General features: G+C 29.3%; 62 protein-coding genes, 1 tRNA gene and 1 riboswitch (1 of these 64 running past the window's edge). Of the genes, 11 read left to right on the forward strand and 52 right to left on the reverse strand.

Translation table 11 applies throughout. The features are described 5' to 3' along the window. Positions 1-248: 248 nt before the first annotated feature. The 5 genes from B3N22_RS05220 to B3N22_RS05240 form a co-directional block, all read right to left on the reverse strand. The gene (locus B3N22_RS05220; protein WP_286905291.1) at positions 249-446 is read right to left on the reverse strand and encodes a hypothetical protein; all 198 of its coding nucleotides are present in this window, start codon (positions 444-446) and stop codon (positions 249-251) included. Between the two features lie 148 nt (positions 447-594). After that, complete coding sequence (locus B3N22_RS05225; RefSeq protein WP_286905292.1) at positions 595-1,125, reverse strand: GNAT family N-acetyltransferase; 531 nt, start codon at positions 1,123-1,125, stop codon at positions 595-597. A gap of 194 nt (positions 1,126-1,319) precedes the next feature. Next, positions 1,320-1,405: transfer RNA gene (locus B3N22_RS05230), tRNA-Leu, on the reverse strand. Between the two features lie 58 nt (positions 1,406-1,463). Beyond that, a complete protein-coding gene (locus tag B3N22_RS05235) occupies positions 1,464-2,072 on the reverse strand; it encodes a hypothetical protein (protein WP_286905293.1) in 609 nt (202 codons plus the stop codon). Between the two features lie 89 nt (positions 2,073-2,161). Beyond that, on the reverse strand, positions 2,162-3,172 hold the full coding sequence (locus tag B3N22_RS05240; protein ID WP_286905294.1) for a pyruvate kinase: 1,011 nt from the start codon (positions 3,170-3,172) through the stop codon (positions 2,162-2,164). A gap of 127 nt (positions 3,173-3,299) precedes the next feature. Between B3N22_RS05240 and B3N22_RS05245 the strand changes: the two genes are divergently transcribed. Further along, positions 3,300-3,749: a hypothetical protein gene (locus tag B3N22_RS05245; RefSeq protein ID WP_286905295.1), complete on the forward strand. Its 450-nt coding sequence runs from the start codon at positions 3,300-3,302 to the stop codon at positions 3,747-3,749. Between the two features lie 41 nt (positions 3,750-3,790). Here B3N22_RS05245 and B3N22_RS05250 read toward each other — a convergent pair whose 3' ends face one another. Beyond that, complete coding sequence (locus B3N22_RS05250; RefSeq protein WP_286905296.1) at positions 3,791-4,231, reverse strand: hypothetical protein; 441 nt, start codon at positions 4,229-4,231, stop codon at positions 3,791-3,793. 114 nt (positions 4,232-4,345) lie between these two features. On the opposite strand from B3N22_RS05250, the gene B3N22_RS05255 reads away from it, so the two are divergent. Further along, positions 4,346-4,846, forward strand: coding sequence for a DUF4883 family protein (locus tag B3N22_RS05255; protein ID WP_286905297.1), 501 nt, complete (start codon positions 4,346-4,348; stop codon positions 4,844-4,846). Positions 4,847-4,869: 23 nt separating this feature from the next. Here the strand turns inward: B3N22_RS05255 and folK are convergent, their stop codons facing one another. The 7 genes from folK to B3N22_RS05290 are packed head-to-tail and all read right to left on the reverse strand — an operon-like array spanning position 4,870 to position 10,253. Further along, a complete protein-coding gene (folK, locus tag B3N22_RS05260; RefSeq protein WP_286905298.1) occupies positions 4,870-5,694 on the reverse strand; it encodes a 2-amino-4-hydroxy-6-hydroxymethyldihydropteridine diphosphokinase in 825 nt (274 codons plus the stop codon). Positions 5,695-5,698: 4 nt separating this feature from the next. Beyond that, positions 5,699-6,511, reverse strand: a complete 813-nt coding sequence (gene folP / locus B3N22_RS05265; RefSeq protein ID WP_286905299.1) for a dihydropteroate synthase — start codon at positions 6,509-6,511, stop codon at positions 5,699-5,701. Positions 6,512-6,522: 11 nt separating this feature from the next. Beyond that, a complete protein-coding gene (locus tag B3N22_RS05270) occupies positions 6,523-6,999 on the reverse strand; it encodes an HD domain-containing protein (RefSeq protein ID WP_286905300.1) in 477 nt (158 codons plus the stop codon). Then, complete coding sequence (gene folE, locus B3N22_RS05275; RefSeq protein ID WP_349676612.1) at positions 6,992-7,546, reverse strand: GTP cyclohydrolase I FolE; 555 nt, start codon at positions 7,544-7,546, stop codon at positions 6,992-6,994. Before folE ends, B3N22_RS05270 begins: the two co-directional genes overlap by 8 nt. Positions 7,547-7,549: 3 nt before the next feature. Beyond that, positions 7,550-8,311 carry an aminotransferase class IV gene (locus B3N22_RS05280; protein ID WP_286905302.1) on the reverse strand — a complete coding sequence of 254 codons (762 nt, stop codon included), beginning with the start codon at positions 8,309-8,311 and terminating at the stop codon, positions 7,550-7,552. Next, positions 8,312-9,670 carry an aminodeoxychorismate synthase component I gene (gene pabB / locus B3N22_RS05285; RefSeq protein ID WP_286905303.1) on the reverse strand — a complete coding sequence of 453 codons (1,359 nt, stop codon included), beginning with the start codon at positions 9,668-9,670 and terminating at the stop codon, positions 8,312-8,314. It abuts the gene before it with no gap. After that, positions 9,654-10,253 carry an anthranilate synthase component II gene (locus B3N22_RS05290; protein ID WP_286905304.1) on the reverse strand — a complete coding sequence of 200 codons (600 nt, stop codon included), beginning with the start codon at positions 10,251-10,253 and terminating at the stop codon, positions 9,654-9,656. The genes pabB and B3N22_RS05290 overlap by 17 nt, the downstream gene beginning before the upstream one ends. A 122-nt stretch (positions 10,254-10,375) precedes the next feature. On the opposite strand from B3N22_RS05290, the gene B3N22_RS05295 reads away from it, so the two are divergent. After that, positions 10,376-11,203 (forward strand): PHP domain-containing protein, encoded by an 828-nt coding sequence (locus B3N22_RS05295; protein ID WP_286905305.1) that lies wholly within the window; start codon positions 10,376-10,378, stop codon positions 11,201-11,203. A gap of 38 nt (positions 11,204-11,241) precedes the next feature. Here B3N22_RS05295 and B3N22_RS05300 read toward each other — a convergent pair whose 3' ends face one another. Then, positions 11,242-11,475, reverse strand: a complete 234-nt coding sequence (locus B3N22_RS05300; protein WP_073017729.1) for a phage holin — start codon at positions 11,473-11,475, stop codon at positions 11,242-11,244. A 243-nt stretch (positions 11,476-11,718) separates the two neighbouring features. Here B3N22_RS05300 and B3N22_RS05305 point away from each other — a divergent pair, with 243 nt between their 5' ends. Genes B3N22_RS05305 through B3N22_RS05325 form a run of 5 tightly spaced genes read left to right on the forward strand, consistent with a single transcriptional unit; the run spans position 11,719 to position 16,199 of the window. Then, a complete protein-coding gene (locus B3N22_RS05305; RefSeq protein ID WP_286905306.1) occupies positions 11,719-12,858 on the forward strand; it encodes an ABC transporter substrate-binding protein in 1,140 nt (379 codons plus the stop codon). A gap of 31 nt (positions 12,859-12,889) precedes the next feature. Beyond that, positions 12,890-13,765 carry a branched-chain amino acid ABC transporter permease gene (locus tag B3N22_RS05310; protein WP_021802828.1) on the forward strand — a complete coding sequence of 292 codons (876 nt, stop codon included), beginning with the start codon at positions 12,890-12,892 and terminating at the stop codon, positions 13,763-13,765. Between the two features lie 9 nt (positions 13,766-13,774). Next, positions 13,775-14,731: a branched-chain amino acid ABC transporter permease gene (locus B3N22_RS05315; protein ID WP_286905307.1), complete on the forward strand. Its 957-nt coding sequence runs from the start codon at positions 13,775-13,777 to the stop codon at positions 14,729-14,731. 3 nt (positions 14,732-14,734) lie between these two features. Continuing rightward, the gene (locus B3N22_RS05320; protein ID WP_286905308.1) at positions 14,735-15,493 is read left to right on the forward strand and encodes an ABC transporter ATP-binding protein; all 759 of its coding nucleotides are present in this window, start codon (positions 14,735-14,737) and stop codon (positions 15,491-15,493) included. Position 15,494: 1 nt separating this feature from the next. Beyond that, positions 15,495-16,199 (forward strand): ABC transporter ATP-binding protein, encoded by a 705-nt coding sequence (locus B3N22_RS05325; RefSeq protein ID WP_021802831.1) that lies wholly within the window; start codon positions 15,495-15,497, stop codon positions 16,197-16,199. 27 nt (positions 16,200-16,226) lie between these two features. Here B3N22_RS05325 and B3N22_RS05330 read toward each other — a convergent pair whose 3' ends face one another. The 10 genes from B3N22_RS05330 to def form a co-directional block, all read right to left on the reverse strand. Continuing rightward, the gene (locus B3N22_RS05330; protein WP_286905309.1) at positions 16,227-16,925 is read right to left on the reverse strand and encodes a hypothetical protein; all 699 of its coding nucleotides are present in this window, start codon (positions 16,923-16,925) and stop codon (positions 16,227-16,229) included. Further along, positions 16,913-17,245, reverse strand: coding sequence for a PadR family transcriptional regulator (locus B3N22_RS05335; RefSeq protein ID WP_238903204.1), 333 nt, complete (start codon positions 17,243-17,245; stop codon positions 16,913-16,915). Before B3N22_RS05335 ends, B3N22_RS05330 begins: the two co-directional genes overlap by 13 nt. 203 nt (positions 17,246-17,448) lie before the next feature. Beyond that, positions 17,449-18,849, reverse strand: coding sequence for an aminopeptidase (locus tag B3N22_RS05340; protein ID WP_238902989.1), 1,401 nt, complete (start codon positions 18,847-18,849; stop codon positions 17,449-17,451). A gap of 66 nt (positions 18,850-18,915) precedes the next feature. Beyond that, positions 18,916-19,845, reverse strand: coding sequence for a magnesium transporter CorA family protein (locus B3N22_RS05345; RefSeq protein WP_238902991.1), 930 nt, complete (start codon positions 19,843-19,845; stop codon positions 18,916-18,918). Positions 19,846-19,900: 55 nt separating this feature from the next. Beyond that, positions 19,901-20,803, reverse strand: a complete 903-nt coding sequence (hprK, locus tag B3N22_RS05350) for an HPr(Ser) kinase/phosphatase (protein ID WP_286905310.1) — start codon at positions 20,801-20,803, stop codon at positions 19,901-19,903. 26 nt (positions 20,804-20,829) lie between these two features. Then, complete coding sequence (locus B3N22_RS05355) at positions 20,830-21,021, reverse strand: DUF896 domain-containing protein (protein WP_286905311.1); 192 nt, start codon at positions 21,019-21,021, stop codon at positions 20,830-20,832. A 742-nt stretch (positions 21,022-21,763) separates the two neighbouring features. Continuing rightward, positions 21,764-22,162 (reverse strand): hypothetical protein, encoded by a 399-nt coding sequence (locus B3N22_RS05360; protein WP_073017750.1) that lies wholly within the window; start codon positions 22,160-22,162, stop codon positions 21,764-21,766. Between the two features lie 12 nt (positions 22,163-22,174). After that, positions 22,175-22,423 carry a DUF1292 domain-containing protein gene (locus B3N22_RS05365; RefSeq protein ID WP_021802840.1) on the reverse strand — a complete coding sequence of 83 codons (249 nt, stop codon included), beginning with the start codon at positions 22,421-22,423 and terminating at the stop codon, positions 22,175-22,177. A 134-nt stretch (positions 22,424-22,557) separates the two neighbouring features. Continuing rightward, on the reverse strand, positions 22,558-24,840 hold the full coding sequence (gene helD / locus B3N22_RS05370; protein WP_286905312.1) for an RNA polymerase recycling motor HelD: 2,283 nt from the start codon (positions 24,838-24,840) through the stop codon (positions 22,558-22,560). Positions 24,841-25,071: 231 nt separating this feature from the next. Further along, the gene (def, locus tag B3N22_RS05375; protein ID WP_286905313.1) at positions 25,072-25,569 is read right to left on the reverse strand and encodes a peptide deformylase; all 498 of its coding nucleotides are present in this window, start codon (positions 25,567-25,569) and stop codon (positions 25,072-25,074) included. Positions 25,570-25,823: 254 nt separating this feature from the next. Here def and B3N22_RS05380 point away from each other — a divergent pair, with 254 nt between their 5' ends. After that, positions 25,824-26,216, forward strand: coding sequence for a SatD family protein (locus B3N22_RS05380; RefSeq protein WP_286905314.1), 393 nt, complete (start codon positions 25,824-25,826; stop codon positions 26,214-26,216). Here B3N22_RS05380 and B3N22_RS05385 read toward each other — a convergent pair. The 20 genes from B3N22_RS05385 to B3N22_RS05480 all read right to left on the reverse strand — a co-directional run bounded on the left by B3N22_RS05385 (position 26,199) and on the right by B3N22_RS05480 (position 45,603). Further along, positions 26,199-27,017 (reverse strand): DUF3307 domain-containing protein, encoded by an 819-nt coding sequence (locus tag B3N22_RS05385; RefSeq protein ID WP_286905315.1) that lies wholly within the window; start codon positions 27,015-27,017, stop codon positions 26,199-26,201. The two genes, B3N22_RS05380 and B3N22_RS05385, sit on opposite strands and share 18 nt — an antisense overlap. Further along, a complete protein-coding gene (locus B3N22_RS05390; protein WP_286905316.1) occupies positions 27,007-27,780 on the reverse strand; it encodes a SatD family protein in 774 nt (257 codons plus the stop codon). The genes B3N22_RS05385 and B3N22_RS05390 overlap by 11 nt, the downstream gene beginning before the upstream one ends. A gap of 142 nt (positions 27,781-27,922) precedes the next feature. After that, entirely contained in the window at positions 27,923-28,645 is a 723-nt protein-coding gene (locus tag B3N22_RS05395; RefSeq protein ID WP_286905317.1) for a hypothetical protein, read from the reverse strand. A gap of 153 nt (positions 28,646-28,798) precedes the next feature. After that, complete coding sequence (locus B3N22_RS05400) at positions 28,799-28,948, reverse strand: hypothetical protein (RefSeq protein ID WP_181602833.1); 150 nt, start codon at positions 28,946-28,948, stop codon at positions 28,799-28,801. A gap of 58 nt (positions 28,949-29,006) precedes the next feature. After that, positions 29,007-29,894 (reverse strand): methylenetetrahydrofolate reductase [NAD(P)H], encoded by an 888-nt coding sequence (gene metF, locus B3N22_RS05405; RefSeq protein ID WP_286905318.1) that lies wholly within the window; start codon positions 29,892-29,894, stop codon positions 29,007-29,009. Positions 29,895-29,974: 80 nt separating this feature from the next. After that, a riboswitch (SAM riboswitch) is annotated at positions 29,975-30,086 on the reverse strand. A gap of 48 nt (positions 30,087-30,134) precedes the next feature. Continuing rightward, positions 30,135-31,271, reverse strand: a complete 1,137-nt coding sequence (locus B3N22_RS05410; protein WP_286905319.1) for a MalY/PatB family protein — start codon at positions 31,269-31,271, stop codon at positions 30,135-30,137. A 57-nt stretch (positions 31,272-31,328) separates the two neighbouring features. After that, positions 31,329-32,282, reverse strand: coding sequence for an MraY family glycosyltransferase (locus tag B3N22_RS05415; RefSeq protein WP_286905320.1), 954 nt, complete (start codon positions 32,280-32,282; stop codon positions 31,329-31,331). Positions 32,283-32,495: 213 nt separating this feature from the next. Then, positions 32,496-33,116: a V-type ATP synthase subunit D gene (locus B3N22_RS05420; RefSeq protein WP_286905321.1), complete on the reverse strand. Its 621-nt coding sequence runs from the start codon at positions 33,114-33,116 to the stop codon at positions 32,496-32,498. A gap of 1 nt (position 33,117) precedes the next feature. Further along, positions 33,118-34,500 (reverse strand): V-type ATP synthase subunit B, encoded by a 1,383-nt coding sequence (locus tag B3N22_RS05425; protein WP_073017766.1) that lies wholly within the window; start codon positions 34,498-34,500, stop codon positions 33,118-33,120. Between the two features lie 12 nt (positions 34,501-34,512). Further along, the gene (locus tag B3N22_RS05430) at positions 34,513-36,270 is read right to left on the reverse strand and encodes a V-type ATP synthase subunit A (protein ID WP_286905322.1); all 1,758 of its coding nucleotides are present in this window, start codon (positions 36,268-36,270) and stop codon (positions 34,513-34,515) included. An 11-nt stretch (positions 36,271-36,281) separates the two neighbouring features. Continuing rightward, positions 36,282-36,893 (reverse strand): V-type ATP synthase subunit E, encoded by a 612-nt coding sequence (locus tag B3N22_RS05435; protein ID WP_286905323.1) that lies wholly within the window; start codon positions 36,891-36,893, stop codon positions 36,282-36,284. Positions 36,894-36,904: 11 nt separating this feature from the next. Continuing rightward, complete coding sequence (locus B3N22_RS05440; protein WP_286905324.1) at positions 36,905-37,213, reverse strand: V-type ATP synthase subunit F; 309 nt, start codon at positions 37,211-37,213, stop codon at positions 36,905-36,907. Between the two features lie 73 nt (positions 37,214-37,286). Then, complete coding sequence (locus B3N22_RS05445; RefSeq protein ID WP_021802852.1) at positions 37,287-37,712, reverse strand: ATP synthase subunit C; 426 nt, start codon at positions 37,710-37,712, stop codon at positions 37,287-37,289. Positions 37,713-37,744: 32 nt separating this feature from the next. Beyond that, positions 37,745-39,712: a V-type ATP synthase subunit I gene (locus tag B3N22_RS05450; protein WP_286905325.1), complete on the reverse strand. Its 1,968-nt coding sequence runs from the start codon at positions 39,710-39,712 to the stop codon at positions 37,745-37,747. A 15-nt stretch (positions 39,713-39,727) separates the two neighbouring features. Beyond that, entirely contained in the window at positions 39,728-40,765 is a 1,038-nt protein-coding gene (locus tag B3N22_RS05455) for a V-type ATPase subunit (RefSeq protein WP_286905326.1), read from the reverse strand. A 9-nt stretch (positions 40,766-40,774) separates the two neighbouring features. Continuing rightward, on the reverse strand, positions 40,775-41,089 hold the full coding sequence (locus B3N22_RS05460; protein ID WP_286905327.1) for a hypothetical protein: 315 nt from the start codon (positions 41,087-41,089) through the stop codon (positions 40,775-40,777). Positions 41,090-41,326: 237 nt separating this feature from the next. Further along, a complete protein-coding gene (locus tag B3N22_RS05465; protein WP_286905328.1) occupies positions 41,327-43,030 on the reverse strand; it encodes a B12-binding domain-containing radical SAM protein in 1,704 nt (567 codons plus the stop codon). Then, complete coding sequence (locus B3N22_RS05470; protein WP_286905329.1) at positions 42,936-43,535, reverse strand: hypothetical protein; 600 nt, start codon at positions 43,533-43,535, stop codon at positions 42,936-42,938. The genes B3N22_RS05465 and B3N22_RS05470 overlap by 95 nt, the downstream gene beginning before the upstream one ends. Positions 43,536-43,598: 63 nt before the next feature. Next, complete coding sequence (locus tag B3N22_RS05475) at positions 43,599-44,318, reverse strand: zinc dependent phospholipase C family protein (RefSeq protein ID WP_286905330.1); 720 nt, start codon at positions 44,316-44,318, stop codon at positions 43,599-43,601. A 1-nt stretch (position 44,319) separates the two neighbouring features. Beyond that, entirely contained in the window at positions 44,320-45,603 is a 1,284-nt protein-coding gene (locus tag B3N22_RS05480; protein ID WP_286905331.1) for a PQQ-dependent sugar dehydrogenase family protein, read from the reverse strand. Positions 45,604-45,737: 134 nt separating this feature from the next. Between B3N22_RS05480 and spoVB the strand changes: the two genes are divergently transcribed. Continuing rightward, positions 45,738-47,243, forward strand: a complete 1,506-nt coding sequence (gene spoVB, locus B3N22_RS05485; protein WP_286905332.1) for a stage V sporulation protein B — start codon at positions 45,738-45,740, stop codon at positions 47,241-47,243. Positions 47,244-47,333: 90 nt separating this feature from the next. On the opposite strand, the gene B3N22_RS05490 is transcribed toward spoVB, so the two are convergent. The 6 genes from B3N22_RS05490 to B3N22_RS05515 form a co-directional block, all read right to left on the reverse strand. Then, complete coding sequence (locus B3N22_RS05490; protein WP_286905333.1) at positions 47,334-48,944, reverse strand: putative polysaccharide biosynthesis protein; 1,611 nt, start codon at positions 48,942-48,944, stop codon at positions 47,334-47,336. Between the two features lie 20 nt (positions 48,945-48,964). Beyond that, entirely contained in the window at positions 48,965-49,927 is a 963-nt protein-coding gene (locus tag B3N22_RS05495) for an RluA family pseudouridine synthase (RefSeq protein WP_286905334.1), read from the reverse strand. 50 nt (positions 49,928-49,977) lie between these two features. Next, a complete protein-coding gene (locus tag B3N22_RS05500) occupies positions 49,978-51,156 on the reverse strand; it encodes a M20 metallopeptidase family protein (protein ID WP_286905335.1) in 1,179 nt (392 codons plus the stop codon). A 16-nt stretch (positions 51,157-51,172) separates the two neighbouring features. Further along, the gene (locus tag B3N22_RS05505) at positions 51,173-53,140 is read right to left on the reverse strand and encodes a cell division FtsA domain-containing protein (protein ID WP_286905336.1); all 1,968 of its coding nucleotides are present in this window, start codon (positions 53,138-53,140) and stop codon (positions 51,173-51,175) included. Positions 53,141-53,213: 73 nt separating this feature from the next. Continuing rightward, on the reverse strand, positions 53,214-53,531 hold the full coding sequence (locus tag B3N22_RS05510) for a hypothetical protein (RefSeq protein WP_073017798.1): 318 nt from the start codon (positions 53,529-53,531) through the stop codon (positions 53,214-53,216). A 41-nt stretch (positions 53,532-53,572) separates the two neighbouring features. Further along, positions 53,573-55,537 carry an ATP-dependent helicase gene (locus B3N22_RS05515; RefSeq protein WP_286905337.1) on the reverse strand — a complete coding sequence of 655 codons (1,965 nt, stop codon included), beginning with the start codon at positions 55,535-55,537 and terminating at the stop codon, positions 53,573-53,575. A 128-nt stretch (positions 55,538-55,665) separates the two neighbouring features. Here B3N22_RS05515 and B3N22_RS05520 point away from each other — a divergent pair, with 128 nt between their 5' ends. Next, complete coding sequence (locus tag B3N22_RS05520; protein WP_073017802.1) at positions 55,666-57,135, forward strand: nicotinate phosphoribosyltransferase; 1,470 nt, start codon at positions 55,666-55,668, stop codon at positions 57,133-57,135. 22 nt (positions 57,136-57,157) lie between these two features. Here the strand turns inward: B3N22_RS05520 and B3N22_RS05525 are convergent, their stop codons facing one another. Both B3N22_RS05525 and B3N22_RS05530 read right to left on the reverse strand, forming a co-directional pair. Continuing rightward, positions 57,158-57,367, reverse strand: a complete 210-nt coding sequence (locus tag B3N22_RS05525) for a hypothetical protein (protein ID WP_073017804.1) — start codon at positions 57,365-57,367, stop codon at positions 57,158-57,160. Between the two features lie 107 nt (positions 57,368-57,474). Beyond that, on the reverse strand, positions 57,475-57,671 hold the 3' portion of the coding sequence (locus tag B3N22_RS05530) for a hypothetical protein (RefSeq protein ID WP_021802869.1). 133 nt of this gene lie beyond the right edge of the window; 197 of the gene's 330 nt are visible here — the last part of the coding sequence; the start codon falls outside the window, past its right edge; the stop codon is at positions 57,475-57,477.

Genomic DNA, 57,671 nt, shown 5'->3' on the forward strand with positions numbered 1-57,671 from the left:
TCCCTAAGTTGACGACATTGTACGCACGGTATTCAAAAACTCTTGTTCATCATATTGATTCATAATATTGAATTTATTTTCCATATTTATACTCCATTTAGATAAAATAATCTTTGTTTCAACGCTGTTCTATAAATTAGAATTTATCTATCTTATTAATAATACTTTACATTTCCAAATCAATTTTATTTAAAACCACCACAAAATCCATTTACTAATAATACAGATTTTTAAAAACCTACCTCTTTTTATTTTCTAACTTTTGCTTTAACTTTATCTTTAATTGTGGAGCTAAAAGCCCCAGCAAAACAATATCCCATTAACATAGCTCCCATAACTCCAGTAGCTGCAAATACATCACTTAATTCAAGAAAATACATGCTTAGCATAAAAACTATGAATCCAATAACTATTCCTAATATACATAGCCCAGTCTTTTTATCCAAAACAATCCCCCCTTACAGTTATAATAATTAAAAATCCTATCTCATATATACTTAACTAGGCTTTATCAATAATTTGAACTAATCTCCACCCATCTTTTGCATGCTCTATTTATTTTACTCAACTATACAAATTGGAAGTTATCTTTATCTATAAAAACTTAACCATATTATATTCATCGGTACATTTACCATCACTATAACGTAAAGCATTAGGGATTGTCCCAACAATTTCAAATCCAAAACTTTGATACATTGTCAATGCTCTTTTATTTGTTGCAACAACATCTAATTCAATTTGAGTTATTTTATTATCCTCACACCATTTCAAACATTCTTCCATCATTTTTCCACCAATACCTATATTGCAGTATTCTGCTAATATAACAAATGCTACTGAAGCCCTATGTCTGTATCTCTGGTATCCATTAACAAATCCAATTGAACATTGTCCTACAATTTTATTATCATATTCAGCAATAAACCAAGTTCTATTTGAATTCTTTAATCCTGCTATCAGATTTTTTTCTTCTTCTACTGTAGGAGAAAACTCACCTGGATTTCGTGCTAAAAAAAGTGTCTCCCTATCAGCTGTTGAGATAACAGAAATTATTTCCTCTGCATCCTCAACTACAGGTTTTCTTATTATTACTGCTTTTCCATTTCTCAAATAATATTCCACAATCCTTACCTCCATTAAATTACTATTCAACACCCATTTACATTGCAAAACAATTATATCATATTTTCCCAACTCAACATTATTCAACTTTCAAATTACAAACTTCATTAAATAAAAGTAACCGATTTTATATTTTGTAAAAAAGGTATGAAAAAAAGCTCTATTACTGGATTAATCCCTGTAATAGAGCTTTCTGGTGCCGATGGCCGGGGTCGAACCGGCACGGTGTTGCCACCGGTGGATTTTGAGTCCACTGCGTCTGCCATTCCGCCACATCGGCAAGTTACTTTAACATATTATCACAGATTTTTTACCAATGCAAGAACATAATTTTCCAATTATGAAGTAGCTGGAGGTATCTGTGAATTGTTTTGATTATTATCTACCCCATTATTATTTTCATTTCCTCCATCTTGAGGTTCGTTTTTTGGTTCCTCTACTGGTGGCTTGTTCTCAGGTTCCTTATTATCATCATTTTTGGGATCAGTACTTGTTGGAGTTTCTTCATTTGTAGGATTGCCCGAATTTTCTGGGTTACTACTACCAGTTTGATTTCCACCTGTGGAACTAGATCCGCCATTACTACTATTATTATTAGTAGTGTTATTATTAGTACCGCCATTATTAGGAGTGTTATTCTTATTTACATTAGTGTTAGAGTTTTTATTAGAATTATTAGTGTTCGTAGTTGTTGTATTATTTTGATTTGAATTTGTATTATCTTTTGGTTCCTCTTTTTTCTCATCTACCTTTACAGGTTCAACACTTTTATCTTCTTGCACCTTGTCCTCTTCTTTAGTTTTATCTTTATCTCCAGTATTAAGTTTACTTCCTAACACACTACCATTATCTATCTTTGTTGAATTATTAAAATATTTGTAGCCTCCAAAAATTGTTGCTACTATAACCAAAGCATATATAATTATTAAAAGTTTTTTCTTGTGCATATTTCCTCCAAATTCATCAAATTTTTACGTACAATTTATTAAATTATACCAATTATTGAATTAAATATGAAGGATTTTAAGCTATTTATCTATTCTTTAATATACTTTTTTATCAATTTATTTAAACTTTCTATGGCATTTCTAGGATTTGATGATATTGTGGTTTCTTTTGCAAGCATAAATCCACTTACACCACTTTTAATAAACCAATATATATCATTAACCTCAGCTGGTGATATTCCTATCCCTGTTGATATGGAATTAAACACATGTGTCGCTATAATTAATTCTTTATTCTTACAACAATTTATTATTATTCTTTGTGCAATAGGGATATTTTCTATTCCTATCTCTGGTACTAGATCACCTCTCCCTATTATGATTCCATCTGACTCCTCACTAATTTCTTTTATATTCTTTACACCTTTAATAGTCTCAATTTTAGCGAAAATTTTAGGAGTTTTTTTTGATAACTCGATAGCCATTTTATTTATATAATTTTTATATTTTATAAGGCTTTCTTTATCTTCAATATATGAAAAGGCAATTGTATCAAATTCATTTTCTATACAGTACTCTATATCCTTTTTATCTTTATTATTTAATGCACCTTTTTCTCTTATATAACCTTTTATATTACAGCTTTTTTCTCCTCTTACTAATCCACCCTTAACTACTTGTCCAATTACATATTCTTCTTGAATTTTTAGAACTTTTATTATTATACTTCCATCTTTTAAACTAATTTCTTTTGATTTTATTTTTTTAAACATATTTAAGTTAAGATTTAGAGGTATTAATTTATCCTTATCTTTAAAATTATCTTCGTAAACCTCATGTGAGCAAAATCTAACTTGATCTCCTTCTTTTAATTTCATAGGAGCTTCTAAACCTCTCCATACCCTTATTTTGCTACCTTGTATGTCTCCTATAAGCTTTAAATCTATGTTACCTTCCTTTATTTCTTTAATGTTTTGATTAAACAGTTCCTCGTCAAAGTGCGAGAAATTATATCTAACTGCAGTAGCACCATAACTTTTAATGTCTTTAACGCTCGTCCCCTCCAAGGTTTTTGGTCCTAAAGTTATAATTATATCCATATAATCTCCTTAAAAAGTGCTTCATTTAATCCTATACTTATATAAATAAAATTATTACAAGTTTAATGCACAATTTCTTAACATAATTGGCACTTGTACATATTATATTCATTAAGAGGGTGATTTTATGCTTAAAACTATTAGAGATCTTAGAAGAGTTTGGCGCTCTTTATGCTTATCAACTAAATTTTTGACGGTGATTTGCTTCGCTAGTTTATCTTATATGATAATAACAACTTTCTCCGTTAAAAGTATAAACAATTCTTCTGATGAAGCTATTCGTTCAATAATGTTATCAATTTTTGGATATATCTTTGGTCAAAGTAATAACTCAGTTATAGAAAGTATTGGTAGCAGGAGATTTAGAATTTATGTTGCTGGTTTTGTAGCTTTAATTACAACATTAATATTAATTATTAGTGAGTTCACTCTCACTAACTTAAATTCTGCTCCTATAGGTGAATTTAAAAATCTATTGTTTGCTTCAGTCGGATTTCTAACCTCAATGTCTAAAGCCTTAAGTGATGTCGAGGACAAAAACTATTTATCAAAATCTAAAAAAAACGATCTTTGCTAATTTTATCCTAAGTCCGTAGTCTCACTACGGACTTTTATACATCAACTGTCCTTTAACGACAGCAGTGCCTTAATAACATAATCTGCTATTTTTTGAGGTTCTAATTCTTTAAGGTGTATATCTAAAAATACAACACTTCCCTTAATATTTTTTATAAGATAATAATTAAGCCCTTCAATATATTTTATATCTTCACTATTAAAAAGTTCTTTTTCTTCATGTAAACTTTCATATAATTCTAGAGATTTAACACTTCTATCTCCATAAAAAATCAATCTATTTTCTACATCTTCACTTATATCTAATTTAATATAAAAGTCTACTCTTGTTTGATTAGCTAACAGTACCTTTTTAACTAACAAATCTCCTTTATTGTAGTATTCAAGCTTATCCATAGATATAACTGTATGTCCTTCATCCCTTAAAACTTTTTCAATTTTTTCTCTTAAAAAGTCTGATTTAATATCCAAGCCATACTTCATATATGGATTCCTCCATAATTCACTTTATTAATATATTATGTATTTAATGTAAAAAGGTTCTAAGAAGTTACATATATTAATAAATTATAATAAAGTACACTAAAAGGAGTTCATATGAGAAAGATTTTTTATGTTACATTTTTATTTATATGTTTATTCTTTTTGTCAGGCTGTAGTTTTAATAGTTCGCAATACATAAACTTAAAATCTAAGCCCTCAAATGATTATTATACTCAAGAATTAAATAATGCTTTAAATAGTTCTGAAGATTTTTCTTTAGTTGTCTTTGATTCAAATTATTACAAACAAATGCCTGTAGATGACGAAGATAAGAAATCTTTTAAGGCTTTTCTTAAATCCATAAAAGATGATAATTTTACTGAAGAAGCAATTGATAGCAGTAAAAAATGCCTATTTAGAGTTTATGTTACAATAGATAATACTAAGTATCAAATCAAAGTATTCCAAGATCAGTATGTATCTATAGCTCCTTGGGATGGAGTATTTAAGGAAGATGTATTAAAAGAGGACTCTATTCCTCTTGGAAATAAACTTACTACTTTCTGTAACTATATATTAGATAAAAACAATAGTAATACTTCAAAGAAAAACTAAAAGGTAGCCCTAAAGCTACCTTTTTAACTTTCCTGTTTTTTCAAATCCTCTAATAGTTCAAAAACTCTTTTGTTTTTTAGTGGATGTAAAAAATACGGACTTATTTCATTTATAGGTTCTAGTACAAACTCTCTTAAATGCATTCTAGGATGAGGTAATATAATATACTCGTCATTAGATATAATATCATCCATAAATATAATATCTAAGTCTATACTTCTAGGTCCCCATCTAAGAATTCGCTCTCTTTTTAATCCCTTTTCGATATCCAAAAGTAGCTCCATAAGTTCCCTTGGAGATAATATAGTTTCTATTTCTATAGCTCCATTTAAGAACTCTTCCTGCTCTGTATACCCCCAAGGCTCTGTTACTATATAACTTGAAGTTTTAGTTATCTTGCAAAAATCACTTTTTTCTATTTGTTTAATTGCATTATCTAAATTGTCTTTTTTATCACCTAGATTTGAACCTAATGCAATTATTGCTTTTCTTCTTACCCTAGTTATTTCTACACTTACAGTATCTAAGCTCCTAAGTATAGGTGCCCAAGGTTTTTTTATTGAAACCTTAGCTTCTTTTACTATAGGATATTCTAATAGTATAAATTCACAAGTCTTATTGCAAGCTGTCTCTATTAAATCATAGCTTACTTTTTTAAATTCCTCTTCTACCTTATGAGAAAGTTCTCCATAGTGTACAGAAGCATCTAAATCTCCAGTTTTTCCTGGGATTTTTAAATCTAATCCTAATTCAATAGAAATTAAAAATTTCTGCCCTAGTTTTTTTTCCTCTTTAAAAACTCCATGGTATGCAAATACCTCTAAATCTTTTATATAAATCTTATCCATGTACTCACCTTTTTCTTCTAATAATAGCATCAGTCATTTGTGCTGCTCTTTTATTTTCTTTTACATCATGGACTCTTACAAAATCATACCCCTTCATTATTCCAACTACAGTAGTTGCTATAGTCCCTTCAACTCGTTCTTCTGTAGGTAAATCTAAGGTCAAACCTATCATTGATTTTCTTGAAGTAGCTAAAAGCATAGGATATCCTAAATCTAAAAACTTCTCTAAATTGTGCATAACTTCTATATTATGCTCATAGGTTTTGCCAAAACCTATACCTGGATCTAAAATTATATTTTCTTTTTTAACTCCAGCCTCCAAAGCAATATTTATACTTTCTTGAAGTTCATGGTGCATATCTTCTATTATATTGTCATATTCTTTTTCACTTTTATTGTGCATAAGACAACATGGCACATTGTATTTAGCAGCAACCTTAGCCATATTTAAGTCTTTTTTAAATCCCCAAACATCATTAATTAAATCTGCTCCTGCTTTAATAGCTTCTTCTGCAACTTTTGCCTTATATGTATCAATAGATATAGCTATATCATATTTTTCTTTTATTGCTTTTATAACAGGTACTACTCTAGCTATCTCATCATCTTCTTCAACGTATAAAAATCCAGGTCTAGTAGATTCTCCCCCTATATCGATTATATCTACGCCCTCTTCTACAAGCTTATCTACCTGCTCTAATGCTTTAGCTAAGGTATTAAACTTCCCTCCATCAGAAAAGGAATCTGGAGTAACATTCAATATCCCCATTATGAAAGTTCTTTCACCTAAGTTAAATTCTTTAGTACCTATTTTCATTAACTTCACTCCTAGTACTTAATCTTTAAATTCTTCTTTTCATCTTTCCAGTTACATAAAGATTTTGAAGGACAGTTATAACATTCTCTAGAAACTTTATCACCTTCATACATAAGCTTACCTATAATAGATGCTTTTTCATTTTTTCTATGACCTATAATTCCATCTTCTATTAACCTATGCTCCTCTAAATTAAAGTAAATATCTTTAATTATCCCTTTAGCTATTTCATAAGAAGCTATTTCATGAGGGATTCCATTTTCATATTGCTCCCCTCTTCCTATGTCATGTAGAAGTGCAATAGTATATATTATTTCTTTAGAAAATCCTAAATTTCTCTCTAAATTAATTATGTAACATATCCTTGCCACATTAATAAAATGTTCTAAGTCATGCTTACAAAAAATCCTGTCTTTTTCTAAAGCTTTAATCTTGGTTAAATTCTCTTTATATCTAGGATTATTTAAAATCTCATTAACTCTATCCATTAATAAGTTCCCTTACTTCTCGTCTAAGCTCTGCATCTTCTTCAAAAACACCTCTATAACTATAGGTTATTGTCTTTGTACCTGGCTTTTTAACACCTCTCATAGTCATACACATGTGTTCACCCTCAACCAAAACCATAACTCCCTTTGGTTTTAAATACTCCATAAGTGCATCACAAACTTCAGATGTCAGCCTTTCTTGTAGTTGTGGTTTTTTAGAATAGATTTCTACACATCTTGCAAGTTTAGATAATCCAGCAACCTTACCATTTGGTATATAAGCTATATGAGCTTTTCCAAAGAAAGGAACTAGATGATGCTCACACATAGAATAGTAAGTTATATCCTTCTCTATTACTAAATCATCTCTTTCTACTGTGAATGTCTTTTCTAAATGCTCTTTAGCTGTTTTACCTATTCCATCAAATATTTCTTCATACATCTTAGCTATTCTTAATGGTGTTTCTTTAAGTCCCTCTCTATCAGGATCTTCTCCTATAGCCTCTAACATCATCCTAACAGCTTCTTCTATTTTGTTTTTATCAATCATTTATGCCCCTCCATTTTCTTTCAAAAATGTTTTATATCTTTCTATTATATTGTTTGTTATTTTTCCCTTATAAAATTTATTATCTTCAACTCTGTTTACCCACATAACTCCTACTAAAGAGTTAGTTATAAAAATTTCTTCTGCAAGTAATAAATCCTGAGCTCTAAACTCTCCCTCTTGAACATCATAATTATTTATTAACCATTGTCTCATAATCCCATCTAATAATCCACAAGAAAGAGATGGTGTAAAGATTTTTTCTTCTTTTATAAAAAATATATTACTCAAAGTTCCCTCAGTAATTTTTCCTTTATTATTTATAAGAAGCATTTCATTAAATCCCCTTTTTAATCCCTCATCTCTTATATGTAGGTTTTCATAATAACAGGTAGATTTAATTGAGGTTAAAAAAACATTAGAGTCCTTTATTATATCTGATATGCCTAAGGAAAAACCTTTATTATAATCCTCTTTTTTATAGGATATATCCCTTAAAGAAATTATATTATTTTTAGGCGTAATTGTTATCTTTAGAGCCTTATTTTTTATATTATCTTTTTCAATTATGTCTACTACTTCATTATAATTAATCTCTTTATCTATAGATAATTTTTTTAGAGAAGTATTTAATCTTTTTAGATGTTCTTTTAGCATAACTGGCTTTTCAAGTATCAATATTGTTTCAAATACACCTTTTCCAAAAAATATTCCTTCATCTACATCTATCTTAGATTCACCTTTATAAACCTTTATCCAATCCATCTATAATACCTTCATTAGAGCCTTTCCTTTATCTAAAGTCTCCTCATATTCTGACTCTTCTAAAGAGTCGTAGGTTATCCCTCCACCTACTCCGAAATAAGCTTTATCATTTTGTTTTATTATAGTTCTTATTACAATATTAAAATCGCTATTTCCTCTAAAGTCAATATATCCTATACTGCCTGTATACAAACCTCTCTCTAGCTTTTCTAGCTCATGAATTATCTCCATAGCCCTAAGCTTAGGTGCTCCTGTAATAGAACCTCCTGGAAATGTTGCCTTTAGTAATGAAAAAATATCTTCATTTTCTCTTAGTTCTCCAACTATTTTAGATACTAAATGAAAAACAGTAGAGTATTCTTCTATTTTAAATAATTCTTCAACCTTAACTGAATGAGGTTTACACACCTTACTTAAATCATTTCTTTCTAAATCTACTATCATTAAAAGTTCAGCTTTGTCCTTCTCTGAATTTTCAAGTTCTCTCCTGTTTTTTTCATCTTCTTCTAAGGTTTTCCCTCTTTTTCTAGTTCCCTTTATGGGTTTTGTTTCAACCTTACCTCTATTTAGCTTTAGAAATCTTTCTGGTGAGGATGATATCACTTCAAATCCATCAAGGTGCATATATGCTGAAAATGGAGCAGGATTAATGTCTCTTAATTTTCTATATGTATAAAAAGAATCTTCACTGTTTTCACAGCAAAAGTTTTGAGTCATATTTGCTATATAAATATGTCCATCTACTATATACTCCTTCATCCTACTGATAGCTTTTAAATAGTCTTCTTTATAAAAATTAGAGGTAAATTTATTTATATGAAAGTTAAATTTCTCACCTTTAGTCTTAGTTATCTTATGTATTTTATCTTCTATTTCTTTTAGACTAACTTTTCTATCTTTTAAAATCCCTCTAGAAGTTACAAATGTTTTATTTTTACTCAAATCTTTGACTATTATATTATCATAAAAAACAAAATAAATTTCAGGAATTTCTATATTTTTTTTACTTACTCCCTCTATCCCTTCAATTCTTTTTCCATAATCATAAGAAATATATCCTATTGTCCCTGAAACTAAGGGGATTTTGTTATCTATTTCTATCTTATAAGCTTCAGTTAATTCTCTTAATTTTTCTAAAGGATCGGATGCAAATTTTTCTATTTCTTCACCTTTAATTATTTCTCCAAATTCACCAAACCATTTAAATATTAAAAAGGGATTTACTCCAATAAATGAAAACTTTGATAATTCCTTATCTTCTTTAGAGGAATCTAACATTATATTATTTCTACTATTAAAATGTGCATATATTTCTGCTACATTTAAAGAAGTTTCTATTTCCTTAATTAATACCTCCATTAAGCTTTATCCTTTCTCTACAAATATTTATAAAGTTTTTTAAAAGTAAATGCCCACACTCTGTTAATTCTGCCTCTGGATGAAATTGAACTCCATATATAGGATACTCCCTATGTTCTATTCCCATTATAACCCCATCTTCAGTGATTGCAGTAACATAAAGCTCCTTGGGAATAGTTTCCCTATCTATTATTAATGAGTGATATCTAGTAACATTTATAGGATTTTTTATTCTTTTAAATATCCCTGTTTCTTTATGGGTTACTTTAGATATTTTCCCATGTACAGGTTCAGTGCCTTTAACAATTTTTCCACCAAAAACTTCTCCTATACACTGATGCCCTAAACATACTCCCAGTATAGGTATATCTTTTTTGAACTTTTTTATGATCTTCAAAGATTCTTTGGCTTCCTTAGGCGATTTAGGTCCTGGTGAAATTATTATCCCTAAAGGATTAATGTCTCTTATTTCATCTACAGTTATGTGATTACATCTATATACTTTAACTTCTTCATCTAGTTCCTCTATATACCTAGACAAATTAAATGTAAAAGAATCATAATTATCTATTATTAAAAACATATATACCTCCTTGGTCATTCTTATATTATAGCAAGAAGATTAGTTTTACAGAAGAATTGGTTTTTTCTAAAAATAATATTACAATAGGATTAATATATTTTCTAAACTGAAAGGAGATTTTTATGGTAAAAGTTGATCTACATACTCATTCTAAAGCATCAGATGGAAGGTTGTCTCCAAGGGATTTAGTTAAAAGAGCTAAAGAAAAAGGTAGTACTCTTATGGCACTTACAGACCATGATACTACAGCTGGATTAGAAGAAGCAATTGCCGCATCTAAAGAATTTTCTATAGATTTTATTCCAGGTATTGAGCTTTCTACTATTCACAATAATGAATCTATTCATATGTTAGGTTTTTTTAGAGATGATAGCTATAAGTCTAAGGAACTTCAGGATTTTTTATTTGGTTTAAAAGAACATAGAAGAACCAGAGGTGAAAAAATAGTTAATAATTTAAAGACTTATTTTAATATTGAAATATCTTATGAAGATGTTCTAAAAAGGGGAAAAGGTGTTATTGCTAGACCTCATATTGCAGAGGCAATAATAGACAATGGCTACCCTTATACTAAAGCTGAGATTTTTGATAAATTTATTTCAAAAGATAGTCCTGCTTATGTTGAAAATAAACAAGTTAGTGTAGAAGAAGGTATAGCTTTATTAAAAAAATATAATGCTTTAGTTTTTCTTGCTCATCCTATTTTAATAAGAAAAACTCCAATAAAGGACTTTTTAAGTTTTAATTTTGATGGGTTAGAAGCTATATATTTCCAAAATAAAAAAAATGATACAAAAAGATTATTAAAATTATGCACCGAAAAGAACTTGTTAGTCTCTGCTGGTGGAGATTTTCACGGCGATTTAGCTGGAGATGATCGACATGGAGATTTAGGAATTACAGAAATACCTGAAGAATTATTAGAAAAGTTTCTAAGTGCATATAGGTAAGCAAAAGAGGGCAGTCTAAGACTGTCCTCTTCTTTTAGTTATTTTTCCTCTACAGAATTCTCATTTTTCTTTTCATCATCTAGATACCATTTACTCTCAGTACTTGGATTATTAATGATTCCTGCCATTACTAATACTGACAAAACAGCAGTAACTATTTCATTATAATTCTTCGGGATTATATTTAGACCAAAAGCCTCTAATATCAATGGAATAAGTGAAAAAACAGATATCCATAGTGCATAATTCTTGAACCTTGAACTATCATTCATTTATCATCACTCCTCAACATTAGTTTATTCACATAATCACCAGATGTTGAAACATATTTTTACATTTTTCGTGTTTTCTTTAATTATTTAATGAAAATATTTAAAATTCATATATTGTAATTTCATCTACTCTATGTTACTATATCACTAAAGATTTTTTAGAATCTTTAACTATTTAATTACTTCAAAGTAATAAATTTGATAAATTATTAATTACTTTTATATTTTAAGGGGGCACACTTTATGAAAAAGAAAATATTATCAGCTTTAATGGCTACAGCTGTAATGGGATCAGTATTAGCTGGTTGTTCCAAAAGTTCAGCTAACAGCGACACAATCAACATAGGAGCTATAGGACCATTAACAGGACCGGCTTCAACTTATGGTCAATCAGTAAAAAATGGTGCTGAATTGTACTTAGAACAAGTAAATGCTGATGGAGGAATAGACGGAAAGAAATTAAGTCTTCTATTTGAAGATGATGAAGCTAATCCAGATAAAGCTATACAAGCTTTCAATAAACTTGTAGATAATGAAGGCGTTCCTGTAATATTAGGAGCGGTAACTTCTGGGGCAACTAATGCAGTAGCACCTCAAGCTACATCAAGATCAATTCCAATGTTAACACCAACAGCAACAGAACCTAACATCACAAAAAATGGTGGTGAGTTTGTATTTAGAGGATGTTTTGTTGACTCTTTCCAAGGAGTTGCTTTAGCAGACTATGCTACTTCTAAATTAAGCAAAAAAACTGCTGCTGTATTATATAACAAGGATTCAGATTACTCAAAAGGAATAGCTGATGCATTCAAAAAAGAATTTGAAAGCAAAGGTGGTAAAGTAACAGAATTCCTTACTTACAATGAAGGAGATAAAGACTTTAATGCTCAATTAACAAAAATCAAAGGAACAAATTCAGATGTTTTAGTTTTACCTGACTACTATACTCAAGTTGGTACTGTAGCAAAACAAGCTAGAGACATGGGAATACAATCTCAACTTTTAGGTGGAGACGGATGGGAATCAGAAGAATTAACTAAGCTTGGTGGAACAGCTGTTAATGGTGCTTTATACCTAAATCACTATTACTCAGGAGATTCTGCTTCAGTAGTAGCAGACTTTGTTAAAGCTTATAAAGCTAAATACAATGCAGAACCTGATGCTTTTGCTGCTTTAGCTTATGATTCAACAAAAGTTATAGTTGAAGCTATAAAATCTGCTGGAACTGATCCAGTTGCTATAAAAGATGCTTTAGCAAAAACTAAACTTGATGGAGTAACTGGTAATATAACTTTTGGTTCTGATAGATCTGCTGTTAAAGGAGCTTCAATAATAAAAGTAAATGGAGATAAAAAAGAACTAGTTGATAAGGTTAATCCTTAATATTTAATACTTAAAATGGAGGAGTAGAATAATGGAGCTTTTACAACAGATAATTAACGGCTTAGCTTTAGGTAGCGTGTATGCTCTACTTGCTATTGGTTACACAATGGTATATGGAATTATAAAACTTATAAACTTTGCACATGGGGATATTTATATGATTGGGGCTTTTGCTGGATTTTATGCTTCAGCAAACTTAGGTTTATCCTTAGTGCCAACATTAGTTGTCTCTATGGTAGCATCAGCACTTTTAGGTGTTATAATTGAAAAAATTGCGTACAAACCACTTAGAAATTCGCCAAGAATAGCACTTTTAATAACAGCAATCGGTATGTCATTGCTCCTAGAACACGGAATGAGATTTTTAGTAGGTCCAAATCCTAAACCATTTCCAGATTTATTCCCTGTAGGAACTATAGATATAGGTCCCCTACACATAAACGGAAAAATTTTGTTAATGCTAGGTGTATCCGCACTTCTTGTTCTACTTCTTCAATACATTATCTACAAAACAAAAGTTGGTAAAGCAATGAGAGCAGCCTCCCAAGATATGGAGGCTGCATCATTGATGGGTATTAATGTTAATACAGTAATATCCTTAACTTTTGCTATTGGTTCAGCTTTAGCTGGAATTGCTGGTGTATTAGTTGCAATTACATATCCAACAATAGATCCTTACATGGGAATGATGCCTGGTCTTAAAGCTTTCGTGGCTGCCGTACTTGGTGGAATAGGAAGTATACCTGGGGCTCTTCTTGGTGGAATACTTATGGGATCTATAGAAACTTTAACTAAAGCATACATCTCAACATCATTATCAGATGCTATAGCATTTTCATTGCTAATAATCATCCTTCTTGTTAAACCAACTGGTTTACTTGGAGAGAAAACAAACGAGAAAGTGTAGGTGAAATATATGAAAAATAATAAATCAATGTTTAAATCTTTAATAACATTTGCTGTTATTGTAGCTGTTTACCTAGTACTTTCAACACTTATCAATGGAAAAGTTATAAATTCTTATTATAGTGGTATCTTAGTTTTAGCTTTTATAAATATTATATTAGCAGTTTCTCTAAACTTAGTAGTTGGTTTCACAGGTCAATTAGCACTTGGACATGCAGGTTTTATGGCTATAGGAGCTTATTTATCAGCTTATTTATCTAAAACCTATCATTTACCTTTTATTTTGGTTTTAGTTTTAGGTGGTTTACTGGCTTCTGCTCTAGCTTTAATAGTAGGTGTTCCTACACTTAAGCTTAAAGGAGACTATTTTGCCATAACCACCCTAGCTTTTGGAGAAATAATAAAAGGTATAATTACAAATACTGATTTAATAGGTGGTGCTAGAGGATTAAGTGGTATTCCTAGAAATACTAATTTTTCTTGGGCATTTATCATAATGGTTTTATCCGTACTTGTTATTTATAATATAATTCACTCTTCTCCTGGAAGAGCTATGATTTCTGTTAGAGAAAATGAAATAGCTGCTGAAGCTATGGGAATTAATACTTTTAAATATAAGCTATTAGCTTTTATTATAGCTGCATTTATAGCTGGTGTTGCTGGTGGTCTTTATGCACACTACTACACTTTCATTCAACCACAATCATTTAACTTTATGAAATCAATTGAAATTTTAACTTTTGTAGTTTTTGGTGGAATGGGTTCATTATCTGGTTCTGTTATAGCAACATTTATCTTAACAGCATTACCAGAAGCTTTAAGATCTCTACAGGATTTTAAAAATATCATCTATCCAGTAGCACTTATTGCACTTATGATATTTAGACCTGAAGGTTTACTTGGAACAAAGGAAATATCATTTAATATTTTCAAAAAACTATCATCTCAAAAAGGGAAGGAGGAATAAACCATGTTAAAAGTTGATAATTTATCTATACAATTCGGAGGATTAAAAGCTGTTTCGGATTTTGATTTAAATATAGGTGAAAAACAAGTCGTTGGTCTAATAGGACCAAATGGAGCTGGTAAAACAACTGTATTTAATATGCTTACTGGAGTTTATTCACCTACTGAAGGTTCCATCTCTTATTTTGGTGAAGAAATCCAAGGCTCTAAACCTTATAACATTACAAAAAAGAAAATTTCAAGAACTTTTCAAAATATAAGACTTTTTTCTAATCTTACTGTTTTAGATAACATCAAAATAAGTTTTAACTATAGAGTTAAATATTCAATTTTTGATGCAATGATTAGAACACCTAGATTTACAAAAGAAGAACGTGAAATTGAAGAAAAATCCCTTGAAATTCTTTCTCACTTTGGTTTAGAGAGTAAAGCTTACGAGCTTTCCAAAAATCTTTCCTATGGTGAACAAAGACGTCTTGAGATTGCTAGAGCTTTAGCCGCTGAGCCAAAGCTAATATTATTAGATGAGCCAGCAGCTGGTATGAATCCTCAAGAAACTCAAGAGTTAATGAATATGATTAATTGGATTAAAAATAAATTTGAGTTATCTGTATTACTAATTGAACATGATATGAAATTAGTTATGGGTATCTGTGAAAAAATAGTTGTTTTAGATTACGGAAGAAAAATTGCAGAAGGTACACCAGAGGAAATTAAAACTAATCCTAAAGTTATTGAAGCGTACCTTGGAGAGGGGGCTTAAAATGCTTAAAATAGATAGTCTTAATGTATATTACGGTGGAATTCATGCTTTAAAAGATCTTTCTTTAAAGGTTAATAAAGGGGAAATAGTTACTCTAATAGGAGCTAATGGAGCTGGTAAAACATCAACCCTAAGAGCCATCTCAGGCTTAGTTCCTTTTAAATCAGGAGATATAAGTTTTAAAGATACTTCTTTAAAAACTATACCATCTCATAAGATTCTTTCTTTAGGTTTATCACACGTACCTGAAGGAAGAAAGATTTTTCCTGACCTTACTGTTTTAGAAAACCTAGAACTAGGTGCTTATCTTAGAAAAGATAAAAAGGGAATTAATTCTGATATGGAAACTGTTTTTACTAGATTCCCAAGATTAAAAGAAAGAATGAAACAAAAAGCTGGTACACTCTCAGGTGGAGAACAACAAATGTTAGCCATGGGAAGAGCTTTAATGTCTAAACCTGAAATGGTACTTCTAGATGAACCTTCTATGGGTCTAGCACCTATAGTTGTTAAAGGAATTTTTGATACCATTGTGGAAATAAACAAAGCTGGTACTACTGTTTTATTAGTTGAGCAGAATGCTCACATGGCACTTTCAATAGCTGATAGAGCTTACGTTCTTGAAACTGGCTCAATAGTTCTTGAAGGAAATGCTAAAGAGCTACTAAATGATGATAAGATAAGAAGTGCATATTTAGGAGAATAAATTTAAAAGAGGCTTAACGCCTCTTTTTTATATTACTACTCTTTTACGTTCTTTTAAATATAAAAATGATGTAGATAAAATTATTAGTATTGTCCATATTACTATAAACATGTTACTTCCATAAGATATTCTACCGTATTCTTCAATACTTATATGATTAAGAAGTGCTGGAGTATAAAAAATACTTGAAAAGCTACTTAACAGTGCTATCATAAGTACACAAAAAATAAATATCCATTTATTATTATAAAAGAGTTTGCTAAATTTATTGTGTAATTTAGTTATAAATGTGAACTTTGAAGTAAACATAATTAATAAGAGTACTAATGTTATAAATGTACTTATTATGAAATTAGAATGTTCTAATTTCATATTCTTTAATATTTGTATTTTGCTAAAGTTCACTGTTAATATAATAGAAAAAAGAAGGATGAATTTTTGTAGAAATGATATTAAAATATAACCACAAAAAAACATAAATATTTTCCTAAACCAAATACTTCTTAGATTCACTTTTTCAAACTCTTCACTTAATAAGTCTACTGAACCAATACGGCTACAAGAAACCAGAAAAGCCTCCTCTTCTGACAAATTTGTAGTATTCATTAAAGAGTTAAATTCATCTATTAGGTGTTCTTCTAACTCTAGTATATCCGATTCACAAAAAGAATTGCTTTTATATAGTTTTGTTTTCCACTGATTTAATGCTTTTTCTAATTCAAACATGCCGAATTCCCCCATAAACTATTTAGAGTATTATTTACTACCTTCCACTGAGATTTTTCTTCTTCTAACGTATCTAACCCAAGCTTTGTTATCTTATAGTATTTTCTCTTTCTTCCATCTATGGACTTCCATTCTGATTCAATGAGTTTACTTTCACACAACTTTTTAAGAACTGGATACAGGGTTCCATCTTTCCAAGTTATTTCATCTTTGGATAGTTCCTTAACTGATTTTATTATTTCATATCCATAGCTTTCTTTAGTTGCTAAAATCGAAAGAATAAGGGGTTTAGCTGAAGCAGCCATAAGATCTTTTGACACCAAATTTATCACATCCTTACATAGAAATTCTATGTATTAATATTACATCGAGCTTCTATGTAAGTCAAGTATATATTACATAAATTTATAAATTATTCCAACATGAATGTAACTTATATTTATTTATCCAGGTAATCCTTTATAAATAAAAAAAGAAACCCTGTATCCCTATCAGTTGACAGGAACCCAAGGTTTCTTTTTTATTATATTTCTTTTAAAAATGCTTTATAACATTTTACAGCTTCATATATATCAGCTTTACTTGCAACTTCCCATGGTGCATGCATATTGTGAAGTGCTATACCACAGTCTATTACTTCCATATTGTATTGAGCTAGTATATAGGCAATTGTTCCACCGCCTCCTTGGTCAACTTTTCCAAGTTCAGCTGTTTGCCATACTACTTCATTTTTATCCATTATTTCTCTTATACGAGCTATATATTCAGGGTTTGCATCATTTGATCCTGACTTTCCTCTAGCTCCAGTATATTTACAGAATACAACCCCTTTACCGAAGTATGCAGCATTATTTTTTTCTAATACTCCTGGGAAATTCGGATCATGAGCTGCTGTAACATCAGAAGAAAGCATATGAGAATTGTTTAAACATCTTCTAAGCTTTAACTCAGAATATTCACCTTTTCTATCCATAATCTCTGCTAATATGTTTTCGAAGAACTTAGAGTTCATTCCTGTGGCTCCTACGCTCCCTATTTCCTCTTTATCTACAAATAGAGCTACACATGTCCTATCAGTATCTTTAAGCTCTAGAAGGGCTTCAAAGCTTGTATAAGCACATATTCTATCGTCATGTCCATATCCCATAACCATACTTCTATCTAAACCATAATCTCTTGCTTTTCCTGCTGGTACTATTTCTAATTCAGAGGATACAAAATCTTCTTCTACTATTCCATATTTTTCATTTAGAAGAACTAATATATTTTCTTTAACTCTCTCTTTTACTTCTTTGTTTTTAATAGGCATAGAACCTACTAAAACATTTAAATCTTCACCTTCTATAACTTCTCTAGCCTTTTTCTCTAGTTGTTTTCCAGCTAAGTGAATTAAAAGATCTGATATTCCTACTACTGGATCATTGTCATCTTCACCAATTTCAACTTTAACTAAAGTTCCATCTTTTTTAACTATAACTCCATGTATAGCTAAAGGAATAGTAACCCATTGATACTTTTTAACACCACCATAGTAGTGAGTATCAAATAAGGCTAAACCACCATCTTCATATAATGGATTTTGTTTTAAATCTAGTCTTGGTGAGTCTACATGAGCCCCTAATATTCTTAGTCCTTTTTCTAATGGTTCGCTACCTATTAAAAATAGTGCTAAGGTCTTACCCATATTGTTAGCGTAAACCTTATCTCCAGCTTTTAATGTTTCTCCATTATTAATTATATCTTGAACATTTCTGTACCCTTCTTTTTCAGCTAGTACTATAAGTTCATCTACTGATTCTCTCTCTGTTTTACATTTAGATATGAAGTTCTTGTATCTATCACTTATTGAAAATACCTTTTTAAGATCCTCTTCATCATATTTATCCCATGCTAAAGCATATTCTTTTCTTAAATTTTGTTCCATACCGATACCTCCTTGCCTTATATCTACTATATTTTACACCTATTTTTTAGTATATTCAAATTTACCTTAAAACATTTTATGTTTCTTAAAATATAAGAGCATACCAAAGGCAATAGCTAACATTAATGCTAATATTCCAAAAAAACTGTATGGGTGATCTTTAAAGGGCATGTAGTTAAATCCCATAGAAAATATTGCTGTTAATAGTTCTAGCGGCAAAAATATAGTTGTAACCACAGTAAATACCTTCATAAGGTCATTAGTCTTATTTGATATTTCAGCTTCATAGGCTTCTCTAACCATAGCTAAGTCTTGAACTAAAGTCTCTATTACCTTCATGAGCTTGCTTATCTTATTATTTATATTCTTGAAATATTCTATGTACTCATCATCTATTATTCCATTTTCATTAGCAATTAAGGCATCTCCTATATATCTTAGAGGATTTAATATTTTTCTTATTTTGTAAGTCTGCCTTCTTAAAAATACTAAAGTGTCTATTTGATTTGACCGTGGAGATTTTAATATATCTATTTCTGCTTTATCAGCCATCTCTTCAACTACTGACATAATGTTGTAGTTTCTTATTATAAGTCTATCTAATATATAATATAAAACAACTTCGGGTCTTCCTTTTTTCTTTAAGGAAAAGCAATTTTTATTTGCTTTTATATCTTGAATTATCTCTTCTAAAACTGCTATCCTGTCTTTATATACAGTAATAATGAAGTTATGACTAAGAAAGATGTTAAGCTCCTTGGAGATAACATCTTTCTTATTTAAATCCAGTACATTTAGTACCATGAATATATAATCATTATAGTAATGAATTTGTGCTGATTGTGAAAAATCCATACATTCAACTATGCACTCTTCATCCAGCAAAAGTTCTAAATTGTATAGCTCTTCTGCATGTAGTATTATCCAATAAAAGCTATTTTCTTTATCCCATTCCTCAACTTCTTTAAATTTATTAGAAATATCATATATTATCATAGGCCCACCTTTACTATAATATTTATTATAGTATGCCTATGTTTTAGCTATAATATTAAAGTTTATTCATTCTACTTTCTATAATATCTACTGGAGTAACTTTAGACATCAATGAATATCTATAGTTTGCAGCAGCTGCTTCTATTATAACCGCAATATTTCTACCTGGTCTCACTGGAACTACTAGTCTTCTAACATTAACTCCTAGTATATCCATAAATTCTGCGTTAGTACCTAATCTATCGTAATCTCCATCATCTTTCCAATGCTCAAAATGTATTACTAATTTTATGTCTTTTGATGGAATTATTGAGCTTAGTCCATATAAAGCAGAGATATCTATTATTCCCATTCCTCTAACTTCAAGCATTCCAAAAGTTATTTCAGGAGATGAACCCACAAGTTCCCCATCTATTTCTCTTATATCAACAGCATCGTCAGTAGCTATTCTATGCCCTCTTTTTATTAATTCTAGAGCTGTTTCACTTTTACCTATTCCGCTTTCGCCTGTTATTAATATTCCTACTCCATATACATCAACTAATACTCCATGAAGTCTTGTTTCAGGTGCCATTTTATCACCTAAATATATAGTTAACTTGCTTATAAACTTTGTTGTTATAGTATCACTTCTTAAAACCCACACCTTACTTTTTTCCGCAGCTTTTATAAGTTCTTCATGTGGTTCTAAGTCCCTTGTTATAATAATACAAGTTGAATCAAAACTTAAAAATTTATTTAATCTTTTTTTTCTAATTTCAATACCCATGTCTTCTAGGAAGCTCCACTCAGCTTTTCCTATAACCTGTATTCTTTCTGCAGCAAAATAATTATAGAATCCAGCTAGTTGTAATCCTGGTCTATTAATATCGCTTACAGTTATTTCTTTATTCGCACACCCTTCTACTAGCACTTCAAGGTTAAAGTCCTTGATAAGCTTTTCAACAGTCACAATCATTCTAAACGCCCCCATCATTAAATTAATTAATTTCTATGTTTATTTGTCGGTTTATTAGGTTTAACGGTCTCTAATTGAGCCCTAAAATTACTTTTCACTGAATCTATATATCTTCTTCTTAATTTAGCTTGCTCTTCTTTTTCTTCTTCTGTTAATCCTACTTCTTTACTTTTTTTATATAATTCATTGATTCTTGCTATTAATGCATCTATGTCCATTATGTACCTTCTTCCTTGTATAAAGTGAAACTTACTTCAGAGGGAGTTTTGAGATCTCCCACTGAAGTTTAGTTGAACTTATCTAGGGTCCTGCCATTGTTATCTCCATCTTTAATATAAGATGGGAGTGTTACAATGGCTAGACATCAGATAAACTTAAAACTATTTTACAAATAAATTCAACATTTATCAAGGAAAATTATATCATATAACAGCTGTTGTTGCTAACTTTAATACATCAATTTTAACTATTTCGACATATAATTATTTTTGAATAATTTCCTATTTTTGTTAATTTGTTACATTATGTAACAAACAGCCGCACTATAAAATACTTTTTTGTAAATACTTGTCCAAACATATATATTTTTTGTAATTAATTGACATACGAAATGATTTTACATAATTTCCGAATTTGTTATAATTATCTTAAGAGATTTGTTGAAGTATCAACTAATAAATGGGGTGTTGGGTATGGGTTGTTATATACTAAATAGAAAAATTTTAATTAAAAGAGCACTTTTAAACTTCTTTTTGAAGTTTTTGTTACCTACTAATAAAATAGTTCTTAATTTAAGTCAAAGTTTGGACAAGTCAGTTTCTTTAAAACAAAAACAACTTTATAAAACTTATAAGAATAAACTAAGTTTAAAAAAAAGGACATATTTAAAGTACATAGCATAACTCTGCATAAAAAAAGAAACTCAATTAATTGAGTTTCTTTTTTTGCTTATCCATATCTTTATAGATCTAATTCTTCTACAACCTCATCAATATCTACTTCTTCTTCATCTTCGCTAAATATAGCTAAAAATTCTCCAAAGGTTGGGTTATTTATATCCACATCATAAGCTACAAATTGCCCTTGAATCTCATATTCTTCTGTTATCTCTTCTATATATTCTTCAACATTGTCTAATGAGATATCATAAAGGTAAGGAAGATATAACTCTTTAAACCATTCCTCTGTTTCTGATTCATATGTTCCCTCTTCATTTGAATAAGTTCTAGCTGCTGATATTTCATCGTCATCAAAATCATAAAAGAATTTCACCAACAGATAACCTCTTTTATATTTTATCTCCTCAATGTCACTTACGCCCTTTTCTTTAAGCGCCTTAATAATTTCATTTTTTACCATATTTCCCTCTCCTTAATACAGTAATTGTTTATATTCTTTCTTAACTGCTTGAAATTCCTCATCATCTTCTACTAAGTTTAATTCTTGCTTTTCATCTACGTAGTCTACTCTAAATATATATGCATCATCTTCATTTCCATCTCCATTTAATGGGGATAGTATTAAATATTCTTGTTCTTCTAAATATATTCGTGCTATTGCCTCAAAGTCTACTTTATTTCCATCTTCATCTTTAAATGACATTATTTCTTTTTCTTCCATTATACTCACCTTTCCACTTTTTGATTATATTTTCTTCATAAAAAATTCCCCATTTTAGGGGAATTTTTAGTTACTATTAAATTCACATTAATTCTATCATAGAGCTAATCTACTAACAACCATTTCTAAAAATATTACTCTATTAATTCACTAACTTCATCATTATAAATAACGTACTCATTGTGAAGTGCACGAGTTAAGGCTACATACAATAGCTTTTTGTCTTCTTCACTATCTTTGTAGACATCTTTTGATACATCATATATTATAGTGCAATCAAATTCCAAGCCTTTAGTTAGATAGGATGGTAGTATTATATTAGTTACATCTAACTCACTATCTCCCTCTTTTACTAATGTCCACTGAGTTTTGCTATAGGCTTTTATTCTATCTCTAAGCTTTTTACAGTCTCTAAAGGTTTTACAAATTATAGCTATAGATTTTTTGTTAGTTGAAGTTATTTCCTCTACTAAATTGTCTATAGTAGATGCTAATTCTTTAAAATTACTAAATTTTATTAACTGAGGTTTTGGTCCTCTTCTTATAACTGCCTTAGCTGGTTTAGGAGCATTTTGTTGTTTACTTAAAACTTCATTAGCAAAATCTATTATTTCAATAGTACTTCTATAACTTTGGCTTAATGATATATAAGTGCAATCACCTTCAAATACATCCCTAATTAACCCATCCCAGCTGTCTATACCTTTGTAACTATATATTCCTTGTCCTAAGTCTCCTACTATTGTCATAGAGCTTCCTATAGACAACATTTTTGAAACTATAAACATAAGTGGCGAGTAGTCCTGTGCTTCATCTATTACTATATGTTTAAACTTATTCTCCTCTTTAACCCCTTCAGTTTTAAATTTTAAATATAAAAGTGGAGCTATATCATCTTCATCTATTATATTCTTATCTCTGTTATTTAAAACTTCTTCCTTCATAAAATCAGCTAACACTTTTGGTATTTTCTCACCAGTAGCTTCATTAAATATTTCTTCATCTTCAAAAAGTCTGTAATATAGTCCTTCTCCACTAGAGCTGTTCCATGTATCAAAATATTCTTTAAGCTTCACTAAAGCTTCTTTTTTAAGATTATTTTTTATCTCATCTCTTTGATTATATATGCTAATTAATCTTTCTCTTCTCTCTTTGGAGTCCTCATTATTCTTTTTAATTTTATTTATCTTCAAATCATAGAATAAATCTAGCTGTTCATATATTTTTACAAGTGTATTATCTAATTTCTTTTTAAAATACTTATAAATTTCTTCTATTCTTTTATTTACTGGAAAGTGTACTAAATCTTTAAAATATAATCTCTTTATTTCTTTTTCATTATATAATGTAAAGCCTTGAACCTTTATATCCTTAAGGTTTTGTGACTCTCTTTCCCAAATGGTTATAAGTCTATCTAGTATAACCTTAAATACTAAAGAGCCTTTTACTTTACTAGAATTTTTGATTAGTTTACTTTTTTCTTGATCACCTTCAAGGATTTCCTTTAACTTATCATCTCTTGAATATACTTTACTTTTAAAGTTCAAATAGTCTTTACCTAGTAGTGCAAAAGTTTTTTGATTAACATCATAAGTTCCTAAGTTTGGAAGTATCTCAGATATATAATCTAAAAATAATTTATTAGGTGCTAAAACCAATATATCTTTTCCTGTTATTTTTTCATTATATCTATAAACCAAATAAGCTAACCTATGTAAAGCTATTGTAGTTTTCCCAGATCCAGCTGATCCTTGAACAATTATAGGGAAGTTTAGTGGAGCTCTAATTATGTCGTTCTGTTCTCTTTGAATCGTTGCCACAACTTCTTTTAATTTGCTACCAGCACTTTCCTCTAGATTAATCTTCAAAAATTCATCCACTAATTGATTTTCCTGATCTACTTCTTCACCCTTTAGTATTATCTCATTTATTCCATCATCAAAAATTTTCTCAAGGTCACCGTCTTTTATTAAAAACTTTCTCTTTAGTAATAGCTTTCCACTTATTACACCAATAGGTGATCTATAATAGGCTTCACCTTCAGTTCCACTATAATAAAGATCTGATATAGGAGCTCTCCAGTCTATTACTATTTCTTCTCCATCCTCTGAACTATATATTCCATGTTTACCTATATAAAGACTCTCAGGTATTTTTTTATCTTCTTTAAAATCAATCCTTCCAAAATACGGATTAACTATAGATTCTCTATAATTCTGAAGATTTTTATTTACAATATCATATATTATTTTTGTATTTTCTAGTTCTAAGTTATAACTGCCCTTAGCTGCTTTTTTTAAAAGTGCTATTTTATCCTTAAACTTTTCTTCTTCATCTTCTCTTTTTTTTATTTCTCGCTCTACTCTATGAATCTTTTGTTTTAAAATCTCTTGTTCTTCATTAAAATCTTTATGCATTACATCACCTTCTTTTCCCATTAAAAGGATATTATACTTCTATAAAAAATACATGTCAATAAAGAAATAGGAATATATCTAGATATATATTTCCCTATATAGATAGCTAGATATATAACTATATATAGTGTTTATGCGGCTTCAGATCATTTTATATATAAATTCTTCTAAAATGTCTACAATATAAACTTTACGTTCATATACAATAAAAAAAGCGACAATGTCGCTTTTTTATTCTTCGTATTCTTCTTCATCTTCGTACTCTTCTTCCTCAAGTTCAAAGATCTCAGTAGCTTTATCTGTATACATAATACCTTCAAGATGATCTATTTCATGGCAGAAGCATCTAGCTAAAAAGTCTTCTGCTTCATATTCCATTAAATCTCCGTCTTCATTTAAAGCCTGAACTACAACTCTAGTAGGTCTTTCAACCATACCTTCATAACCTACATAGCTTAAGCAGCCTTCGTAATCCATCTCACTGCCTTCTTTTTCAGTTATAACAGGATTTATTAATACAATCGGCTCTGAGCCATCTCTTAAGTCTATATATATAACTCTTTTATTCACAGCTATCTGAGGTGCTGCAAGTCCAACTCCCTCAACTGTAGCTAAAGTATCCTTTAAATCCTTAACAAGGTTTAATATTTCTTCATTAATTTCTTTCACAGGCTCTGATATTTTTTTTAAATGTTCATCGCCTAATTGTACGATTGTTCTAACTGCCATCGTTTTTCCCCTTTCAGTTTATATACTATAATTATTGCATATGCTTCGAGTTTTTGCATTAATTTTATAATTGAAATTATTTAAAATTATTCCATTATAAAAGTAGTTGTCCAAATTTATTATCTAATCATAATATGAAATATAATATAAGTTAATAACAAAACATTAACTTCTCTATAGTTAAGTTTTTAATCTTAACTATAGAGAAGTTAACCAATTAATTTTAACTTACTAATATTTATAGGAGATTAGTTATGAATTTTATAACAATGGTATGTGATTTGAAAAATTCCAGAACTTTAAGTAATAGAGATGAGATTCAATATATACTAATAGATACTTTAAAAAAATGTAATTTAACTTTTAAAACTTATATAGTATCTCCTTTTATAATTACTTTAGGAGATGAATGGCAGGGATTATTGAAAGAAAATACACCTTATTTAGATATTATAAATTTTTTCAAAAGTGAACTTCCTGATTATATAGATTTTTATACAGGTTTAGGTATTGGAGATATATCTATAAACAACTATGAACTTACAGTAAACCAATTAGATGGACCCTCATTTCATCTAGCTAGAAAAGCTATAAAATATGCTAAAAAAAATCAATGTTCTTTAGCAATTTTATGTAATACTCTTTAGTAAATTTGATATTAAATAACCTCCTAAAATAGCTATTATAAAACTAGTAAAGCTGCCAATTATAAAATATTCAGCAAAACTTTCATCTTCTAATTTCTTAAATCTAGCTATAGATTTAGTTGCTAACACAAAACCTATCATAGAGGGTTGATTTATTATCATTATAATTAATATAAAAGACCTTTCCAATATTCCAATTATAAAGCCTCCATTTCTAGCTCCAGATAAATTTTTCTTCTCACTAGGTAAGTATACATTCTTTTTGATTAATTTTTTATAAGGATTGTTTTCTAACGACTTCATTAAAATCTTAATAAATATTCCCGTAGCAAAAGTAGTAACAATCGCAATAAGTATTATTAATAATATTTTATCTAAATAAGAGAGATTGTAATTCGCTATGAGCATTAAACTATTAAAATCTCCTATAAAGCATATTAGGTAAATAGCTAATAAATGCAAAATTTGATCCATCAAAAAAATCCATACATCTTCTTGCAAAAATATTTTTTTCATAATCAGTATTGACTTTGATTCATCAATAATAAAGTGAGTAACTGTTATTGCAATAATCTCAATTATCGGCACTCCTTGTCCATTTAATTTACAGAACACTCCAACAATTATTAAACTGCCAAATAAATGTTTTAGAACATGTCTTAGATTTCCCTTTATTGATTTTACAATACTTTCTTTATTATATTTTTGAGGAAATCGTAATTCTATAATACTTTTGCCTTGAAATATAAAGTCAAAAACTAGATGAATATTTATAAGCAATAATGCAAAACTAAAATCCATTCAAATTCTCCTTTAATTTAACTATATAAGTTTTCAGCAACTCTCTTATCATACTTTTATTATGTATAGTTAAAAAATAGTTAGAGGTGTTTAACTTTTGAGATATACTAGCTTTTGAGAATTCTGGTATATTATCTACTATTGAGCTATATGATCCATATTTCTCATATAGATAAATTACTTCTCTTTGCTTTTCTGTGAACTTCTCCTCAATGACCTCATTATTTTCTATTAAAGTGTTAATTACTCTATTTAAAATTAATGTATCTTCAGTATTATAGGTGGAGGTAATAGCAACTTCTCTTAATGAATTATCATTATTAACTTTATTAAAATATACTTCTTCGCCTCTAAACAGTACTCTATTCTCCTTTGAATTTAAATATTTATTATAAAATCTATTCCTATCTTTAGCTATATTAATGGCTTCTCTTGCATATACAAAAGCCTTTCCATCCATCTCTCTGCTATCTTTTGATATCTTTGTATCAATGGTTCCTATACCTAGTCCCCCATAGCATTTAATATTTTCATTTAAAAGATATGTTTGAAATTTTTTAAATATACTATAACTTTCCTCTGCTTTATTTAATACTATCTGAATTTCATCTCCTAAAGTGAAGGTTATGTATGAAACTAAAAGTTCTTTATACTCATCATTTAGCTCTTTTATATATTTTTTTAAATTTTCTTGAATTTCTATTCTATTAGCTAAACCCCTAGAATTAACTATATCTATATTCAATACACCATATATTCTCAAAAAATTCACCTCTCTTCATTTATATTCTTCCAATATTTATAATTACTTAAACTTAATATATTAATTTTAACATAAAAATATTTGTTTCATATACAAAAAAACAGTACACGATTAAGATTTATCGTGTACTGTTTTAAAAAACTTATTTTCTTGTTTTAAATAATATAATCATTCCTATTACTATTAAAATAAGAGCTTTCATTCCTAATGAAACTATATTTAATAGATAGTTAAAGCCATAATCAACTAAATATGTTGATGCTATTTGGAAGCCTTGAGATATACCAAATGCTATTAAAGCAATTCCTGCGATTTTAATAATTGTCTTAAACTCTTTTGAGTTTTCTACCTTAAACCCAAAACTTTTCCCGTCTCTCATTGCCATCAAATCTAAAACTGAATATATTGATAAAATAAGCAACAAGTCATTTATTAGTCCAGTATTAAAAAATCCGCCTATTGCTGCAGTTACAATGAAAATAACTAATAGCTTAGATCCTTTTTCAGAATGCTCTTCATAAAGGTGTCCTAATCCTGGTACTAAAGCCAAGATAATTCCTAAAAGATTTTTATTTCTAGTAGAAAAACTCCTCTCATCTTCCAAATTAATTCCGCCATTATTAATATAATCAGCACTAACATATGCATCGATAGCTGAATAAATCCAAATCAAAACGGCAAAGTTATGAAATAAATTGTTTAATCCGTTAAAGGCATTAAATGGCCCGTATCCATAGTTTCTAAAACTCATAGAAAATATTATTGAACTTATAAGAAAAATAATTCCTCTAGTATAGGTACCTAAATAGAAATGTCCTCCTCCAGGTAATATGGAAAATATTAATGCTTTCCCTTTGCTCTTCATTACTACTCACTCCTTTTATTCTATAAACTTATAATATCTTCATTTTCTTAATATTTTTATAGTAATGTTCTTAATATTTTCTTAAAGGAGAAAATCCCTAATATAAAAAGAGCCTATAAACTAATTATTTAGTCTATAGGTTCTTACTTAATCCTAGAAATGTGGGTCTATTTCATTTTGCTGTATTCTTTTTAAATCCTTTAATCTAAGTCTAGTTTCTTGCATTATTTTATCCCAATCTTCACCATCTATCATCATCTTTTTTGCAACTTTAAATGCGTCCTGTTGACTTTCTCTGTTCATAAAATCACTCCTTCTATGTTTAGTCATAGATATTTTTCTCAAATAGCAATGATTTTATTTAAACAATTATATCCTTGTTTAAACTTGTAATAATAGATCCTACACTTTCTGTTATCCTTCTTGCAACCAAAGGATTATTCATAGTATATAAATGAATTCCTCTTACACCTGATGATAATAAATCAACTATCTGTTCTACTGCATAAGCTATTCCAGCATCTCTTAGAGCCTCTGGATTATGCTCATATTTATTCATAATCTTAATAAATTTTCCTGGTAATTCTGCTCCACATAAAGCGGTTATTCTCTCTATTTGCTTTTTATTTATTACCGGCATTATACCTGCTTCAATAGGTACCTCTATAGATTTCTTAGAACATCTTTCTAGAAAATCATAAAAAACATTATTGTTAAAAAAAAGTTGTGAAACTAAATGTTCTGCCCCATTTTCCACTTTTTGCTTAAGTCTAAGTATATCTAAATCCAAATCTCTACATTCAAGATGTCCTTCTGGATAACAAGCTGCACTTATTCCAAAATCCCCATGTTCTTTTATATGAGATATTAATTCATACGCGTATGAAAACTCACCACTTGAAGTTTTATACTCTGGAATATCACCTCTTAAAGCCAAAATATTTTCAATATTATTTTTCTTTAAATCTTCTAGTATTGTCTCAATATCCTTTTTAGATGAACCTATACAGGTTAAATGAGCCGCTGATTCTATTCCGTATTTATTTTTTATTAAAGACGACAATAAAGTTGTCTTATTATCTATAGTACTTCCCCCAGCACCATAAGTTACTGATATAAAATCTGGTTTTAAATCTTTTAAATCCTCTATAGTTTTATATATAGTATCCAATGATGATGTTGTTTTTGGTGGAAATATTTCAAACGAAAATACAACCTTTTTTTCTTTAAAAATATCCTTTATAAACATTTGTTAACCCCCTTAAATTTTAAAATAAAAAAACCTAAAGGATATTTCCTTTAGGCATAAATAGACTTCCCCAAGCAATATCCTTATCTTCCAACTAAATAGTTGCAGGAATTAGCACCCTGTAAGTCTAAATGAAAACTTATGGGTTGCTGGGTTTCATAGGGCCAGCCCCTCCACCTCTCTCGATAAGTGTTTTTTATATTATACATTATATGATTTAAAGTGTAAATAATTTATTATTTATAACTTTAATATTTTATTTATAGCATTCTCCATCCTATCTAAAGCTTCTTCCAAGACTTCTCTACTGCAAGCAAAATTCAATCTTAGGTATCCACTTTCACCAAAATCTCTTCCATCAGAGAAAACAACTTTTGCTTCCTTTAAAAAAAATTTATACGGATCGTCTACTCCTAATTCTCTAGCATCAATCCAGGCTAAATAACTGCCTTCAACTTCTCCTATTTTTAAAGCTGGCATTCTTCTATTTATTTCTTCCTTTAGAAAACTCACATTATCTTTTAAATACTTTAAAAGTTCTTGTCTCCAAGCTTCACCTTTACTATATGCAGCCTTGCATACCTCATAGTTTAATACTCCTGGTTTTGGTAGCACCCCTGCTGAAGCCTTCAAAAATTGGTTTCTTAAATCCTTGTCTGGAATCACACCAAAAGCAATAGGTATTCCAGGAAGATTATATGTTTTTCCTGGACTCATTAAAGTTATGCTATTGATAAATTCATCCTTTAATGTAGCCATTGGAATATGTTTCTTTTCATAAACCAGTTCGCAATGAATTTCATCTGAACAAATTATTAAATTATGTTTTTTAGCAAAAACTACTAATTTATCTAATTCTTCTTTTGTGTAAACTCTTCCTACTGGATTATGAGGATTACACAATATAAATAATTTTGTATCAGCTTTAATGGACTTCTCCATAGCTTCAAAATCAAAGGTATATGTTCCTTGTGAATGCTTTAAAGGAACCTCTATTATCTCCTTATCTGCATTAATAGGAGCACTTCTTATATTCATATACATAGGAGTATTAATCATTATTGACCCTTCAATCATCCTGCATATAACATTTACTGCTGGCATAACACTTGGAAGCCACACAAGCCAAGAGCTGTCTATTTCATAACCGTATTGCTTTTTGAAATGTTCCATTATTATATTTGTTAATTCTTTGTCTTCCTTTGTATAACCAAATATTCCATGAGCAATTCTTTTCTCTAGAGATTCCAAGACTTCATCAGGAGATTTAAAATCCATATCAGCTACCCATAATGGTATGTAATCTTCTCCATGATTATCCCATTTAATGCTACCTGTATTTAACCGATTTATTTTTTCATTAAAATTTATATTCATTAAATCACCCCTTTTAAAATATTACAGCTTTAAAACAAAAAAGCGAACAAGTCGCTCTTATATCTTAATAAATAATAATACTATTGATAACATACTTAATACAAAACTTATGGCACATATATATGCCACAACCTGATTTGTTGTAAGACCTTTTTCTTGTAGTCTAAAATGAATTTGGCTCCTATCGGCTTGATATACTGGTTTCCCTTCTGTATATCTTTTAAATATAACAAATATATTATCAAATATAGGTACCCCTAATGCTAATATAGGTATAAAAAGACTCATTATAGTAGCTTGTTTAAAAGCACCATCTAAAGCTATTATTCCTAAGATAAAACCTAAAAAGTTGGCTCCTGAATCTCCCATAAAAACCACTGCTGGATGTCTATTATAATTTAAAAAGCCTAGTATTGCTCCTACTAAAATAATACATACAATAGCAGAATCACTTTGATTCATAACAAGAGCTACAATAAACAACGTTACAGATGATATTGTAGAAATACTACCTGCAAGTCCATCCATTCCATCCGACCAATTTATAACTGTTGTTACCCCAAATAGCCAGGTTACAGTTAATAAAAATTGTAAAGCTATATGAAGTTGTACAAATTGCCCTGTTATTGGATTAGTAAATCCAGAAAATGATATCCCGCTATTATAAACTAATATAGCAGCTAATATTTGAACCAAAAATCTTGGATAAATAGGAAATTCCTTTCCTCTTGTTTTATAGTAATCATCAACTAGCCCTATAATTAGTATTGCTAATGCTCCAATAAAAACACTTATATTTTCCTTGTTTATATTCCTTCCCATAGCTACAAAATAAACTACAAAAAAACCTATAAACATACCTACTCCACCACAAAGAGGAATCGGCTCTCTATGATTTTTTCTCTGAGTAGGCTTATCCAAAAAATCATATTTTACAAATAATTTCATCAAAAAAGGTATTATAAAATACACGATTAAAAAAGTGCTTATTAGTGCTATTACGTATTTCATAAATGCGTCTCCTTAAAACTTATAACTATACATAATTATATCCTATAGAGATATATATAATCAACTTAAACAGTCTTTAATACTATTTTCTAACAAAGCACCTCCGACTCACTTCTATAATATCACATTTTTAGCCTAAAAATATTAAAATAATTATTACAATATAAACAAAAAAGCATAGAAAGTCTAAATTCTTCTATGCTTTATAAGTTATTAATATTCTATTTTATGTTTCTTTTTTACAATTTTCAATCTAAAGAAATCTTCCCTATCTTTCTCTTCTAAAACCTCTGTAACAAACTTTACTATCTCTTGGAATTTCGGAATTTGTATATTCTGGAGCGCATTAGCTCTCTTTTGAGTCTTTTTGACCTCCATAGCTAATTTGTATACAGCATTTTCAACTTCCGCTAATTCATAAGTTAAATATCTAACATTATTGAATTCTCTCATAGCCTCATCTATAGCTGCTCCAGTTCTAAAAACGCTATATTTAAGGTCTATGTCTTTTTTATCAAAATTTATTATAGGTACTTCAACTCCCATAACACTTTTAAATAATAATTCATAGTCATTAGCTTCTTCTACAGTCATAGAAATATCTTCAACGTTTACTACACCAGATATGATGTTCGCTTCAATCAATGCTTCATATGCTTTTCCAAAAGTTATATTTATTTTTTCCTGTAACTCATGCGCTGTAGCTACATATGACATCATCTCTCTAATCAAAACATTTCTTTTTTTATCTAGTAATTCAAAACCCTTTTTAGAGAACTCTAAAGAATTTTTAGCAGCCATTAGATTCGCTTTAGTTGGCACAAAGTTTTCCATATCATCTCTCCATAGCTTTATAGTATTTATTCAATATATCTGGTGAAACTCTATCTAATTCTTTTCTAGGTAATATACCCAATACTTGCCAAGCTAAATCTAAGGTTTCTTCCATTTCTCTATTTTCATCATAATCTTGTTTTAAGAATCTATTTTCAAATACTCTTCCAAACTCCATATAGTTTTTATCCAGTTCTGAAAGTTCCTCTTCTCCTATAACCTGAGCTAAGGCTATTACATCCTGAACCTTAGAATATGCTGCAAATATCTGATTAGAAACCTCACTATGATCCTCTCTAGTAAAACCTTCTCCTATACCGTCCTTCATAAGCCTTGATAAAGAAGGAAGTATATTAACCGATGGATATATATCTCTTTGCTGTATGCCTCTACTTAAAACTATCTGGCCCTCTGTTATAAATCCAGTAAGGTCTGGTATAGGATGAGTTATATCATCATTTGGCATTGTAAGTATTGGTATCTGAGTTATACTGCCTTGTTTTCCTATCATCATGCCTGCTCTTTCATATAAAGATGCTAAATCTGAATATAAATATCCTGGATATCCTTTTCTACTAGGAACCTCTTCTCTTAAAGATGATAGCTCTCTTAAAGCTTCACAATAGCTCGTTATATCCGTTAATATTACAAGCACATGCATACCTTCTTCAAAAGCTAAATATTCAGCAGCAGTTAAAGCACATCTTGGTGTTACTATCCTCTCTACTATAGGGTCGTCTGCCAAATTAGTGAACATAACAACCTTTTCAAGAACTCCAGCTTCTTCAAAATTTTTCTTAAAGAAGTTAGCATCGTCGTATTTTATTCCCATGGCTCCAAAAACAATGCAGAAATTATCCTCATTTTCTTCTGAAATCTTAGCTTGCTTAACAATCTGCGCTGCAAGCTCATTATGTTGCATACCATTTCCCGAGAAAATGGGAAGCTTTTGTCCTCTTATAAGGGTTGATAAACAATCAATAGATGATATTCCTGTTTGAATATAGTCTCTTGGATACTTTCTTGCTACAGGATTCATAGGTCTTCCATTAACATCATACTTCTTAGATGAATATATCTCTCCACCCTTATCTCTGCATTCTCCTACCCCATTAAACTCTCTTCCAAGTATATCCTTAGATAGTGGTATCTTAAGTGATTCTCCTCTAAAATGAACTGAAGTATTATCTACAGACATACCAATAGTAGATTCAAATACTTGTATTATTGCCTTGTCTTTATGAATTTGAACTACTTTGCCTTTCTTCTTATCTTTTCCATCAACTATAATATCTACAATTTCATCGTAAGCAACATCTTTTACATTAGATAATACAATTAAAGGTCCTTGAACTCTATTTAAGGTTAAATACTCTTTCCTCACTCCATCCTCCTCCTATCTATATTTTGCTATAAGATTATTCATATAATTTGCTATATCGTTCTCTAGATCATCTATTTCATTTAAATTATCGTTTGGAATGTTATATTTCATCTTATATATTCTTTCTATTAGATCTCTGTCCATTATTATAGCTATTGGTATTCCAAGCTTAACTGCTTTTACCCCTTGTTTATAAAAACTATTTATAACCTTTAGCATTTTATATTGCTTATCTAGTGGTACATAGGTATCCACTGCATTATAAGCATTTTGCTGAAGGAATCCTACCTTTAAAGCTTTAGCAACTTCTATAATAAGCCTTTGATCATCCGGAAGAACATCTTCACCGACTAACTTAACTATTTCCAAAAGTTTATCTTCTTCATACAATAGTTTAAGCATATCTGCTCTTAAATTAAAAATATCATCTGCTACATTTTCTTCATACCATTCTCTAAGTAATGGCAAGTATCCACTATAACTAGCTAACCAATTAATAGCTGGATAATGTCTTGCATAAGCAAGTTTTTTATCAAGACCTAAAAAGGCTGATACAAATCGTTTGGTGTTTTGAGTAACTGGCTCTGAGAAATCTCCTCCTGCTGGCGAAACCGCTCCAATTACAGTTACTGACCCTTCTTCTTCATTTAATGTATCAACGTATCCTGCTCTCTCATAAAATTCTGCTATTCTTGAAGGTAAATAAGCTGGATATCCTTCCTCTGCTGGCATTTCCTCAAGTCTTCCTGAAATCTCTCTTAAGGCTTCTGCCCATCTTGATGTTGAATCTGCCATAATAGCTACATGATAACCCATGTCTCTAAAGTACTCAGCTAAAGTTATTCCCGTATAAATGCTGGCTTCTCTAGCTGCAACTGGCATATTAGACGTATTCGCTATCAAAATAGTTCTATTCATAAGTGCAAGATTAGTTCTAGGATCTATGAGCTTAGGAAAATCTTCTAATACCTCAGTCATTTCATTTCCACGTTCTCCGCATCCAATATAAACTATTATATCTGCATCTGACCATTTAGCTAATTGATGCTGAGTCATTGTTTTCCCAGTTCCAAATCCACCTGGTATAGCACAGGTTCCACCTTTTGCTAGTGGAAAAAACATATCAATTATTCTTTGACCTGTTATTAAGGGTCTAAATATCGTCTTCTTCTCTTTAACAGGTCTTGGTTTTCTTACTGGCCAAAGCTGGTATAATTTAAGTTCATGAACACCATCATTATTTTCTAGAGTAACTATTACCTCTTCTATATTATATTTTCCATTTGGTTTTATATCTTTAACTTTTCCTTGTAAATTTGGAGGAACCATTAACTTATGGGTTATAGAAGGTGTTTCTTGAATTTCAGCATACACTTGACCTGCTTCCAGCTCATCACCAATATTAACTGTTACCTTTACTTCCCAAAGTTTTTCTTCATCTATAGATATAAGCCCTATTCCTTCTGGTATAAATCCATCAGAATTTTCATTTATTTTCTCTAATGGTCTTTCTATTCCATCAAAAATACTTCCCAATAACCCAGGTCCTAATTTTAATGAAAGTGGATTACCTGTGGAAATCACTTTTTCACCTATTTTAAGTCCACCTGTTTCTTCATAAACTTGAATGGTCGCAAAATCTTCTTCTAAAATAATTATTTCACCAATTAATTTTTTTGATCCTACAGTAACCATTTCTCTCATTTTAAAGCCTTTCATTCCCTCGGCTTTTATAACAGGACCATTGACTCCTATTATTCTACCTTCCATAAAACCATCTCCTACGCTAACTTTTCCATAACCTTTATACCTATAAATTCTTTACATTCTTCTAACTTATAATAAAGACTATTATCAATTTTGAAGGTTTCTTTTTCGTCTTTTAATATTACACCACCTATAAATTCCTCATTTGATGTTTCAACTTTTATATCTATATGAGAATATTTATTTATAGCAGATTTAATATCTTCCTCAAATCTTTTATAATCCCTATCTAGAACAATCAGATTATATTTACCTTCCTCTAGCTCATCAAAAATACTTACTAACAAGGAAATAAAATAATTCTTATATTCTTTAGATGAAATAAAATATAAAAGCCTAGCCTTAACCTCTGATAAGGTATTATTGATTAATTCTTCCTTTATTGCTAATATTGCTTTTTGTTTATTAAGTTTCTCTTTTGCAATTATTTCATTAGCTTTAATATTGTATTTCTTATCTAAGCTAATTTTAATAGCTTTTCTAAGCTCATCTATTTTTTTCTTTTCTAAAGTTATTTTTTCCAAAGCTTTCGCATCAAAGGCTTTAAGCTTTTCTTCCTTTTCATCATTGACCTTATCATATATAACTTTAGAAAATAAATTTATCTTATCCTCAATTGTAGTCATAAATATACCCCCTAAATTTTAAGACCTATTGACTCCTTTATGTATCTTAATATGGAGTCTTGTCCTTTATTAGATCCGTGTCTATCTGGAATTTCAATTATAAGCGGTTTATCCTTAGATAACTTTAACTTATATACGTAATCATTAACCATAAGTGAGATTTTTTCTGTAATTATTATTATTCCTATATCATCAGTTTTCTTTAGTTCTTCAATTTTTTCTATTACTTCTTGCCTCTCTTTAATAATTACTCCATCAATTCCAGCCATCTTCATACCTATTAGGGTATCCCTATTATCACTAATTAGAAAGCTTCTCATAACACACCTCGAATATTTATTTATAAATAACATTTAATGAAGCTAAGTTAAGCTTCTGCAGAATAGCGGTGTATTATATTCTTGATAAAATCATTATAGATATTATAAGTCCATATATAGCTATTCCTTCTCCAAGACCCACGTATATTAGTGTTTTTCCTAATATCTTAGGATCCTCTGATACAGCCCCAAGGGCAGATGATCCTACTGCTCCAACAGCATAACCAGCTCCAATAGTCGCAAGCCCAGTTGATAAACCTGCTGCTATATAACCTAATCCAGCTGCTGGATTGTATGTAGCTACATCTGCTGCTGAAGCTATAGTTGGTATATTCATCACTAACGCAAAGGTCATTACAGGTAGAAATACACCTAAATTAACCTTTAGTGCTTTTTTAACCTTGCTTTTCCCTGTTATTTCCTCTTTTCCTTGTTGGACAACTCCATATGTTATTGTTCCTATTACTATGCAAAACGTTAAAATCAATAATATTATCATTTAATTACACCTCTTCTAATAATAAATTTTCACTATTTAAAACTAACTTCTATAGGTTCAAAAAGAATTCCTCCACCATTATAATACTTACCAAAAAGTTCATAATATTGAAGTCTTAATCCTTGAATAAATACAATAAGCCCTTCAAGTCCTATTATTATTATGTTTCCAAGTATTAATATTAAAATTGAAGCTGCTCCATTATTGCTCATTTCCGCCATAGCAGAAAAAGCTACAAATAATCCAACATGGTTTAAAGCAAAAGCTCCTACTCTTATAAATGAAACAGTATTAGAAAACATTGATAATATTGTTTCTATAACTTCAAAACTTGCTTCTATAAAATAATCTTTAGCACCATCATTAAATAAGACTTTTTTGCCAGTAATCTTATTAGCTAAAGGTTGTTTTAAAAGTATAACTATCAAGCACAAAACTAAAAATACAATAACAGTAAGTGTTGGTAATACATTTGTATTTGATAATTTATCTGCTACTAATAGAAGTACTCCAACATAAAAAATAAAGCCCATCAATCCTTCTTTTCCAAAAATCCCATGTTCTATATCTTTTATTTTTAATTTATTAATAATCCCAAGTACAAACCCGATTAATAAAAATACACACCCAAAAATTACGGCTGCAACCAACATATCGTTTATTTCTTCCATAGGTCTTATTAGTACTGCATTAATAATATGCTCTGATCCAAATATGCTTCCATACAAAAATCCAAATATAGTGGAGCTGATCCCAAGAGTTTCTAATACCCCTCCCAAATTAACTCTTTTTAGCTTAATTCTTAAATATATCCCTGCTATAAATAGCACCATTCCCTGACCTACATCTCCAAACATAGCCCCAAACATCAATGTATAAGTTATAGCTAAAAATAAGGTAGGATCTATCTCATGGTAATTAGGTACCCCATACATTCCTACTATACTTTGAAATGGTCTTATAAATCTATTGTTCTTTAACTTTGTAGGTGGAATAATATTTTCATTGTTAAGCTCATTTGTATTTTTTATTATTACTAATATTTTTTCTCCAAATCCTTCTAAAATCTTTTCCAAGTCCTTTATATTGCTTTTAGGTATCCACCCAGAAGTATAAAAGAACTCCTGTGTACAAGCTGACATTTTTTTTATTTCTCCTGCTTTAAGCTCAAGCTCGTAACTATTTTTTAAAACCCCTATAATTTTATGATTGGTCTTAAAAAAGTCTTTTAGTCCAGTTTCTATATCTCTTATAGATGAGTTTACACTATTCATCTCATTGTTTATAATTTCTAAAACTTCGCTAGGTGTACCTTCATAATGATTAGGAATTTCTATTTCCTCACAATTAGCAGATTTAAAAATTCGCTCTGCCTCAATCACTAATAATAATGGAGTAAACGATATAAATATAGTGAAATCTTTCTGTTTACAAATACTTTGGATTACTGAAGGTATATTCTCATAGTTAGCTTTAAGTTTAATCATATTTTCATTTTTAACCTTATATAATCCAACTTTAAAATTCTTCATGGAATATAAATCTTCTATAACTATAGATGAATCTTTCAAAAATTCAATAACCTCATGAGTATGCTTTAGATATTGCTTTTTATCTATTAATTCTTCTAATTGCTTTTTTAATATCTCATAAGTTGTGTATATATTCCCAAAAGTCTCCTCAACTTTATTTATATTGAACTCTATATCTTTACTTGGTTTATTATAAACTTCATATTCTTTTTGCTTCACTAATAATTCATTAACTTTTTTATAACTTACTCCAATGTCATTGTCATAAATATATGGTCTTATATAACCTACATCAATTAAAGCCTCTATATTATCTTCTGAAGTCTTTAAAGAAAAGTCTGATGTATTTATCTCTTGTAAAGCACTTATAGGTTGCATAAATCCACTTAACGCTAGAAGCTTAGTTAACTTATCAAAATCAGAAAAAGCTCCAACCAAATTGGCCATGTACATTTTTTCAATAGCCAAAACCTCACCTCCAAATTACAAGCTTACTGAAACATAATTCATAGCATTATTATCCCCATAGTATCTCTTTTGTTCTACAATTGAAACTATATCTTTCATTTCTATCCTGTATAGGTTTAAATAGCTCATAAGCATTCCAAAATTCTGCTTATTTTCTTTTAAGTACTTACCATAATATCTTTTTTCATACTCCCTTTCTCTTTTCTCAATAGTTTTAGTCTCATCTTGCTCGTAAATATACCCATATTTTGTGTTTTTTATAATATCATGAAACTCCTCTCCGTTTTTTGCATAACATAAAAGTTTAATCTTCTCTTTCGAAAGCTTAAACCCATCATAAATAGTATAATTAAAAAGCTCTTCTGAACTTAAATTGAAGAACTTTTTCCCTCTATAAATCCAGCTTAAATTTAAAAGATCACCCTCTAGACCTATTATTTCATCTATAACTTCTCTATTTTCTTTATCCAAATGTTTAAGTTCTTTTCTTATATTAGAAAAATAGATAAAATCTAATTCAGTTTCAATTCTAAATAATCCATTCACATCTATATCTTTTATAAGATTTTTTATACTTTTATAATAAATAGTCTCTTTTAATCGTTCAATCAGCACATTTAAGTCTTTTGAATCTAGTAGATATGAGTAATCTAAAGTGCTCAAAGAACTTCTAGCTATCAAAGTCCTCTCTATTTCTTCTTTAGATCTACCTATATACTTCCCTCTAATTATTATTTTTAAGTCCTCTATTTCCCACTTCAAAAAAAGATTCTTAATGAATTTTCTGTATTCTCCACTAAAGTAACTAATAAATTTATTATGTATAGATACATAATGTCTATATAAAATTATTTCTAATTCCCCTCTATTTATTTTGTCGAGATCATACTGTTTCAACACTTCTCCATAATAAGTATTTTCTTTTAAAATGGTTAATACATCTTTAAACCCTTTGCTATTAAGCAGCTGATAATACTGATTCTTCTTTAACATTTTTCCTTTTAAGGTCTTTATCTTTGAATTTACAGCACTAAATTTAACTATATTCCCCATATCATTGCCTCATAATGAATTAATTATCTTTAGAAAAACTTCATTTACTATTTGATCAGAGGTCTCAGCATATTTATTTTTAATTAATTCTATAGATTCTTCTTTTTCTTTAGAAATTGACTTTGCCTTTTCCTCTGCAACCCCAAGTTTCTCCTTCATTATATCCTCTCGTATTTTCTTTTCTTCAATTGCCCACTCTTGCCTAAGTTCATTAATATTTTTTTCTAATTCCATCTCTTTTTCTATCAATAGTTTCTCTATTCCTTGGCGATAAGTTTCAGCATCTTTGTCAATACTAATAATTTTATTCATTACAAACTCCAAATTATTGACCTCCTTGATTTTATATCTCTGCTTATAATATACATTTATGTATATTATAATGACTTTTAGCACCTCTGTCCAAATCTGATCTTTATACTATATTGAAGCAATTGCGATATAAATTGTAGTTTATACAAAAATTCAAAGTATTTTAATATAATTTACTGAAAATTCATCTTATTAAGAATTTTCGTAAAAAAGCTCTGTTCCTACTAAATAAGAAACAGAGCTTTTTTATTATATTAAATCTTTCTCTTTAATAATTTTAGTAACATCTATAAAATTATTAAAATCTCTTTCATCAAAAATCAAATAACAATCCTCTTCTTTTACTACATCATTATTAACAAAACCAATTATATCTATACTAAACTTTTCTACATGATAACTATCATAATCTAACTCAATTATTTTGTTTCGTTTAGCTTCCTTTATATTTTTTTCTAAATCTTTATTAACTTCTCTTATAAGAAAATCAGGCAGCCACCTCTTTTTATTAAAACACAAATAATCATATTTTACTATTTCCTTCAAAATTCTTTCTTCTTTATCTTGCATTTTTTCATTATAAAAATCTAAAAACACCTTGTAATATTCTACACTTCCTATATTTCTATTAAAATATCCTTTTTCTTCAAAGAAGTTTCCGAGCTCTTTAAAAAAATCAAAAGGAGTTTCAAATTTAGGTATTAGATATTTTAATATATTTGAAAACTTTCCTGAATTATTGTACTTATCAACCATCTCATCTATTTTTTTAAGTTCTAATAACTCAAAATAATTTATGTATGATGTCTTTAAAACTTCATATGGAGGATAAGGTGAATATTCAATACCCCATTCCTCTGCTTCAATTCTCATATCTGACCCTCTTAAAAGTTTTAAAAACCCTAGCTGTACCATTTCAACTCCAAGGTTATATACATCATTAAAGGATTTTTTAAAGGATTCATAATCTTCTCCTGATAGTCCTGCTATTAGGTCTAAATGTTGATGAATATTATCTCCTTTTTTTATTTCAACTACCTTCTCCTTAATATCTTCAAAGGTTATTGTCCTATTTATATTTTTTAATATTTGTGGATTAGTGGTTTGAACTCCAACCTCTAGTTGAAATCTTCCTTTTGGTGCTGTGTTTAAAAGCTTTATCTCATCATCTTTTAATATATCTGCTGATACCTCAAAATGAAATCTTGTCTTAGTATCTGAATTAATTAAAAAACTCCAAATCTCCATAACAAATTTATGATTGCAGTTAAATGTTCTATCTACAAATTTAACTAACCTAACCTTTTTATCCATAAAAAATTGCAATTCTTTTTTAACTCTTTCAGTATCTAAAAATCTTACGCCATGAATAGTAGAACTTAAGCAATATTTGCAAGAAAATGGACACCCTCTACTAGCTTCGTAATACACCATCTTATCTTCAAGATTATCTTCATCAGAATAGGGAAATATTATGTCATTCATATTCATAAGCTTTCTTTCCCCATTAAAATAAACTTCTCCATCTTTTTTGAAATATAAGCCTTTTATTTTACTTAAAGGTAACTCTCCTAATTTATATAAAACAAAATCTCTATAAGTTTCTTCCCCTTCTCCTGATATTATGTAGTCCACTTTATTGTTTTGAAAGAAACCTTCGCTATCATAAGATACTTCTGGCCCACCATATAGTATTTCTATATTTTCATCAACTCTTTTTATAAGTTCAGTTAATCTCTCTACATACTCTAAATTCCATATATATGCTGAAAAAGCTACAACATCTGGTTTTTCCTTAATTATCTCTTTTAATATATTTTCAGCTCTATCATTTATAGTAACTTCTTTTATTACTGCCTCATAATTTAAGTCCTGTGTAAAAGATCTCAGGTATCTCACTGCTAGATTGCTGTGAATGAATTGAGAGTTTATTGCTAGCAATAGTATCTTCATTTGTATTACTTCCTTTCCGTTTCTTAGCCTTTATATAGTAAACATCTTCCCATACTTTAGTTTCTTGTATTTCAAAGTATTTTTCAAGTGTTTTTTTCCCGTCTTCTTCTCCCCATTCCTTTAAGAAGTTAATATCCCTTAAAATAAACTCCTTAATCTTATCTCCTGGAAGTATAACTCTTAATTTATTTTTATATATTTGATTTTTATATTTTATCATATCCCATAAAAATATTTCACCCTCTTCTTTAATAAGGGGATATATTTCATTTAACATATTCTCTCGTTCTTTTTGTGTATTTATTTTACTTAAGGAAAAAAATAATACGCAAGTATCATATTCAAAAGTTCCCATAGCTTTAGAATCATCCACATAATCTACAGCTACTTCATCATCTAAAAACTTTTTAATATTATATATTATTCCGTAATTTTCTCCTCCAACATCTAAAATATTTCCTTCAAAGTTAACATCATTCATATTTAAAACAATTATTTTATTCATAAAACCCCACCTATTTTACATTATATACCATTTAGTATTCTATAAATAAAAAAAAATCCCTCCTTAATTGGAAGAATTTTTCTCTAAAAAGTTTTTATTATAATAATCTAAAAGAAAACCTGCTGTACTTTGTTGCGCTCTAGATAATATTTTCAATGCTATACTATAATATCTTTCTTCTTTTTCCAAAATATTATTATATTCTTCATGAACCCCATAGGCATAAAGAGCATTTTCTTTTATATATTCCCTTACAGTTTTATACTCTATTATCCCTTTTTCTTCTGTAAAATCATAATCATTAAAGAGTCTAGATATTATCCATAATTCGAATTCCCTATGTTTTTTTAATAACTTATTATTAACATGATGTGGTACAGTAGAGTCTTGAACCAAATGACAAGCTGCCCCTAAAAAGAATAATGCCTTATCCATTTCATCTTTTTTTAAGTGATCTAAAGATAATTTATAATATTTCTCACACTCTGCTAAAGCATTAGAAAATCCATATAATCCTTTTTCTTTTTTGTAGTGAAAAAAGTGATTACTACTCTTAAAATCTCCATCTGCCCATGTAACGCCTGCATTTAACGCTTTTATATTTTTTTTGTAAAACTTCCAAGCTTCTACTTCCCCATGATTGTGCAATATTTGTATGCTCTGAACATTTATAAACTTATGGATTATGCATGTAGTTTTTACTGCTATTTTCTTTATTGGATTTACTGCAAAAAATACACCTCTAATCATTTTCCCATATGCATTCTCTATTCTCTTTACCATCTTATTTCACCTCTTTAGTTAAATTAACCTTTATTATTATCGTTATTATAAAAATCAGTAATATGCTTATTATTGAAATCAGTAATCTTTGAGAAAATGTGTTTATTAATTTATTTTCTTTATAAACTTCATATATTATTCCTTCATTTTTCTCAAGCATAAAAATTCTATCCTTGAATTTTTCTATATCAATAATCTCTCCATTCCCCTTAATATTAACCAAACTACTTGAAATTCTATCCTTAGTTAAACTAAATAGCCTTTTTTCGTTTTTATCAAAGAAAAGTATTGCATTTTCACTTGAAAAATCGCCCTGTTTATCTATAGTTAAAGCCTGTAGGCTATCTATTCTCTCACTTTGGTAAAAAGGTGCTTCTGGATTTACTGTAGGATGTTTATCCAATATAAATGTAGTTTTTTCACTTTCAGCTTCATTAAATCTAGCAGAATTAACTGGATCTCCACCACTATAGTCTGGCCATCCGTACCAATATCCTTTTTTTATATTATAAATATAGTCTACGTCACTTTTTATAGGTCTTAAGCCTCTGTTTTCCATTCCTCCTACTATTCCAAATAACTCACCTGAAGAATAAAAATCCCAGCCTTTTATATTTCTTATTCCCCATGCAAACAGCTCACTTTTACTATTATTTATATTGTAAGTAATTATAGATGCGTTACCAGGATAAGCGGCTTTCACAACCTGACCCTCTGAAGTTTTAGTGCCATATTCAACGAAAGCTCCTGTTTTGTCTCCATCAAAATTCTTTCCTTTTAAGGTTATTTTTATTGGAGATAAATCATAGGTTTTCCCATCTTCAGCTACCCCAGAATTAGTTGCTGCACCTATAGAAATATATATTTTATCTTCATTTATTGCTAGTTTACTATTTGGGTACTCTCCTGAATTAGGTAAGTTTGATAATAGCTCTTTATCCTCTTCTGTTTTAATATTATATTGAAATAGAGAATTCCCTGATATATAAAATATATTACCTTTATTATACATAATAGATTGTATATTTCTATTACGATTTAGTAAAATTTTATTTTCTTTGCCATCAGATCTTATAGTTCTGACTTCATTTTCGAAGGCTACTAATACATTACCCTCCTCATCTATGGATATATCTTTAGCTCCATTTAAGCCTTTAGCTTTAATATCATATTCATATCCTTTCATTACATCTAACTTAACTTTATCTTTAGATAAATTATATGCTATAAACGCTCCTATTGTAATAACACATGATAATGCCACAAAACCTAAAAATTTCTTCACACTCACTCCCCCTAATACAACCTCTATTTATTTATATTTAGGTAAAGTAATAATAATTACAAAAGCTTTCATCATGGTTATATTTAACAATAATTCAGAATAGTAATTATTAATGTTCAAAGGAGGGATACTTTTTGAAAAGCAACTCATTTTACAAAAATTCATTCATACTAACCTCCTCCAATATTGCAACTGGAGTTTTAGGTTTTATTTTTTCAATATATTTATCAAAGGTTTTAGGACCAGAAGGTGTTGGTTTATATGGTCTTGTTATGCCTATATATAATCTTTTTATAGGTTTAATGACTGCCGGTATTATAGCTGCTATTTCAAAAATATCTGCACTTTATAGTAGCAAAAATGATTATGGCAATCTAATTAAAACTTTAAGAACAGTGGCTTTTTTTAATTTAATATGGGCTGCGATAATTAGTATTGTGGTGTTTTTCTTTGCTCCGTATATAGGTGCCTATGGGGTAAATGATTCAAGAACTATAAATGCTATAAGAGTTACTTGTCCTGCGATGTTTTTCATTGCAGTTTCAAACATACTTAAAGGATATTTCTTTGGAGTTTCAAAAATTTCTATACCATCTTTTATTGATATTTTAGAAAAAGCTTTAAGAATATTTATCTTGGCTTCATTAATATATTTCCTAAAGGCTAAAAGTCTTTCTGCACTAGTTACTGTTGCATATTTTTCTTTATGTATTGGAGAATTACAAAGCCTTATACTTCTTTTTATTTATTATAAACACACCATACGTAATATACCTAAAGTATATACAAAAACAGAAAGAAGACCTCAACTATTGTTTGATGTTTTAATAATATCTCTTCCATTAGCTTTAAATAGTTTTCTGACTTCAATATTTAGTACAACATCTACATTGATAGTACCCCGGAGACTTATGGCTTCTGGACTTACTTATTCTGAAGCATTAGCTATGATAGGTAAATTTAATGGAATGGCCTTTGTTATTGTTACTTTTCCCATAATAGTTATTTCATCTATTAATTCACTTTTAATTCCTGATTTATCACAAACCATGGGAAGTAAAGACTATTTCAATGCTTCTAATCGAATAAAGCAAGTAATTAAAATTGCTTTTCTTTTAGGATTATGTACTTTTATACTCTGCCAGCTTATTCCTGATTCTCTTGGGTATATGTTTTTTACTAGAAATGATCTCGGTTCTTATATTAAAGCAGCATCATTTGCAACCCCAATTTTATTCCCAGCCATAAGCATGTTTGGAATATTAAATGGTTTAGGGAAACAAGGTATAATAGTTAGAAATTCTTTAATAATTGAAATAGTTGAAATAAGCTCTTTATTTATTTTAACCTCTATACCTTCTATAAATATTTATGGAATAGCTATTACAGCTGTTATAACTTCTGCTATAGGATTAACAATAAACTTAAGAGAAGTAAATAAAGTTATTAGCTTAGAATTTTCTTATATAAACATACTAATTTATATATTTATAGGAATTCTAGCATATCTGAGTATTGGATTATTACTTAATCTTTTCAGCGCAGATACAATATTTATTAAAAATCTAATTGTTATGGCTCTAATAGGTGCTTTATTTATATTTTTACTATTTGCAAGCAGGCGACTTGGAGAAGATTAAACAATAGCCAGCACCCCTTTTGTGTGGCTTTCCTATAGTAACAAAAAAGACTATAGTGCTAACTTTTTAAAGCTAATACTATAGTCTTTTCTATTTTAAATGTTTTCTCATGAAAGAAGGTATTTTACCATATATTCTTGGTGACATATCTTCTATTTCTTTTCTTCTTATGCCTTTTGTAAATATCATCATATATGCATAGGTAACTACCCCAACCATTATATAAGTGAAGGTTAAAATAATCATAAATATTCTTCTCTCCATAAACCAGCTTGGCAATATTGCAGTAAGTAATAATCTTGTTATCATAATACTTATTGACATTCCTATCGCTGAAACTGTTGGTTTAATTGCAGTTCTTATAAGGGGTATTTTGACTTTAATAGTCTTTTGTAACTTCATTTGATTTAGAATAACCGGGAATAAGTAACATGCAAATCCTCCAACTATTGCTCCATAAATATTTATACTTGGAATTCCAACTAACACATAGTTAACTATTATTTTAGCTACTATTCCTGTCCCAAAACTTAATATTAAGAAACTAAATTTATTAACTCCTTGAAGCATAGTAGATTGTATCTGATTTAAAGCCATTAAAACAACTACTCCTGAACCATACAGCATAAGCATACTACCTGTTAAATTATTATAAAAAGATTTATATATCTCATTATAAAGAACTGCTAAGCCAAAAGCCGCAGGGATTGTTATACCATAGGTCATTCTAAATGCAAAACTTACTTTTCTCTTAAGCTCCTTCTTATCTTTTAAAACTACAGACCTAGATATAGCAGGAAGTAATGCTGCCCCTAAAGAGATAATAAAGATAAGTGGAACATTTACTAAAGTCTTATATCTGCTCAATAGCCCATATAGAACATTTTGATATTCATCTGTATATCCAAGAACTCCCAATCTAGAACTTACATTAAACATGTCTATCATTGAGCCAAAATTGGCTAACCCAGCACTTAAAGTTATAGGCAAACCATATCTAAGTATTCTTTTCATTATTTTTTTGTCAGATATACGTCTTCCAGTATAAGGCTGTTTTGATGCTTCATCTATAAATCTTTTTCTTTTGAATATTATTACTAGATATATGCAAGCTATTAATGCACCTACTGATGTACCTACTGTTGCTCCTGCACTTCCGAGCTCTGGAGAGCTCTTTATTAGTATAGATGCAAAAATTAAACTTACAATTACATTTATAATTTGCTCTAATACTTGAGATATAGCAAGGGAATCCATACTGTTTCTTCCATTAAAATATCCTCTATAACTCACAAGAACAGATGTTATAACTATTGTAGGTGATAAAACCATAAGTCCATAAGTTACCCCAGGGCTTTTGCTTAATTCAGCTATAGGTCTTGCAAAAACAAATAATATAATAGTAAATATACTTCCTATTATTAAAAGCATTTTTCTAGATAGCTTAAAAGCCCTTATTGCATCTCGTTCTCTTCCTAACGCTCTAAGTTCCGCCACTATCTTACATACGGCAACCTGCATCCCAGTGTTAGATACAGCATATATAAAAACAAAAACCTCGTAAGTTTTACTATATACACCATATGCAGCATCATCTATAATTCCAATTAAAAAAGGAACATATAATATAGATAAAATCTTAACTAAAAGCCCTGCTATAGATAATATGGCAAAGCCTTTAGTTGTTGATTGTTCTTTCATAAGAAAACCCCTATCTTATACTAAAATTTAAACACATCCGTCTTTATCTTCTTAAACATTGGCGGAAGTCCCTCTGCTATAGTTTTATTTTTAAGATAGCTAAATTTCTCTGGTACATTTTTAAATATAACTTTATATGCGTATAAATATTGATAATCTAGTGCGAATTTATTATTAAAAAATGAATTTAGCTTTTTCTCCCCATACTTTGCGTCTCCTATTATAGGATTGCCAAGTTCTGCTAAGTGAGCTCTTAATTGATGACTTCTTCCTGTTATAAGCTCTATCTCAATTAATGAAAAAGCTCCATTACTTTGTATAGTTTTAACTTCCATAGCAATTTTTTTAGAGTTTGGAACTCTATCATTATATACTTTAGATACATTATTTTCTTGATTCTTTAATATGTACCCTTCATAAACTCTATCTTTTATACGACCTTTTACTAAGGCAGTATAATATTTTTTAACTTCCCTGTCTCTTATAAGTTCATTTAAACTCTTTAAAGCCTCGAAGTTTTTACCAAAAAACACCATCCCAGATGTATTTCTATCTAATCTATTACAAGAAGCTGGCGTAAAAGTAACCTCTTTCTCTGGAAGATAATCCCCTTTATCATTAAGATAGCTTAATACATAATCTGTTAAAGTTGGAGGACCATCTTTTTTATCAGAATGTACTAATACTCCTGGCCATTTCTCAACAAGTAAAAGATTTTCATCTTCATATGTAATCTTTAATCCTGAAGCATCAACTTTTTGAAAGTTAGGTTCTTTTTTCTTCGTTTCACTAGTTACGTACCTTACTTCAACTAAGTCTCCCACTTCTAAAGAATACTTCTCTTTTTGCTTTTTCCCATTAACTTTAACGTCACCTTTTCTCAGTGCTTTAAATATAACGCTTAATGGCACATCTTTTAGTAATTTCCTTAAAAATTTATCTAATCTCTGCCCTGCTTCATTTGTTCCTATTTCTATTTTCACACAATCAACTCCAAATGTATATTTCTCCATCTAAATAGATTAATATTAAATTACTTTCTTGTCAAATAATCAAATGCGCTTTGACATTGAATAGCTACTCCTATTGGTAGAGATTCTTCATCTATATCGAATAGAGCATTATGTATAGGACTAACTATATTTCTTTCTTTATTACCTATTCCTAAAAAGTAAAAGGCAGCATTTCTCTCCATAGCAAAATATGCAAAACTCTCAACTCCCATAAATGGAGCAAGCTGCTCTTTAACATTTTCTTTACCTATAATTTTAACTGCGGCTTCTGAAACTAAGTCTACCATATCATCATTATTATAAAGGCAAGGATAACTTTCTTGTATTTCTATTTCATAATCTCCTCTAAAAGCTGTTGTTATACTTTTAGTTATCTCTTCTAATCTTTTTTTCGAATATTCTCTATCTTCTGTTGTCATGGTTCTTATTATTCCCTTTAATGTAACTTCGTCAGGGATTACATTTTCTGCGTATCCACCATTTATACTACCTACAGTTATAACTGCTGGATTAACAGGTGAAATTTCTCTACTTACTAAAGGTTGAAGCGCAAGAACAAGATGTGATGCCATTACTATAGGATCTACAGCGTTATGAGGTTCTGCTCCATGCCCACCTTTCCCTTTAACCTTTATCTTAAATGGATTAGATGCAGCGTTAACAACACCTTTTTTTATTTTAATTTCACCAGCACTTAATGCCTCATTTACATGAAGTCCAATTATTCCATCTACTTTGGGATTTTCTAGTACACCTTCACCTATCATAAATCTCGAACCCCCAACAGTCTCTTCTGCTGGTTCAAATAAAAGTTTAACATTCCCTTTTAATTCTGATTTATACTTATTTAAAAGCTTAGCTGCACCTAATAATATGGTTGTATGAGCATCATGTCCACATGCATGCATTTTCCCCTCAACCTTTGATTTATAATCACAACTTTTTTTGTCTTGAATGGGTAACCCATCTATATCTGCTCTTAATGCTATAGTCTTACCTTCTTGTCCTCCTTTTATAACTGCACATATACCAGTTTTAGCAACTTCTGTATATGGAATTCCTTCACTTTTAAGGAACTCTTTAATTACTCCAGAGGTTCTCCATTCCTCAAATCCTAGTTCTGGATTTTCGTGAAAATCTCTTCTCCATGCCACAAGCTCTTTTTTTATTGCCTTTGCTTCTTCTAGAAAATCTATCATAACTTGCCCCCTTCTACTAACTCCAAAATACTTCTATATTATCCCCATCTTTTAATATATCAGTATAAGCAGCTGCTTTTCCATTTAATTTTAAGTTTATAGTTCCTTTTGCATGAGAAAGATCAAACTTAATATAGTTAAAAACATCCACAAACACATAGCTTTTTCTTCCAGATAAAACTACTTCTTTTCCGTTAATATTAACTTTTAATACTTCTCCGCTTGTATTAACACTTTCTTCAACATTTCTAACTTTTGTAGTTAAATTATCTCCCTCTTTTATTATGTACTCATTTCCCAATTCTATATTCTCTTTATATAATTTAATTTCTTTATCAAATAAATATTTTTTAATATCATCTATGGTCTTAGGAATAATTACTTGAACTTCATCTTCCTCTTTCACATATTCAGTTGGAGAAACAGTTTCTCCATTTTTAATAAATATAGGCTCCAAATTATGATTTTCATCGTCTATTTTAAAGCTTAAGGTGTTGATTTCTTCAATTAAATTAATACATTTGACAGATGCATTTTTGCCTTCTTTTGCATATATAAGCTCTATATTATCTCCATTTTTAACTTTACTGTCTAATGTCTCTTCTTTTCCATTTATGTATACTTTAGCTTTATCACCTAATCCTCCAAAAGCTACTCTTTTAATACCATTTAAAGTATATCTTAAGCTTTTCCCATTTCTGGCCATAAGAACCTTAGGACTAATTCCAGCTTGAATCAATACATCCATGACCTTGTGACTGTGAGAGTTAAATAAACTTATGACTTTATCGTTAAGTACCACATCTATATAATCTCGTCCTGCACTTTTAACTCCTACTAATGCTATTCCTAATACTGTTACACCTACACTCCCCATATTGTTATCTAATACAACACATTGAGTGACTGCTTCCCTTCCTCTTATAGCAACTCTTTGCTCTTGAAGATTTAGTTTTTTAGCTAATAATTCTTTCATCATTGGAGTGTGAGCCCCTCCACCTACTAAAAATACTGCTGCTGGAGACTTACCACCATTTAAGGAAATAATTCTACTTGAAACTTCTTCTGATATTTTTTCTACAACTGGTTTTATTATATTTAAAACTTCGTCTTTAGATACCGTATTTTCGAGCCCTATGATATCCAAATATTCAACTTTATCTTTAGTAGAAATCTCTCTTTTAATTTTTTCTGCCATATTAAAATCTACTAAAAGAGCTTGTACAATAGCTTCTGTGACTTCATCCCCAGCTAAAGGAACCATGCCATAAGCAGCTATAGTTTCATTCGATGATATTGCTATATCTGACGTTCCAGCTCCTATATCTACTAATGCTAAGTTTAATAGTCTTAAGTTTGGAGGTATTACAGCCTCCATAGCTGCTATAGGCTCTAAAGTCATATTTATTATTTTTAATCCAACTCTATTCATAACTCCATAAAGGGATTCAATTACTGACTTCGGTAAAAATGTTGCTATTACTTCTGCTTTTATTTGTTCACCCTTATGTCCTAATAGATTGGATATGCTATATCCATTTAAATAATAGTTTTTAATACTATATCCAACAGCATATAACTTTCCTTGTTTTTCTCTTTGAATCTCTTCTTGAGCCTTACTTACTCCAAGAAGTTCCAAACCTCTTATTACATCCTTAGTAATTTCTTCACTAGAATCTAATTCTTGATCTACACTCACTTCTAAGGTTCTAAGAAATCTTCCAGCCGCTGCTATAAAGACTTCCTTTAACTCTTTTTCTAAAGATTTTTCTAACTTATTCTTAACGTGCATAACTTTAGAAGCTACTAAAGTTATATCATGTATTTGTCCATCTATCATGGCTCTTTCATCATGTTCTATGTACTCTTCTGCTATAACATAAAATTTATTTTCCTTAATTACACCAACTGTTCCTATAACACTTCTTGTTCCTATATCTAATGCGAAAATTAAATCATCACCTTTAAAATCATTAATATCCATATCTGCATCTACTCCTTATAATAAAAGCTCATATTCATATGAATATGAGCATAATAAAATTATATTATATACGTTAATGCTTTTCAACAAAAGAAGACATTAAGGTTAACTTTCCTTGATTTTCTTCTATATATGGTAACTGTCTTATTAACATGTATATCAGATTAAAATTATCGTTTTGGTTATTAAGTTTTGAAGACATATCTATCTCTTTATACAGAAGCATTTTACACCAAAAGTCAATAAAGTCTTGAGAATCCAAAAACATAGTTTCTCCTTCATTATTTACAATGAAGCCTTCTTCATAACTTTTAATGTTTTCTAAATCATTAAATTTTCCTGCAATTACTAATGAGTTAACATCTTCCCACATTTTTTTAAATGAGACCATACAATCACTCCTTTTTTATATACCCCCAAGCAATCCATATTCTAACCTATAATACCATTTTTCACCAAGACTATCAATGAGAACTTTCTTTCGACTCCATTTTCGAAAACTATATCTATAGTATCTCCACTTATGTCCTTAACTATTCCACTGCCATAAGCTTTGTGCCTTATTTTATCCCCATTTTTATAACCATAATCCCTGATTTCTTCTTTATAGTCTAACTCTTTTAAAAATACTGAACTATTAACAAATTTCCCTCTAATTGTTTTAGGAGAATAAATATATAAATTATTTATAGCTCTTGTTATTCCCACATAAAAAAGTCTTCTTTCTTCCTCAATATTTTTGGAATTTCCATGAGGTATTATTTCTTCACAGCAATTTAAAATATGCACACTTTCAAACTCTAGCCCTTTAACACCATGAATAGTACTTAGTAGTACCCCATCTTCTTTTGTTGTCCTCTTTATGGAACTAAGCTCTTCTTTTACTAGTTCTACATGAGCTAAAAATAGACTTATTGTTTTAAATTCTGTAAGTATAGTTCTTAACTCTTGTATTATAATTTCTATATCATCTGAGGAGATTTTAAACTTTTCTGAATACTCTCTTATATATTCCCTATACTCTAAATCATTTAGCACATAATCTAAGGCAGTCATTATAGAGACCTTGTTTAGGTATGCTATATCACTTTTTAATCTATCTATTTTATTTAATTGAAAGCTTTTTAAATCTCCTTTATTGATAAGTTTACTAAATACATTATCCTTAATTATATCATTTCCAACTATATCTATATTTTGCTTGCTTATATATCTAAAAGGTTTATTTATTATTTTTTTAAAGCTACTAAAATCATAGGGATCTACTGCTAATTTCATATACGCAATTATATCTTTACATATAAAATGCTCAAAAAAATTATACTCCTTATCTAAAAATCTAAATGGAATTTTTCTTTTAATTAACTCATCACTTATACTTCTCGCTTCAACATTTGTTCTATAAATCACAACATTTGTTGATAAAGGAATTCCCTGTGTATATTTTTCTTCTATACGATTAACAATATCTTCTCCTTGAAATTTTTCACTATATGGATTAATTAATCTAATTTCTCCATCACTTTTTCTATAATTTATTATTTCTTTAAAATTTCTATTTTTATTGTTTTCAATAAGTTTTTTAGAAATATCAACGATATTCTTTGAACTTCTATAATTGTAAGAAAGATATACCTTACTTCCATTAAACTCTTCATGAAAATTAACCATACATTCTGGCCTAGATCCCCTAAAAGAATATATACACTGATCTTCATCACCTACACAAAATACACTATTATTTCTATTTAAAAGTTTCAATATTTTAAGCTGCAAACTATCACAATCCTGAAACTCATCGACTAAAATACATCTAAACATCTTAGTATATTTATCTAATATACTCTGGTCCTCAGACAAAATCTTAAACATATTTATCTGTAAGTCGTCAAAGTCTAATAAGTCTTTCTCCTTTTTATATAACTCATATTGTTCAAAACAGCTAGCTATAATAGAATCATCTATAGCTACCTCTCCTAAAGAAGTTTTATGCAGGGATATCGCATTTAAAACTTCCTTCACCTTGTCCTCTGATACATCATCTATGTATATCTTTAAGTTTTTTTCTATAATTCTATAAGTATCTGTTGATGAAATAATATCTATCTTCCCTAAGTGTCTTATTAATAGTTTATAAAACAATCCATGAAATGTTCCAAAGAAGGGAGCTTTCTTATCTATACTCTCTTTAAGATATCTTTCTTTCATATTTACGGCAGCGGATTTTGTGAAAGTAATCACAATAATATTCCCTGCACTTATCCCTTTTTCTTCAATTAAGTACCTTACTCTATTTACTATTACAGTGGTTTTCCCTGACCCCGGAGCCGCAACCACAAGTAAATTTCGTTCATCTGAAGTTGCAGCCTTTATTTGAAACTCATCTAATTTATACATAAAAATACCTCAAGTTACCTTATCATCTATATTATTGACATGTTATTTATTAAATAACTATATTGTAATAATTATCTTATAGGGTTACAATAATTTTATATTATTTTTTAGTAGAGGACGGTACTAATATGACTAAAGTTTTTGATGTTAAAAATGATAGAAATCTTACTATGCTTACTGATTTTTATGAATTAACTATGGGTAATGGTTACTTTAGTAATGATATCTATGATAAAGTAGCATATTTTGATATGTTTTTTAGAAGAGTTCCAGATGGCGGTGGATACTGCATTATGGCTGGAGTTGAACAATTAATTGAATATCTTAGTAACTTAAGATTCAATGATGATGATATAGAATATCTAAAAAGTAAAAATATATTTTCTCAAGATTTTTTAAATTATCTTAGAAACTTTGAATTTACTTGTGATGTATGGGCTGTTCCTGAGGGAAACCCTGTATTTCCTAATGAACCTTTAGTTACTGTAAAGGGACCAATAATCCAAGCACAATTTATTGAAACTATGATATTACTAACTATAAATCATCAAACATTAATAGCTACTAAAGCTAATAGAATATGTAGAGAAGCTGGTGGAAGGCCTGTAATCGAATTAGGTTCTAGACGTGCTCAAGGATACGATGGTGCAATATATGGTGCAAGAGCAGCAATGATAGGTGGCTGTACATCTACAGCATGCACAATAGCAGAGCAAATGTTTGATATTCCAGCTTCCGGTACTATGGCTCATAGCTGGGTACAGCTATTTTCTACAGAATATGAAGCTTTTGCAGCTTGGGCAAAAACTTACCCAGATAATTGTGTTTTCTTAGTTGATACTTATAATGTAATTAAATCTGGTATACCTAATGCTATAAAAGTATTTGATGAAATTCTTACACCTCAAGGTTATAGACCAAGAGCTATAAGAATTGACTCAGGTGATATAACTTATCTTTCTAAAAAGTGTAGAAAAATGCTTGATGATGCAGGATATCCTGACTGTAAAATAATCGTTTCTAATTCTCTTGATGAATATATAATTAGTGATGTTCTAAAACAAGGAGCAACTATAGATATATTTGGAGTTGGTGAAAGATTAATAACAGCTAAAAGTGAACCTGTATTTGGTGGCGTATATAAATTAGTTGCTATTGAAGAAAACGGAGAAATTATTCCTAAGATAAAGATTAGTGAAAATGAAGAGAAAATTACGAATCCAGGTTTCAAAAAACTTTATAGAGTTTTCGATAAAAACAGTCATATGGCTATCGCTGACCTAATTGCTTTAGGAAATGAAAACCTTGATGAAAATGAACCTTTAGAGTTATTTAATCCTATCCACACTTGGAAAAGAAAAAAAGTAACTAATTATTATCTTAAAGACATGAGAGTTCAGATTTTTAACAAGGGTAAAAGCTGCTACTCTTCTCCATCAGTTATGGATATAAGAGACTTAGTAATAAGTGAAAGTGTTAAATTATGGCCGGAAGTTCTAAGATTTGAGAATCCACACACCTACTATGTAGACTTGTCTGAAGACTTATGGATACTAAAACAAGGATTACTTCATAAATATTCAAATATGTATAAATAAAGAGGATGATTTATCATCCTCTTTATTTATACACAGATATTTTAGGTAAATCTAATGAATTAAATTCTTCTTCATAGTTAAACCTATCAAAAGCACTCATAGATATATTTTTAACTTCTACTAGTTCCTTAAACGGACAAATCTCATCTGCTTTTAGTCCATCATGAATAGGACATTCAGAATAACAGTTAATTTTCTCCCCATTTATTGACCAAAATGGACACTGACTCATATTCATACCCCCATACCCGTAAAGGTTTCCACTTTAAATAATGTATTTTAATTATTAAATTATTTACTGATTATATTACCAGTAAATAATTTAATTTTTATATTTATCTATTTTTTAAAATTTGTATTTTTAACCACAGATATATTTATTATCTCATTTTGAAAGGCCTTAAGAAGGGCTTTCTCTAAAACTTTTTCTTGATCAAAATTCTCTATATCTCTGCAAACAGCAAATACCTTATTTATCTCTCCATCAACATTTCTATATGTAAGAGTTACATTAGGATTGTTGTATTCTACATCAA

The sequence above is a fragment of the Clostridium sp. UBA1652 genome (assembly GCF_002320975.1).
GTDB classification, from domain to species: domain Bacteria; phylum Bacillota; class Clostridia; order Clostridiales; family Clostridiaceae; genus Clostridium_T; species Clostridium_T intestinale.

What these genes read in the sequence shown, in the direction of transcription:
- B3N22_RS05235 (WP_286905293.1), bottom strand. Translation starts at nt 2,072, where the DNA reads ATGCACAAGAAAAAACTTTTAATAATTATATATGCTTTGGTTATAGTA.
- B3N22_RS05240 (WP_286905294.1), bottom strand. Translation starts at nt 3,172, where the DNA reads ATGGATATAATTATAACTTTAGGACCAAAAACCTTGGAGGGGACGAGC.
- B3N22_RS05245 (WP_286905295.1), top strand. Translation starts at nt 3,300, where the DNA reads ATGCTTAAAACTATTAGAGATCTTAGAAGAGTTTGGCGCTCTTTATGC.
- B3N22_RS05250 (WP_286905296.1), bottom strand. Translation starts at nt 4,231, where the DNA reads ATGAAGTATGGCTTGGATATTAAATCAGACTTTTTAAGAGAAAAAATT.
- B3N22_RS05255 (WP_286905297.1), top strand. Translation starts at nt 4,346, where the DNA reads ATGAGAAAGATTTTTTATGTTACATTTTTATTTATATGTTTATTCTTT.
- folK (WP_286905298.1), bottom strand. Translation starts at nt 5,694, where the DNA reads ATGGATAAGATTTATATAAAAGATTTAGAGGTATTTGCATACCATGGA.
- folP (WP_286905299.1), bottom strand. Translation starts at nt 6,511, where the DNA reads ATGAAAATAGGTACTAAAGAATTTAACTTAGGTGAAAGAACTTTCATA.
- B3N22_RS05270 (WP_286905300.1), bottom strand. Translation starts at nt 6,999, where the DNA reads ATGGATAGAGTTAATGAGATTTTAAATAATCCTAGATATAAAGAGAAT.
- B3N22_RS05280 (WP_286905302.1), bottom strand. Translation starts at nt 8,311, where the DNA reads ATGGATTGGATAAAGGTTTATAAAGGTGAATCTAAGATAGATGTAGAT.
- pabB (WP_286905303.1), bottom strand. Translation starts at nt 9,670, where the DNA reads ATGGAGGTATTAATTAAGGAAATAGAAACTTCTTTAAATGTAGCAGAA.
- B3N22_RS05290 (WP_286905304.1), bottom strand. Translation starts at nt 10,253, where the DNA reads ATGTTTTTAATAATAGATAATTATGATTCTTTTACATTTAATTTGTCT.
- B3N22_RS05295 (WP_286905305.1), top strand. Translation starts at nt 10,376, where the DNA reads ATGGTAAAAGTTGATCTACATACTCATTCTAAAGCATCAGATGGAAGG.
- B3N22_RS05300 (WP_073017729.1), bottom strand. Translation starts at nt 11,475, where the DNA reads ATGAATGATAGTTCAAGGTTCAAGAATTATGCACTATGGATATCTGTT.
- B3N22_RS05305 (WP_286905306.1), top strand. Translation starts at nt 11,719, where the DNA reads ATGAAAAAGAAAATATTATCAGCTTTAATGGCTACAGCTGTAATGGGA.
- B3N22_RS05310 (WP_021802828.1), top strand. Translation starts at nt 12,890, where the DNA reads ATGGAGCTTTTACAACAGATAATTAACGGCTTAGCTTTAGGTAGCGTG.
- B3N22_RS05315 (WP_286905307.1), top strand. Translation starts at nt 13,775, where the DNA reads ATGAAAAATAATAAATCAATGTTTAAATCTTTAATAACATTTGCTGTT.
- B3N22_RS05320 (WP_286905308.1), top strand. Translation starts at nt 14,735, where the DNA reads ATGTTAAAAGTTGATAATTTATCTATACAATTCGGAGGATTAAAAGCT.
- B3N22_RS05325 (WP_021802831.1), top strand. Translation starts at nt 15,495, where the DNA reads ATGCTTAAAATAGATAGTCTTAATGTATATTACGGTGGAATTCATGCT.
- B3N22_RS05330 (WP_286905309.1), bottom strand. Translation starts at nt 16,925, where the DNA reads ATGTTTGAATTAGAAAAAGCATTAAATCAGTGGAAAACAAAACTATAT.
- B3N22_RS05340 (WP_238902989.1), bottom strand. Translation starts at nt 18,849, where the DNA reads ATGGAACAAAATTTAAGAAAAGAATATGCTTTAGCATGGGATAAATAT.
- B3N22_RS05345 (WP_238902991.1), bottom strand. Translation starts at nt 19,845, where the DNA reads ATGATAATATATGATATTTCTAATAAATTTAAAGAAGTTGAGGAATGG.
- hprK (WP_286905310.1), bottom strand. Translation starts at nt 20,803, where the DNA reads ATGATTGTGACTGTTGAAAAGCTTATCAAGGACTTTAACCTTGAAGTG.
- B3N22_RS05355 (WP_286905311.1), bottom strand. Translation starts at nt 21,021, where the DNA reads ATGGACATAGATGCATTAATAGCAAGAATCAATGAATTATATAAAAAA.
- B3N22_RS05360 (WP_073017750.1), bottom strand. Translation starts at nt 22,162, where the DNA reads ATGGTAAAAAATGAAATTATTAAGGCGCTTAAAGAAAAGGGCGTAAGT.
- B3N22_RS05365 (WP_021802840.1), bottom strand. Translation starts at nt 22,423, where the DNA reads ATGGAAGAAAAAGAAATAATGTCATTTAAAGATGAAGATGGAAATAAA.
- helD (WP_286905312.1), bottom strand. Translation starts at nt 24,840, where the DNA reads ATGCATAAAGATTTTAATGAAGAACAAGAGATTTTAAAACAAAAGATT.
- def (WP_286905313.1), bottom strand. Translation starts at nt 25,569, where the DNA reads ATGGCAGTTAGAACAATCGTACAATTAGGCGATGAACATTTAAAAAAA.
- B3N22_RS05380 (WP_286905314.1), top strand. Translation starts at nt 25,824, where the DNA reads ATGAATTTTATAACAATGGTATGTGATTTGAAAAATTCCAGAACTTTA.
- B3N22_RS05385 (WP_286905315.1), bottom strand. Translation starts at nt 27,017, where the DNA reads ATGGATTTTAGTTTTGCATTATTGCTTATAAATATTCATCTAGTTTTT.
- B3N22_RS05395 (WP_286905317.1), bottom strand. Translation starts at nt 28,645, where the DNA reads ATGAAGAGCAAAGGGAAAGCATTAATATTTTCCATATTACCTGGAGGA.
- B3N22_RS05400 (WP_181602833.1), bottom strand. Translation starts at nt 28,948, where the DNA reads ATGAACAGAGAAAGTCAACAGGACGCATTTAAAGTTGCAAAAAAGATG.
- metF (WP_286905318.1), bottom strand. Translation starts at nt 29,894, where the DNA reads ATGTTTATAAAGGATATTTTTAAAGAAAAAAAGGTTGTATTTTCGTTT.
- B3N22_RS05410 (WP_286905319.1), bottom strand. Translation starts at nt 31,271, where the DNA reads ATGAATATAAATTTTAATGAAAAAATAAATCGGTTAAATACAGGTAGC.
- B3N22_RS05415 (WP_286905320.1), bottom strand. Translation starts at nt 32,282, where the DNA reads ATGAAATACGTAATAGCACTAATAAGCACTTTTTTAATCGTGTATTTT.
- B3N22_RS05420 (WP_286905321.1), bottom strand. Translation starts at nt 33,116, where the DNA reads ATGGAAAACTTTGTGCCAACTAAAGCGAATCTAATGGCTGCTAAAAAT.
- B3N22_RS05430 (WP_286905322.1), bottom strand. Translation starts at nt 36,270, where the DNA reads ATGGAAGGTAGAATAATAGGAGTCAATGGTCCTGTTATAAAAGCCGAG.
- B3N22_RS05435 (WP_286905323.1), bottom strand. Translation starts at nt 36,893, where the DNA reads ATGACTACAATTGAGGATAAGATAAATTTATTTTCTAAAGTTATATAT.
- B3N22_RS05440 (WP_286905324.1), bottom strand. Translation starts at nt 37,213, where the DNA reads ATGAGAAGCTTTCTAATTAGTGATAATAGGGATACCCTAATAGGTATG.
- B3N22_RS05445 (WP_021802852.1), bottom strand. Translation starts at nt 37,712, where the DNA reads ATGATAATATTATTGATTTTAACGTTTTGCATAGTAATAGGAACAATA.
- B3N22_RS05455 (WP_286905326.1), bottom strand. Translation starts at nt 40,765, where the DNA reads ATGGGGAATATAGTTAAATTTAGTGCTGTAAATTCAAAGATAAAGACC.
- B3N22_RS05465 (WP_286905328.1), bottom strand. Translation starts at nt 43,030, where the DNA reads ATGAAGATACTATTGCTAGCAATAAACTCTCAATTCATTCACAGCAAT.
- B3N22_RS05470 (WP_286905329.1), bottom strand. Translation starts at nt 43,535, where the DNA reads ATGAATAAAATAATTGTTTTAAATATGAATGATGTTAACTTTGAAGGA.
- B3N22_RS05475 (WP_286905330.1), bottom strand. Translation starts at nt 44,318, where the DNA reads ATGGTAAAGAGAATAGAGAATGCATATGGGAAAATGATTAGAGGTGTA.
- B3N22_RS05490 (WP_286905333.1), bottom strand. Translation starts at nt 48,944, where the DNA reads ATGAAAGAACAATCAACAACTAAAGGCTTTGCCATATTATCTATAGCA.
- B3N22_RS05500 (WP_286905335.1), bottom strand. Translation starts at nt 51,156, where the DNA reads ATGATAGATTTTCTAGAAGAAGCAAAGGCAATAAAAAAAGAGCTTGTG.
- B3N22_RS05505 (WP_286905336.1), bottom strand. Translation starts at nt 53,140, where the DNA reads ATGGATATTAATGATTTTAAAGGTGATGATTTAATTTTCGCATTAGAT.
- B3N22_RS05510 (WP_073017798.1), bottom strand. Translation starts at nt 53,531, where the DNA reads ATGGTCTCATTTAAAAAAATGTGGGAAGATGTTAACTCATTAGTAATT.
- B3N22_RS05515 (WP_286905337.1), bottom strand. Translation starts at nt 55,537, where the DNA reads ATGTATAAATTAGATGAGTTTCAAATAAAGGCTGCAACTTCAGATGAA.
- B3N22_RS05520 (WP_073017802.1), top strand. Translation starts at nt 55,666, where the DNA reads ATGACTAAAGTTTTTGATGTTAAAAATGATAGAAATCTTACTATGCTT.
- B3N22_RS05525 (WP_073017804.1), bottom strand. Translation starts at nt 57,367, where the DNA reads ATGAGTCAGTGTCCATTTTGGTCAATAAATGGGGAGAAAATTAACTGT.